The following is a 54,627-nucleotide window of genomic DNA, read 5'->3' on the forward strand; positions in this document are numbered from 1 at the left end:
GCGTGTTGATCAGGATGGCGCGCGTGTTCGGCCGGATTGCCGCGCGGATCATGTCGGCACGTGGCTGGAAGCCATCCTCGGCCGGTGTCTCGACGACTGTGAAGTCAGCGCCCGCGGCGCTGAACGTGTTGGGATAGGTGGCGTAGTAGGGCGCCACGACGATGGCGTGGTCGCCCTGGTCGAGCACGCCCTGCACAGCGGCGTAGAGTGCGGCCTGTCCGCCCGGCGTGGCGATCACCTGATCCGGCGACGTCTCGACCCCGGTGCAGGCGCTCGAGGCCGCCGCCATCGCCTTGCGCAGGCGCGGCAGGCCGGGAAGCGGGGTGTAGTGATGATTGCTGCCGCGAACCGCGGTCACACAGGCTTCGATCGTCTGCGAAGGCGTGTCGAAATCATGGTCACCGACCGACAGCATGATGATGTCTTCGCCGGCCTCCTTGCGCGTCCAGGCGGCGAAATGGACTTCCCAGCCGTCCTTGCCCGAAGGCACGATGCCGGAAATGCGCGATGATGGTCTAGGCATGCAAAACTCCCGAAATTTCGTAGCCGGCCTGTTCGAGCCGGTCGCGCAGAGCGGCGATGTGCGGTGGTCCGACTTCGCAGCAGCCGCCAACGATGCTTGCCCCAGCCTCGACCCAGCCGATCGCCTGGTCGGCATAGGCATCCGGGCCAAGGTCGTGACGAGCGTGCAGCACATCGACGGTGCCGCCGTGCTTGAGTGCTTCGGTTGACGTGAAGCCATTGGCGTAGGCGCCGACCGGGCCGCCGAGGTCGATCAGTTCAGGCAAAGCCGCGGCGATTGCTTCCGGCCGGCAGCAATTGACCAGCCGCGCGGCGACTGCCAGGCCGTCGAGCGCGCTTGCCGCGGTGGCTATTGCTTCGCCGCTGCGCAGCCGCGGCTTGCCGTGGTCGGCCAGCGTCCACGACACCCATACCGGCTTGCCGCTTTCCGATGCCGCGGTGACCGCCGCGCGGGCTTCGTCCGCCGACGCCATGGTTTCACACAGGAACAGGTCGACGCCATCGGCCTGCTCGGCAACGATGCGGCGGTAAATATCGAGCGTGGCCTCGAAGGAAATGGTCAGTGCCGGTGCATAGCTGCCGAAAAGCGGCGATAGGCAGCCGGCGATGGCTGCATCGCCGGCCTCGTCGCGGGCCTGCCTGGCCAATTCGATGCCGCGCTTCTGCAACGGCTTGAAAAGGTCTTCCGCACCTTCACGCGCCAGGCGTTCGGGCGTTGCCGAATAAGTGTTGATGGTGATGACGCGAGCGCCGGCGCGAATGAATTCCGCGTGCAGGTCGCGCACCAGATCAGGTTCGTCGATCAGCACCCTGGCCGACCATAGCGGCGTCGGCTCGGATTTGCTGCGGCGGACCAGTTCCTGGCCCATGCCGCCATCGGTGAGGATGATTTTCTTCATGCGCGCAGCCTTTCGTTCTTCGGATCCCACAGCGGTTCATCCTTCTGCACGATCGCCTGAAAGCGGTCACCGAAGATTTCGACCTCGACTGATGTGCCTGGCTCGGCCAGATCGGCGCGCAGCATGCCGAGCGCGATCGACTTGTCGACCCGGTGGCCCCAACCGCCGGACGTCGTCTCGCCGACGATCTTGCCGTCATGCCACAGCGTCGACACCGAAGGGGCGTCGCAGTCGCCCGGGTTCTCTATAACCAGCGTGACGAAGCGCTTCTTCACGCCTTGCTGCTTTTCGTTCTGGAGTGCAGCCTTGCCACGGAAATCGGGCTTGTCCCATTTGACGAAGCGCTCCAGCCCCCCCTGCAGGATCGAATAGTCGGTCGACAGGTCGCCCTTCCAGGTGCGGTAGCCTTTTTCAAGCCTGAGCGAATCCAACGCATACATGCCGAATGGCTTCAGCCCATGCTGCTGGCCTGCCGCGCAGACGGCGTCGAAGATGGCGGCGGTGTCGTCCACCCTGGTGTGGATTTCCCAGCCGAGTTCGCCGGCGAAGGAGACGCGCACAAGCTTCGCCCAGCGGCCGGCGATCTTGGTTTCCTGATGCGTCAGCCATGGCAGAGTGAGGTCGGCTTCGCAGACATCAGTGAGGATTTTTCGCGAGTTCGGGCCGGCCAGGATCTGGGTCGAGAATTCCTCGGTCCGGTCGATCAGCCTGAACGGCGCATCCTTGGGCATGCGCGACTTCAGCCATTCGAAATCATGCCACTGCGCGACCGCCGCGGTGATCAGCGTCATCAGGTTGTCGTCGTGGCGAACCACGGACATTTCGGTGACGATGCGGCCCTTGTCGTCGGCGAAATAGACGAGACCGAGGCGGCCGGGCTTCGGCACCAGGCCGGTGACCTGCAGGCTCAGCCATTCGGCGGCACCGGGACCGTCGAGGTTGAAGCGCGAGAAGCCCGGCAGGTCCAAAATGCCGGCGGCGTCGCGCACGGCCAGGCACTCCTCGCGCACGCGATGATGCCACGGTCCGTCGCGGCGGAAGGTCAGCGTGGCTTCCTCGGAAATGTCATCGCCGTCTTGTGCGTACCAGGTGGCACGCTCCCAGCCATTGTAGGCGTCGAAGCGGCCGCCGAGCGCCTTGATGCGATCGTGGATCGGCGACAGCTTGCGGTCGCGGCCTTCCGGCCAGGCATGGCGCGGGAACTGGATCGCGTATTCGTTGCCGTAGATCTCCATGCCCTTGGCGAGGCAGTAGTCCGGCGCCGAGGCAAAGGAGGTGAAGCGGCGCGGGTCGCACGACCACATATCCCATTCGGTCTGGCCCTCTGTCACCCATTCGGCCAGCACCTTGCCGGCGCCGCCACCCTGGGCAATGCCGAAGGTGAAGACGCAGGCCTCGAAGGCGTTGGGAACGCCGGGCATCGGGCCGATCAGCGGGTTGCCGTCCGGCGTGTAGGGGATAGGCCCGTTGATCACCTTGGACAGGCCGGCGGTGCCAAGGATCGGCACGCGGGCGACGGCATCGGCCAGATAATGTTCCAGCCGGTCGAGGTCGTCGGGGAACAATTGAAAGGAAAAATCCTCCGGCATCGGGTCGTTGTGGGTGGCCCAATGCGCGCGGCAATTGCGCTCATAGGGACCGAGATTCATGCCGTTCTTCTCCTGACGCAGATAGTAGGAGGTGTCGACGTCGCGCAGCAGCGGCAGTTTCTTGCCCTGTTCCTTCGACCATGCCGCCAGCTCGGGGATCTCCTCGAACAAAATGTACTGATGGCTCATCACCATCATCGGCACGTCGCGGCCGAACATCCGGCCGACTTCGGCGGCGCGGTAGCCGGCGGCATTGACGACGATCTCGCAGCGGATCTCACCTTGCGCCGTCTCGACCACCCACTCGTCGTTCTCGCGGCGCACGCCTGTGACCGGGCAGAAGCGGATGATCTTCGCGCCCATGTCGCGCGCGCCCTTGGCCAGCGCCTGGGTGAGCTGCGCCGGATCGATGTCGCCGTCGCTCGGGTCGTAGAGCGCGCCTTTCAAATCATGCGTCTCGATGAAGGGATAGCGGCGCTGGATCTCGTCGACGCCGACGATGTCGATGTCCATACCCTGGTAGCGGCCCATGCCCTTGGCGCGCTGAAATTCCTGCATGCGCTCTTTCGTGTGGGCAAGGCGCAGCGAGCCGGTGACGTGATAGTTCATGGGATAGTCGACTGCGTCGGCCAGCCCGCGATAAAGCTCGGTCGAATAGCGCTGCATGTTCATCAGCGACCAGGACGAGGAGAAAGTCGGCACGTTGCCGGCGGCATGCCAGGTCGAGCCCGAAGTCAGCTCGTTCTTTTCCAAGAGCACGCAGTCGGTCCAGCCCGCCTTGGCGAGATGGTAGAGCGCGGAAGTGCCGACGGCACCGCCTCCGATGATCACCACGCGCGCCGTGCTCGGCAAACCCGCCATGTTCTTCTCCAAACTTGAACTCAATAGACGGGTGGTGAAACCACCCAGATGACAATTGCAGGCTCCGCGCCCGGATTGCGCCAGCGGTAAGGCTTGCCTTCAAAGCGAAAGGAGTCGCCTTCGCCAAGCCGATGCCAGACACCTCCGATCTCGATGTCGAACAGCCCGGAGGCGACGTATCCAGCTTCCTCGGTCGGCCGCTGCGCCTCGGCCTTCAGTTCCGCGCCCGGCGCGAAGACCGAACGCACCATCTCGAAGCTACCGCCGAGATCGGGCGACAGAAGCTCCTCCACCAGGCCGGATTCGCTTGTGCCAAGCGTGCGGCGCCTGCCAGCGCGCACGACCACGCCGCGCTCGCTTTCGACAGGTACGTCATGGCTGAAGAACAGGCTGATCGGCACGCCGAACAGTTCGGCGAAGGCTCGGAGGTCACCGAGCGATGGCGTCGACAGACCGCGCTCGACCTGGCTGACCCAGCCGACCGAACGGCCAAGCTTCGAGCCGATCTCGGCGAGTGTCAGCGCGCGCGCCTTGCGCAGGGCCCTGATATCGCCGGCCAGCACGCGTTCGTCAGGTACCTGCAATGTTCTAGCGGTAGTCGAAGGCAAAGCACTCACTTTATGAAAAAATCTGGCCAAATTTCATGAGAAGTCAAGCTCATGAAAAAATCAAGTAGATTTTCACGGATGCACAAGATTTGCTTGCGCGATTTTGACGGTTCATGCAAAGGCTCCGCCGAGAGCGGCGAGTGGGGACGTCCGATCGAGACAAAGGGTAAGGGACGGCCCATGCTGGAAAATAACCCCCGAATTCCGGGCGATGCCGAGATTGTCGACGAGGCGATCCTGTCGCGCCGTTCGGTGCGCGCATTCCTGCCCGACATGGTCGACGACGAAACCATCCGCGCCATTCTGTCGGTTGCGGCGCGTGCCCCATCCGGCACCAACATGCAGCCATGGAAGGTCTATGTCACCAAGGGCGAGAGCAAGCAGCGGATATCAGACGCCATTCTCAATTCCGGCATTCGCGCTGAAAAAGCTGATTGGGACGAGTACCGGTATTATCCCACGCAGTTCTTCGAGCCGTATCTGACCCGCCGCCGCGCCAACGGTTTCGGCCTCTATGGCGCGCTCGGGATCGGTCGTCGCGAGGTCGACAAGATGCGCGCCCAGCACGACCGCAACTTCGTCTTCTTCGACGCCCCGGTCGGCATGATCTTCACCATCGACCGCCGCCTCAACCAGGGCTCATGGATCGACTACGGCATGTTCCTGCAGAACATCATGGTCGCAGCAAGAGGCAGGGGTCTGCACACCTGTCCGCAGGCGGCCTTCGCGCCCTATCACCGGCAGATCAGGCCGGTGCTCGACATTCCGGACGAAGAGATCGTCGTCTGCGGCATGGCGGTTGGTTACGAAGATACGTCAAAACCTGAGAACGCCTTCCGCACCGACCGCGTGCCGCTTGAAGAGTGGGTCACGTTCAGCGAATAAGCCAGCCAGCCTCATTCGGTGTTCATCTGTGCGCCGTGGCCACTGACATGGGCACCGTCCTGTGGCGTCAGCTTGAGGTAGGCAAGCAGCGCGCAGAGCGTGATGATGCCCTCGATGACGAACAGGATTCGGAAATCGTTGGCGACGGCTGCACCGCCGCCGGCCAGAAATGACAATGCCGCCGCAGCCAGGCCGACGCTGATCGCCACCGCTAGCTGCCATAATATGTAATAGAGCGCGCTGAAGCGGGCGAGCTGCTCGGGCGCGATGTCGGAATAGGCGAGATTGCCGGTCGAGGCCCATTGCGCGGAGCGGAAGACGCCGAAGACGAAGATGTAGGTCAGCACGATCCACACCGGCGTGGTCGCCTGCATCAAGGCGAAGCCGGCGACCATGGCGGCAACGATGGGCGTGTTGTAGACCAGCACGCGGCGAAAGCCGAAACGGTTGAGGACGCGCGGCATGAAGAAGCGCATGGCCACGGAGCCGACCGCGGCGACGAAGGTCAGCGATCCCGCCTGCACCGCGCTCATGCCGAAGCCGAGCTGGAACATCAAGGGCAGCAGGAACACCACCGAGCTGAGGCCGATCGTGTCCAGCCCGCCGCCGGTGAGGAACGAAATGCGGAAGGTACGGATGCGCAACAGCTTGAGATCGAGCAGCGGATTGCGCACGCGCAGGCAGTAGAACGAGGCGATGGTCAGGATGGCCAGCGCCAGCGCCAGTTCTGCGGCGATGATGCCGCCCGCGGCATCCTTGGCAGCAAGCGAATCCATGCCGAAGACGAGCAGCACCATGCCGCTGCCGACCAGCAGGAAGCCCGGAAAATCGAACGGCGTGCGCACGGGCTTGGTCATCGTCGGAAACAGCGAGGCGGCAAGAATTGCCGCCGCCAGCGCGAACGGCACGTTGATGAAGAAGATCCAGCGCCAGGAAATGTAGGTGGTCAGCGCGCCCCCGACGAGCGGACCGACCAACGGTCCGGACTGGCCGGCCAGCGAGATGTACATGTTGATCTTCAGCGTTCGGCTGCGCGGAAAGGTCGACAGGATGACGACTTGGCCGAGTGTGCCCATCAAGGCGCCGCCGAAGCCTTGCAGCGCACGCGCACCAACCAGCGTCCAGATGTTGTCGGACAGTCCGCAGAGCGCCGACGAGGCGGCGAACACCAGCAAGGCAAAACAGTAGACATTGCGCAGTCCGAAGCGGTCGGCGGCCCAGCCGCCAAGCGGCATCGAGATGATCAGGCTGGCGACATAGACGGTAATCAAGAGGCCGAGCTGGCTGGGCGGACGGCCGAGGCTTTCGCTGATGCCCGGCAGCGCGGTCACCACGACATTCTGGTCGAGGCTGGTCATGAACACGCCGCAGGCAACCGTCAGCGGCAGCAGGAGCAGGGCTCTGGCCGGCACATCGGCGCGATCCGTGGCGCCGGCGGATAGTTCTGCGGTCATGGAGATGTTCGAACCAAACGAATGTGCCGACTCTTGAAGAAGGGATTTCATATCCCTCGGGCCGGTTGGGCGGCCACGTTTTCGCACCATGGGCGCCGGCGGCCCGATTCTCGAGCGGCAGAAGCGGCTGGCGTTGATGCCAGATGTGGGCAACGCGGCCATCCGGCCGCGCCGCCTACTGCACCTCGTAGCCGACTTCCTCGCTGGCATGGCAGAGCGCCTTCCAGAAAGAGCGTGCGAACGAGCGGAAGACATAGATGTCGAACTGGTCGGCACTGGTCCGCTGGATCTGGGCGAAGATGTCGTGATGGGTGGTCGAACGGCCGGCGCCGACCGGAAAGGCCGGCAGCGCGAAGTCGATGGCGAAGAATTTCGCCAGCACCCATTCCGCCTTCGGCCCGGCAATGCGGATGGCGGTGCGGCCGTGCGAGAGGTCGGTCACGGTGCCAATGGCGGGGGTCACCACTTTGGCAAAGGCCGCAGCCAGGCCTTCGGCTTCATCGGCAACGGTGAACTTTCCCGGCGCGAAGCCGAACACCGATTTCACGCCGTCGCTCAAGCCGCCGCCGGCGCCATCGGGCAGGGCAAGCCCGGTGACGGTGCGGATGGCTGCTATCAGCTTCTTCTCCTCGCCGGGCCACGCGGCGAGCTGCACGATCGAGCCCGGCCTTGTCTCGGTCAGGATGATCTCGACGCCGTGCTCGAAATTGCCGTGCGAGCCGACATGGAATTCAGGCTCAAGCGGCGACAAGGGTTCGGGTGATTGGCGCTCAACCATGCATGCGGCTCCCGTCCGGATCGAAGAAGTGGTTGGAGACGATCTCGACCGGTCCAAACCGGTTGCGCAAGGGATCGGAGACATGAGCGCGCGTGCCCTGCCGTGCCTTGCCGCCCTTGACCAGCGCCAGCGCGATATGCCTGCCGAGCGCCGGTGAATAGCAGCAGGCGGTGATGTGACCGATCGAGCCGTGCGGATTGGCCTCGTCAACCTCCTCGACGATGTGCGCGCCGCCATTGAACGGTAGGTTGTCGAGGGCGATCAGGCCGACCAGTTCCAGGCGGTCCGACGCGATCAGGCCTTCGCGGTCCATCATCGCCGAGCCGATGAACGGCTTCTTCTTCGACAGCATCCAGTCGAGATGCAGGTCGCGCGCCGTGGTGCGGCCGTCGATCTCGGCGCCGGTGACATGGCCTTTTTCGATGCGCATGGTGCCCAGCGCCTCGAGCCCGTAGGTGACCAGCCCGAACGGTTTGCCGGCCTCGACAAGCGCTTCCCAGACATGGGTGCCGTGGCCGGCGCCGGAATAGACTTCGAACGCCATTTCGCCGGAGAAGGACAGCCGGCAGATCATCACCGGCACGCCTGCTATCTCGCCGCGCACGAGGCCCATGAAGGGCAAGGTGGCATTGTCGACTGCGGTGCCGGTGACACAAGAGGCGAGGATCTGCCTGGCCTTCGGCCCGCCGATCGCGGCCCCCGCCCATTCGTCGGTCACCGAGGTGACGTGGACTTTCAGCTCCGGCCAGATCACGTCGAGGAAATATTCCAGATGCTGCATCACCTTGCCGGCATTGGCGGTGGTGGTGGTCATCAGGAAGTCCTGCTCGCCGAGCCGCCAGGTGGTGCCGTCGTCGAAAGCAAGGCCGTCCTCGCGCAGCATCAGACCGTAGCGGGCCTTGCCGACGGCCAGCGTCGAAAACATGTTGGTGTAGACGCGGTCGAGGAATGCGGCGGCGTCGGGGCCCTGCACGGCAATCTTGCCCAATGTCGAGACATCGACGATCCCTGCGCTTTCGCGTGTCGCCTTGGCTTCGCGCACATAGGCCTGCTCGACCGTTTCGCCTGCATGGCCGTAGATCATCGGGCGATACCAGAGGCCCGCTGAATACATGGTCGCGCCGTTGGCCAGATGCCAATCATGCATCGGGGTCAATCGTTCGGGCTTGAGATCGCCAAAACGTTCCGCCGCCAGCGAGCCGATCGACACCGGCGCGAAGGGCGGCCGGAAGCGCGTCGTGCCGACCTCGGGGATGGGCTTGCCCAGCGCTTCGGCCATGATGGCAAGGCCGGGCACGTTGGAGCTCTTGCCCTGGTCGGTCGCCATGCCGAGCGTGGTGTAGCGTTTCAGATGCTCGACCGAGACAAAGCCTTCCCGGTGCGCCAGCCGCACGTCCTCTGCCGTCACGTCGTGCTGGAAGTCGACAAAGCTCTTGCCCTTGGCCCTGATCTCGAACACCGGCGCGGGATCAGGATCGCCGGGCACGGCTTCCACCACCGGCAATACAGAAGGCGCGCTGGGGCCACCGGCTGCGGCAAGGCCTGCGGCGCGGCCTTCGGCGATGGCTTCGGCGGTGGAGAAACTGCCGGTGAAGGCGCCGGCGCCGATCCAGCTCTGTGTCGGCTTCGGCGGCAGGAAGGCCTGCCGCGCGGCATTCCATTCCGCCTTGGCGCCGGCCTGGCTGGCCAGATGGATGGTCGGCGACCAGCCGCCCGACATCAGCAGGCAATCGGCATGGATGCTGCGTGCATCGCCGATGAGCGTGCCGTTGGCCATATCGAAGCGTTGCAGTTTGAGGCCGGACAGCGCCTTTCCGCCTTCGGTGGCGACGACGGCATGGCCAGCGAAGATCTCGGCCTCGGCTTCCGCGGCCAGCTTGCGCATCTCCGGCGAAAGTTCCGGCCTAACATCGGCGATGGCGACGACCGCGGCACCGGCCTTCTTCAAGGCGACGGCCGCCCGATAGGCGCTGTCATTGTTGGTGAACAGCGCTATCCGCTCGCCCGGCAGCACGCCGAATTCGTTGGCATAGCGCTCGGCTGCATGCGCCAGCATCACGCCTGGCCGGTCATTGCCGGGGAACACGAGCGGCCGCTCGAACGCACCGGTGGCCAGGACCACGGATTTGGCACGGATCGCCCAATAGCGATGGCGCGGCTCGCCCTTGCCTGGTTGATCCTTGTGGTCGCTGACCCGTTCGAGCGCGGCAAGCGTGTTGTTGTCGTAATAACCCCACACCGTGGTGCGCGGTAGAAGCCGGACATTGTCGCGGCCTGCGAGCTGGGCGACCGCGCGCCGCGCCCAGTCGGCGGCAGGCGCGCCATCGATGCTTTCCCCGGACCAGTTGGCCGAACCGCCGAAAAGCGGCTCGAGATCGGCCAGCATGACGCGCGCTCCCTGATCGGCGGCGGTCCTGGCGGCCATCAGGCCGGCCGGCCCCGAGCCGACCACCAGCACGTCGCAAAAGGCGTTCATGCGCTCGTAGCGGGCCGGGTCCTTCGCCGTTCCGGCGCTGCCGAGACCGGCGGCGCGGCGGATGAGGTGTTCGCAGAACATCCAGAAGCGTGTGCCTTTGAGCGGCCCAAACACCGGTCCCATGAAGGTCTTGTAGTAGAAGCCGGCCGACAGGATGTTGCCGCCGAGCTGGTTGACGGCGTTGATGTCCCAGGCAAGCGAGGGAAAGCGGTTCTGGCTGATGGCAACCAGGCCGTCATGGATCTCGACCATGGTCGCCGGAATGTTGGGTTCACGAACCTCGCCCTTCAGCACCGTCACCAGCGCGTTGGGTTCCTCGACGCCGGCTGTGAGCAGGCCGCGCGGGCGGTGGTATTTGAACGAACGTCCGTAAAGCGTGACGCCCTTGGCCAGCAGGGCCGACGCCAGCGTGTCGCCGGCATGGCCGGTGTAGGCCGTGCCGTCGAAGGTGAAGCGGATGGTTTTCAGCCGGTCGATGCGGCCGCCGGTATCGGCGCGGCGCGGGCTCATGCCTTGTCCTCCGCCTTGCGGCGCGCGGCGGAGCCATGATCGCCGCGCCCTTGATGATCACCGCGCACGAAGGCAACGCTGGAAATCTCATGCGTCAGCGTGTTGCGCACGACGCGCAGATGCGCGCGGCAGCCGCCGGAATGCTGCCAAATCTCGTTGTGATCCCCGGCCGGGTTCAGCCTGTCATAGACATAGGCATTCCACGCCTCGAAATTCTGAGAGGCAGGATCGGGACGCTCGCGGTTGCCGTCACCCTGATAGGTGAACTCGATGACGTCGCGCGGACCGCAATAGGGGCAAGTGATCAACATTGAACTCTACCTAATGCCTAATGCAGCCGGGGGTTTGCACCCTGGCCCTTGTCGTCGATCACCAGGCCGCGGTGGAAGCGGTCGAGGGTGAAGGGGGCGTTGAGATCGTGCGGCTGGTCCTTGGCGATGGTCCAGGCGAAGCACCAGCCGGAAGCCGGCGTCGCCTTGAAGCCGCCATAGCACCAGCCGCAGTTGAGATACATGCCGGGCAGGGGGCCGGTGGTGATGATCGGCGAGCCGTCCATCGACATGTCGCAGACGCCGCCCCAGGAGCGCAGCATGCGCACGCGCGCAAGGCCCGGAAACAGCGCCAGCATTTCGCTCATCACCTCGTCGACGACAGGCAGATTGCCGCGCTGGGCGTAGCTGTTGTAGCCGTCGATGTCGCCGCCATAGATGAGGCCGCCCTTGTCCGACTGCGACATGTAGAAATGGCCCATGCCGAAGGTGACGACGGTATCGATGAAGGGTTTCAGCGATTCCGTCACGAAGGCCTGCAGCACATGGCTCTCGATCGGCATCGTCTCGATGCCGGCCATCTGCATGACCCGTCCGGTGCTGCCGGCGACCGCCACGGCCACCTTCCTGGCGCGGATGTCGCCGCGCGACGTGGTGACGCCTGATATACGGTCGCCATCGCGCAGAAAGCCGGTGACCTCGCAATTCTCGATGACGTCGACGCCACGCCGGTCGGCGCCACGCGCATAGCCCCAGGCCACCGCATCGTGGCGGGCGGTGCCGGCGCGGCGCTGCATCAAGCCGCCGACCACCGGGAAGCGCGCGCTTTCGGAGACATCGAGCGCCGGGATCAGACGTTTGATCTCAGCTTTCGTCATCAGTTCGGCGTCGACGCCGAGATGGCGCATGGCGTTGCCGCGCCTTGCATAGTCGTCGAACTGGGCCGGCGTGTGCGCTAGGTTCAGGCAGCCGCGCTGCGAGAACATGACGTTGTAGTTGAGCTCATGCGAGAGGTTCTCCCACAGCTTCATCGAGTGTTCGTAGAAGCGGGTGTTGGCCGGCAGCAGGTAGTTCGAGCGCACCGCCGTGGTGTTGCGGCCGACATTGCCGGAACCGAGCCAGCCCTTTTCCACAACGGCGACATTGGTGATGCCGTGTTCCTTGGCAAGATAATAGGCGGTCGCCAGCCCATGACCGCCGCCACCGATGATGATGACGTCATAGGACGCCTTCGGGTCAGGCTTGCGCCATGCCGGCTTCCAATCCTTGTTTCCCTTGAGCGCGTTCGCGAGCAGCGAAAAGGCCGAGTACTCTGCCATTGATGTCATCCGGTTCGGGCGATGCGGCAGACTATAGAGCAGGCCGCACCCGCAAAGCCAATATTGCGCCATCGCCTTTCGACTGGCCGACGCTTGAGATGGATCGATGGGGGTGAGTGATTTGTTGGCGCCAATGATCGGATGGGCTCGCTATACGACGGCTTGCCCCATGATAGGGCCGTCTTTATCAAGGGCAGGCTTTTCAAATTGCCTTTGCCGCAGATGAGTCGCCAACAAATCATGCTTTTCCGATTGCTTCGTCTCATTTTGCTCCTCGCGCTTGTCGTTTCGGCGCCGATGTCGTTCGACGCGGCTGCACAAGGGCTCGGCCAGGCGCCCGCCGGACTGGTCGCCGACCAGCAGAAGATCATCCAGGACCTGACGACCAAGACCGACAATTTCGAGAAGCAGATCCAGCAGGACGCCGAGGAGGATAGCAGCCTTGTCGATATCCGCCTGCAGCTCGAGGAGTTGTCTCGGCAATCGCTGAACAGCGCACTGGCCTTCCGCACGCGTCTTGGCGAGATCAACAGCCGTCTTGAGCAGCTTGGCGCGGCACCTGCGGCGGGCCAGCCGCCGGAGCCCGACATCGTCAGCGGCGAACGCCAGGCGCTGGTGTCGGAAAAGGCCGAGATCAATGCGGTCATCTCGCAGGCCCAGGCCCTGTCGATCCGCATCAGCGGGCTGATCGATAAGATCGGCAATATGCGCAGCGAGTTGTTCCGCAACCTTTTGACCAAACGCTACGTGCTGTCGGATGCGCTGAGCCCGCAGGTGTTCTCCGACGCCCAGGACGAATACACCAATCTGTACAAGGCGGTGTCTTCCTGGCTGAGCTTCGCTTTCAAGTTCAAGTTCCAGGCCATCCTCGCAGCGACCTTCGTGGCGCTCGGGCTGGCGCTGGTGCTGCTGGTCGGCGGCAGGCGGCTGTTCGGGAGGGTGTTCGAAGCCGATCCCTCCAATGAAGACCCGTCCTATCTCAGCCGCTTATCGGTGGCTTTCTGGTCAACCTTGCTGCCAACGCTGGCGGTTGCCGCCTTTCTGGGATCGACGATTTTCTTCTTCAATTATTACAATGTGTTGCGCGGTGATATTGGCCTGTTCCTCAATGCATTGGCGACCGCCATCGGCGTGGTGTTCTGCGTCAACCGGCTGACCAATGCGGCGCTGGAGCCGCGGCTGCCGAACTGGCGCCTTATCCCGGTTGAAACGGGGCCGGCGCGCTGGCTGGTGCGCCTGACCACCGCCATGGCCGTGGTCATCAGCGTCAACACCTTCCTGTCGGTGATCAACGACAAAATGGGCTCGCCGCTGTCATTGACCATTGCCCGCAGTTTCGGCGCAACCATCATCGTCGGCGTCATCCTGATCCTGATGGCGATGCTGAGGCCATTCAAGGCGCGTGATGGAAGTTGGCGGCCGTGGCCGGCATGGCTGCGCTATACGGCGCTTGCACTCGGTCTTTTCACCATCGTCGCGGCGCTGCTTGGTTACATCGGCCTCGCTCTGTTCGTTTCGCTGCAGGTCGTCGTTACCGGCACCGCGCTGATCACCGCCTATATCGGTTTCCTGTCGGCACAGGCGATCGGCGAGGAGGGTGCTTTCGCCAACACGACCGTCGGGCGCTGGCTGTCGGCCAAATCCAGCTACGAGGATACGGCCCTCGACCAGCTAGGCCTTGTCGTCAGCGTTGCCATCAATGTGATGATCGTGCTGGTGTTCCTGCCGCTGATCCTGCTGATGTGGGGTTTCCAGCTGGGCGATATCCAGGCTTGGGCCTACAAGCTCGCAACCGGGATCAACATCGGGTCGGTGACCATTTCGGTGACCGGCATCCTCTCCGGCATCGTCGTCTTCATCATAGGCTATTTCCTGACGCGCTGGTTCCAGGGCTGGCTCGACGGTTCGGTGATGGCGCGTGGCAAGGTCGATACCGGCGTGCGCAACTCGATCAGGCTGGCGGTCGGCTATGCCGGCGTCGCGCTCGCGGCACTGGTCGGGATCTCGGCGGCGGGCATAGACCTGTCCAGCCTGGCGCTGGTCGCCGGCGCTCTTTCCCTCGGTATCGGCTTTGGCCTGCAGAACGTGGTGTCCAATTTCGTTTCCGGCCTGATCCTGTTGGCCGAGCGACCATTCAAGGTGGGCGACTGGATCGTTGCCGGCGATGTCAGCGGCACAGTCAAGAAGATCAGCGTGCGCGCCACCGAGATCGAAACCTTCCAGCGGCAATCGGTGATCCTGCCCAATTCGAACCTGATCAACAACGCCGTCGGCAACTGGACGCACCGCAACAAGCTCGGCCGCGTCGACATCAAGGTCGGCGTCGCTTACGGCAGCGACGTCAAGCAGGTTCATGCCGTCCTGCTGGAGATCGCCCGCAGCCACCCGATGGTGCTGAAGAACCCCGAACCCTTCGTGCTGTTTTCCAATTTCGGCCCTGCCGCCCTGGAATTCGAGATCCGCGTGTTCCTGGCCGATGTGATGAATGGCAACATCGCGCAGAACGACATCCGTTTTGCCGTCCTCGAAAAATTCAGCAGCGAACACATCGAGATGCCCTCGACGCCGCGCGCCGTGGTCGAGGCCCATAAGCCCAAGGCGTGGCCGACAGACGACGACAAGATCGAGGCCGACTTCGCCGAACAGGAGCAGATAAAGGCCGAAGCCGAGGCGGAGAAGAAGCGGCTGGTCAAGTCCCGCAAAACCAAGAAGCCAGATCCGGACTAAGCTGGGACTCCGTCGACCTTGATCCTGCCGGAACCGATTGCGGCATGAATGCGGCATTCAGTTGCGGTTCAGCTTCCATCTCCTATAAGCTCCCATGCAAAGGCGAAATTGCCTTGCGAAATGCAACAGAGGCGGTGGGAACACCGATATTGCACCATGTGGAAGTCTCTCGTCGCTGCCGTCGCCCTGGTCGCCGCCATCGGCTCGGTCCATGCCGCAAGCGCGGTCAACAAGGACGCCGAGACCCGCACGCTGGTCGTGACCGAGGGCGGCAGCAAGACCGACCTCGCGCTGGCTGGTGGCGAAACGGTTGAGTTCTGCCCGAATGGCTGTTTCGTCACCTTGCCGAACGGCGACCTCGAAGCTCTGACCGGTTCGGAAACCATCGAAATCTCGGGCGGCGTCGCCCGAATCAAGTAATTCCGGTTGCATATCTTGAGGGCCGGGCATTTGCTCGGCCTTTTATTGTTTCCGGTAGCAGTTGCTTAACAATGACGCCGGAAATACCGTCACGGCAGCCGTCTGCAACCGGGCGTTTTAACGTTCGCTACGCCATCGCCCGCTATACCAGCCTCAAGACGCCGGAAAGCGGCGCGCAACTCTACGCGGGCAGGGCAGAACGGACATGGATGCGCGGTCGGACAGGAACGCAATACCGCTTGCGGTCGATCTCGACGGCACGCTGATCGCGACCGATCTGTTGTGGGAAGGGCTGTTCATCCTTCTCAAGAAGAACCCGCTCTATATCTTCCTGGTACCGTTCTGGATCGCCGGCGGGCCGGCGCGGCTGAAGCAGGCAATCGCGCAACGCATCGACATCGATCCGGCATCGCTGCCCTATCGCGAAGTGCTGCTTTGCCGCCTCCGGACCGAACACGCCGAGGGCCGCAAGATCGTGCTGGCAACCGGTACGCCGCGCAAGTTCGCCGACGCCATCGCGGCCCATCTCGGCATTTTCGACCAGGTGCTGGCCACCGATGGTCTCGCCAATCTCACCTCGGGCAGGAAGCGCGCTTCGCTGATCGCAGCCTATGGCGATGGCGGTTTCGACTATGCCGGCAACAGCCGTCACGATCTCCAGGTCTTCGATGCAGCGCGCAACGCCATCGTCGTCGCGCCCGACCGCCATGCCGCGCGCTGGCAGGCAGCGCATGGCGCCGAGACGATGCCGGCGCCGAAGCCGACTTTGCGGACCATCGTCAAGATGCTGCGTGTCCATCAGTGGCTGAAGAATTCGCTGATCGCAGTGCCGATGGTGCTCTCGCATGAATATTTCAACACCGACATGATCTGGCAATGCCTGCTGGCATTCGTCTCGTTCAGTGCGGTGGCGTCGGCCATCTATATCCTCAACGATTTCTTCGACCTCGCGCTCGATCGCAAACACCTCACCAAGCGCAACAGGCCGTTCGCCAGCGGTGCGCTGTCGATCCCGTTCGGACTTGGCGCAATCGCGGTGCTTCTGGCGATCGGCATCGGCACCGGGCTGTTCCTGTCGCCCGAATTCATGGCTGTGCTCGGCGGCTATATGGTCGTCACGACGGCCTATTCGCTGTCGTTCAAGCGCATGCTGCTGGTCGATGTGCTGACACTCGCCGGCCTCTACACGATCCGCGTCCTGGCCGGTGCGGCGGCGACCGGCGTCGACGTCTCGTTCTGGCTACTGGCCTTCTCTATCTTCTTCTTCCTGTCGCTGGCGCTGGTGAAGCGCTTCGTCGAACTGCGCACCACCGCCATTCCGCCTGGCGAGCGCATTGCCGGCCGCGGCTATCGCACCGAAGACCAGGAGATCGTCGCCCAGGCCGGCATGGCTTCGGCCTTCTCCTCGGCGCTGGTGCTGGCGCTCTACATGGACAGTGTCGCGGTGCGCGAGCTCTATCCGCATCCATGGCTGATCTGGCCGCTGGCACCGATCGTGCTTTATCTCACCATGCGCGTCTGGATCCTGGCGCGCCGCAACGAGATGCATGACGATCCGGTCGTCTTCATCATCCGCGACTGGCGCAGCCAGATCGTTGTGCTGATCGGTGCAGTGATGCTGGTCATCGGGGGCTGGTAGGCATGGCCACTGAGCGGTTCCCGAGCTTTGGCCTTGCTACGCCGCCGGCGCCGCGCGCCATCGGTGCCGACGAGGCTATCTCGCTGCTGAAGGGCGGTCAGGCCAAGCCAGCGTCACTGCTTGCCTATGGCAATGGCCGCTCCTACGGCGATTCCTGCCAGAACGCGGCCGGCGCGGTCGTCGACATGCGCTCGCTGAACCGGATTCGTGCCTTCAACGCCGAAACCGGTGTTCTCGAGGCGGATGCCGGCGTGCTGTTGTCCGACATCATCGCCCACGCTGCCCCACACGGCTTCTTCCCGGCGGTTGTGCCCGGCACCCAATTCGTCACGCTGGGTGGCGCCATCGCAAACGACGTGCATGGCAAGAACCATCATCGGCGCGGGACATTCGGCTGCCATGTCGAGAGCTTCACGCTGCTCAGGTCCGACGGAAAGACCCACCGCTGCTCGGCATCGGACAATGCGCGGCTGTTTGCGGCAACGATCGGCGGCATGGGGCTGACCGGCCTCATCCTGTCGGCCTCGATCCGGCTGATGCGGGTGCATTCGCTCGACATCGTCGAAAAGGCGACCCCGTTTCGCGATCTCTACGAATTCTTCGGTTTGGCCGAGGCGGCCGATCAAGCCAATGAATATGCGGTCGCCTGGATCGACCAGTTGGCCGATGGCCGCAACAGCGGTCGCGGCCTGCTGTTCACTGGTAATCACGCCGAGCACGGCTCGCATGCCGCCTCGCGCGCCGGTGGCAATTTCTCGGTGCCGGTCCAGCCGCCATTCAATGTGCTCAACCGGCCGTTCCTGACCGCCTTCAACGCTGCCTACAGGTGGAGGAAGAGCCGGGCAACGGTGCCGCGCCAGGCCGGATATCAGGGCTTCTTCTTCCCGCTCGACGGCGTGCGCGACTGGAACCGGCTTTATGGGCCGAAAGGGCTTTTCCAGCACCAGAGCGTGGTGCCGGAAGAGACGGCGCGCGAGGCCGTGCCGGCATTGCTGGCGGCTGCAAGGCAAGCAGGGCAGGGCTCGTTCCTCACCGTGCTGAAGCGCTTTGGCTCCATCCGCTCGCCGGCACTGCTGTCGTTCCCGCGCCCTGGCTACACGCTGACGCTGGATTTCCCCAACAGGGGTGCCGCGACACTGACATTGCTGCGGGAACTCGACCGCATCACGGTCGAGGCCGGCGGCGCGGTCAATCCATACAAGGACGCCCGCATGGCCGCCGAGATATTCGCCTCGTCCTTTCCCGAATGGCAGCGGCTGGAAGCGCTCCGCGACCACGCCTTCATGTCTGACTTCTGGGCGCGCACCGCGAAGAGGTTGGATGCGCGACGAGGCTCGGTCGAGGCGGCCGAATAGATAAAACTCGAATAATTCCTGGTTAGTTGATGCTTAATAACGCGATTTACTCAAAATATTGTTGGGACTTCACCAAATGTTTGCGGGTTTGTAATAGCAAGCGTGAAGGGGTGGCTTGGAACACATGAAATACATCGTCTTCATTCTCTTTACAGTCATGACCAATGCCGCCGCGCAGCTGATGCTGAAGCAAGGCATGATGTCGCTCGGGCCGATCTCGTTCGAGGGCGTCAATCCGCTCGTCAAGTTGCTGCAGATCGTTTTCAGCCCCTGGGTGTTCCTTGGCCTGTGTACCTTCGTCATCTCGATGGCATCGCATCTCTATGTGCTGTCCAAGGTCGAGCTCTCCTTCGCCTATCCGTTCCTCAGCCTCGCCTATGTTGCCGTCGCCATCTTCGCTTATTTCGTCTTCCGCGAGGACCTCAATGGCTGGCGCATCGCCGGCATCGCCTTCATCTGCGTCGGCACGGTGCTGATCGCCCAAAGTGGCCGGGATTTGGGCGAGCGAGGGCATGAAGACCAGACGGCTTCCATCACGCCTGACAAGATCCAAGCAAACGAGACTGTTCGATGAGACATGTGATTTTCGGCGGCGACGGTTTCGTCGGCCGCCATCTCGCCCCGAAACTTGTGGCCGATGGTGAAGAGGTCGTCGTCGCCGATATCGTCAAAAGCGACCTGCCGCATTACCGCACTGTCCGCTTTGTCCAGTGCGACGTCACCGATCCTGCATCGGTCGCGGCGGTTGGGCTGAAGGCCGACGACATGGTCTATAATCTGTCGGCCAAGATGCTGTCGCCGATCCAGGTGCGCGCCAAGCGGCACGATTTCTTCTTCCCGGTGAATTTTCATGGGACCGAGCACATCATGCAGGCCATGGACAGAGCCGGTGCGTCAAAACTCGTCCACTACACGACCGACATGATCTACGGCCACACGGTCACGCAGCCGATGACCGAGGAGCACCCGGTGGCGCCGCTGGGCGAATATGGCTGGTCGAAGCAGAAGACAGAGGAGCTTGCCGCCGAATGGCGCAAGCGCGGCATGTCGATCTCGCTGTTTCGCCCGCGACTGATCATCGGCCCCGGCCGGCTCGGCATTCTGGAGAAACTGTTCAAGCTGATCGACTGGAATTTTCCGGTGCCGATGATCGGTTCGGGCAGGAACCCCTATCAGTTCATCTCGGTGTTCGACTGTGCCGAGGCCGCGCGCGCGGCCTGGAAGGCCGGTGTGCCTAATGAGGCCTATAATCTGGGTTCGCTCAACCCGCCGCCGGTCAAGAAATTGCTCGGCGATCTGATCAGGCATGCCGGCTCGAAATCGATCCTGATCCCGACACCGGGCTGGGCGGTCAAGCGCACGCTGGACCTGCTCGACCTCTTGAACATGCCGATCATGGACCCGGAACAGTATCTGATCGCCGACGAGGACTGCGTGCTCGACGTGTCCAAGGCCGGGCGTCAGCTCGGCTGGGTGCCGCAATATCGCGACGAGGACATGCTGATCGCCGCCTACAGCGAGTACCGCGCAAAGAAAGCCGGTCACGCCGTCGCCACCAAACATGTGCCCGCCGAATAGCGGCTCGCAAAACAGCTTTCGTTGCGCTCGATCCTGGTCGTGCGTGCAGACAGGAGATTGAAATGACCGTCATGGCCAAGCCCGAACAGACCAATTTGCGCACCATGGTCAGCGCGCCGTCGCTGTCGCCCGCCACCATCGCCAAGCCCGATTTGATCAGCGTCGAGCAGGCCAAGGCGATGGACGTTGCCCGCATGACCGACCTGTTCAAGGCGCATCTCAACCCCGGCCAGCTGCACTTCATGAAGCTGCTCGGCTTCCACAAGATCAAGATCGAGCGTGCCGAAGGTATGTTCTACATCGACCAGAACGGCCGCAAGATCCTCGACTTCTTCGGCGGCTTCGGTTCGCTGGCCTTTGGCCACAATCATCCGCGCATCCTGGAAGCACGCAAGAAATTCCAGGAAGAGAAGCGCCAGGAAATCGCCATCGCCTTCATGTCGCAATATGCGGCAGCGCTTGCGCACAACATCGCCAAATGCTCGCCCGGCGATCTCGACATGGTATTTTTGGGCTCGTCCGGTTCGGAAGCGATGGAAGCGGCGGTGAAGCTCGCCGAGCGCGCGGCCGGTCCGAAGCGGCCGAAGATCGTCTATGCCGAGAATTCCTTCCACGGCAAGACCAAAGGCGTGCTGGGCATCACCGACGGGCAGCTTTACCGCGCGGACTTCAAGGTGGCCGAAAACACGGTCCGCATCCCGTTTGCCGACATCGAGGCGGTCGAGCGCCTGTTCCGCTCCGATCCGGAGGTCGGGGTCATCGTGCTTGAAACCATCCAGGGCGGTGGCGGCATCATTCAGGCGCCGGCCGAATATTGGCAGAAGCTGCGCGCACTGTGCGACCAGTATGGCGTGTTGTGGGTCGCCGACGAAGTGCAGTGCGGCTATGGCCGGTCAGGCCGCTTCTATGCTTTCGAGCATTACGGCGTCATTCCCGATGTGACGGCGCTGGCCAAATCGCTTGGCGCGGGCAAGGCCGCGGTCGGCGCGATGATCGCGCGGCGCGAGGTTTATATGAAGGCCTATGGCACGCCGAAAACGGCGATGATCCATGCCATGGCGACCTTCGGCGGCATGGGCGAGGCCTGCGTCACCTCGATCGAGGGGCTCAACGTGCTCTACGACGAGGGGCTGATCGACAATGCCGCCGTCACCGGCGACTATTTGCTGCAGCGCCTGCAGGCGCTCAGGGAAAAGTACCCGAAGATCATCAAGGAGGTGCGCGGCAAGGGTTTTATGATCGGCCTGGAGTTCCACGACTTCTCGCAGACCTTGCCGATGGTGCTGCGGCCGATCGTCAGCGTGCTCGACGACAAGCTGAAGGGTTCGCTGTCGGGCTTCATCGGGGCGCTGCTGCTGCGCGACTACGATGTGCTGGTCGCCTTCACCGAATACAACCGCAACGTCATCCGGCTCGAGCCGCCGCTGATCTGCCAGCGCGAGCATGTCGACCGCTTCGTCGATGCCTTCGACAGCCTGCTGTCGCGCGGCATCGTGGGAATCGTGAAGGATTTCGTCAAAAGCCAGGTCCGTTAAGCGCTCGCTGGATACAACGATGCTGACCAAGTCGCCCGCTCCACAAAACCCAGTCGACCGGCTCACCGAGCCCGTTCTGACGTGGGGCGAGGGGACTTATGCGCGGCTGGCAGCACCGATCGGCGCGGCGGCTTTCGCGCTTTACATTCTTTTTACAGCGTTCACCGCCTGGGTGATGCCAGACGCCAACTGGGACATGCTGCCCTATCTCGCTATATCGGAGGAAAGCACCTATCCCGATGCCCAGGCGCTGCATGACTATGCCTACAGCACTGTCAAATCAGGCGTGTCCGCAGGCGACTATAAGGCGCTGACCGACGATGGCGGCGGCTTCCGCAGCCACATGGCGCAGAATGCGGCCGACTTCCATTCCCTGCTTGGCATGTACCGGATCAAGTTCCTCTATGCCGAGATACTGTCGACGATGAGCGCGGTGATGTCGCCGGTCGAGGCGATGCGCCTGGTCTCAGTGTTCTCGGTTCTGCTGTTCGGCGCGATCGCCCTGATGTGGCTGCGCTCCGAGGGGGCACTGGCCTTGGCGCCTGTGGTCGGCGCGGTGCTGATCATGGCCGATTTCGGCGATGCGGCGCGCGCCTCGACGCCGGATCTGCTCACGTCGACGCTGTTGCTGGGTGGACTTTACGCCTATGTCCGCGGCCGCGAGGTGGCGACCGCGATCCTGCTCTTCCTCGCCTTCATGGTGCGCCCGGACATTATTGTTTTCCTTTCTGTTTTTGCCGTGCTGCTGGTTGCGTTCCGGCAGAAGGCGTGGGGCGCGCTGGCCGGCTTCGCCGCTTCCTTCGTCGCCTATTTCGCCATTTCGCACTGGGCGCATCATCCAGGCTGGTGGCCGCATTTGTGGTTCTCCAGCATTGAGCAGCATTACAAAATGGACGGGTTCGAACCGCCATTCTCGGTCACCGCCTATCTCAGGGCGTTTGCCGCCTCGCTGCTGCGCGCCGTCAGCCTGAACAGCTGGGCCGGCGTGTCGGTGCTGGCACTGGCCGGCTGGTTTGCCGCCGCCCGCGCCGGCTTCCGCCTCGACCGCCGCGCCGGCATTCTGTTTGCGGCACTGGTGCTCGGCGCGCTGGCGAAGTTCACCGTCTTTCCGATCCACGACACGCGCATCTATTTCCCGCATCTGATCCCGCCATTCCTGCTGCTGGCGACGCCGTTCATGGCGCTGTGGGCAGCCGCGGCTCGTGGCCAGAATCGCGCGCCCTTGCCAATCATTCCCGGAGACAAGCCATGAGTTCGCTATCCAGCCTGGCGCGCGTTGCCCTGTCGCTTGGTCTTCCAAGTGGTGTTCTCGATCGCGGGCCGTCGCTGCGCGGCACGAAGTTCCTGGCCAGGGCGGCGCTGAAGGCGCGATTTGGTGGGGCAGGGCGACCGTTCCAGATGGTCAATGTCGGTGCCTGCGACGGTGCGCTGTTCGACGATGTGACGCCGTGGCTGCACCGCATAGCTGGCGCACGCGCGATGCTGGTCGAGCCGATCCCGTACAATCAGAAACGACTGCGCGCCAACTACCCCGACACCAGCCGGTTCATCATCGAGCCGGTGGCGGTGACGAAGACAAAGGGCACGATCACCGTCCACACTTTCGATGCCGCCGCACTCGAGGCCGGCGCGCTGCCGATCGAGTTCATCGGCTGCTCGTCGGTCACCGACACCAATCTGATGTCGGGCAAGAATGCCTGGGGCGAGGCCGACACCAACTTCAACAAGTTCGCGCCGCATCTCAGGGACATCGAGGTGCCATCCGAGACCTTGCAGACGCTGCTCGACCGCAACGGCATCACCCATATCGACGCCTTTCTCGTCGATTGCGAGGGCGCCGACTGGATCGTCTTCGAACAGCTCGACCTCAAGCGCTACCGTCCCGGCATGATCAAGGTCGAGGTCGGCGCGCTGCCGGCTGCCGAGATCGGCCAGGTTGTGGTCAAGCTGAAGACAGCAGGTTATCAGGTCGGCTTCCAGGCCGAAGACGTCTGGGCGTTTGCTTGAGTTAGCGTCCACCTCGAAAAGCGAACCGTCCAAGGCGCCCGACAGGAAGCATTCTGCCGTCTGGTCGCTCGGCTTTTTGCCAATGTCGCAAACAGGCTTCAATCGTGCTGCTGCTCCGCCTTATAGTCCGCACGCTTTATCACTTTGGAGTCGCGGGCAATGGCAGAGTTTCCGAAAAAGGCGAAGGTCGTCATCGTCGGCCTGGGCGGTATCGTCGGCGCATCGATCGCCCATCACCTGATCGAACGCGGCTGGGATGACATTGTCGGCATCGACAAATCGGGCATCCCGACCGACATCGGCTCGACGGCGCACGCCTCCGACTTCTGCTACACGACCAGCCACGATTTCCTGTCGTGCTGGACGACGCTCTACTCCATCGATTTCTACGAGAAGATGGGCCACTACGCGCGCATCGGCGGCCTTGAGGTCGCGCGCGTCGGCGACGACGGCCGCATGGAGGAGATCAAGCGCAAGATCGCCTCGGCCAAGGCGTTTGGCACGCGCGCCCGCCTGATCGAGCCGGCCGAGATCAAGGAGAAATTTCCACTCATCGAAGAAGCGATTGTCCAGGGTGGCCTTTGGGATCCCGATGCCGGTCTGGTCATCCCGCGCTCGCAGACGGTCGCCGGCAAGCTGGTCGATCAGGCGGAAGCGTCCGGCAAGCTCAAATCCTTCGCCAACACGTCGGCTCGGTCGCTTGTCGTCAAGGACGGCCGCATATCAGGCGTGGTGACGGACCGCGGCACCATTGAGGCCGACTATGTCGTCGTCTGCGCCGGGATCTGGGGCCGGCTGATTGCGGAAATGGTGGGCGAAGACCTGCCGGTCATGCCGATCGACCATCCGCTGACCTTCTTCGGCCCCTACAACGAGTTCGCCGGCACGGGCAAGGAGATCGGCTGGCCGCTGCTGCGCGACCAGGGCAATTCGGCCTATATGCGCGACACCGGCGATCCCAAGACCGCCGAGGGCGGGCAGATCGAGTGGGGTTACTACGAAGAGACCAATCCGCGCCTTTGCCATCCGCGCGACCTGCTTGAGAAGAATCAGGCGCGGCTTTCGCCCTCACAGCGCGACCTAGACATGGAGCAGATCCTGGCACCGCTCGAACGCGCCATGGAACTGACGCCGATCCTCGGCGAACTCGGCTATAACGAGAGCCATTCCTTCAACGGGCTTCTCCAGGTGACGGCTGATGGCGGCCCGTCCATGGGCGAAAGCCAGAAGGTGCGGGGCCTTTGGTATGCCGTCGCCATCTGGGTCAAGGACGGTCCCGGCATGGGCAAGCTGATCGCCGACTGGATGACCGACGGCCGCACCGCGATCGATCACCATGCCATCGACTATGCACGGTTCTATCCGCACCAGACCAAGGAGCAATTCATCTGGGATCGCTGCACCGAGACCGCGATGAAGGTCTACAATCCGGCGGTGCATCCGCGCGAGCCGTTCTCCAAGGCCCGCAATATCAGGCGCTCGCCGTTCTGGGAGCGCGAGAAGGAACTTGGCGGTTATTTCATGGAGCTCGGCGGCTGGGAGCGCGCCCACGGCTATGCCGCCAACGAGCACCTTTTGGAGAAATACGGCAACCGCGTGCCGGTGCGCGAGAATGAGTGGGACAACCGCCATTTCTGGCGCGTCTCCAATGCCGAACATCTCGCGATGAGCGAGGATTGCGGCATCGTCAACCTGTCGCATTTCGCCATGTATGACATCGAAGGTCCCGACCATGTCGCGCTGCTGGAATGGCTGTGCGCGGCCAAGATCGGCGGCGACAACAACATCGGCAAGGGCATCTACACCCACTTCCTCGACGAGGAAGGCATGGTGCGGGCCGACTTTACCGTCATCCGCATGGCTGACCGCTGTCGTTTGATCGACGGCGCGGACGCCGGTCCGCGCGACTTCCAGTACATGCGCCGCACGGCACAGGACAAAGGCTTCGACGTTACTATCACCGACGTGACCGAGAAATACGTCACTATCGGCATCTGGGGGCCGAACGCCCGGGCGACCTTGCAGAAGGTGGTCGAAAATCCGGACGGGCTCTCTGTTGAGAACTTCCCATTCGCGGCAATCAAGCCGGTCCGGATCGGCGGCAAGGATGTCACCGCTTTCCGCATCTCCTATGTCGGCGAGCAGGGCTGGGAGCTGCATATGCGCTACGAGGACGGCCTGGCCGTCTGGGACGCCTTGCGCTCGACCGGCGTGATGCCCTTCGGCGTTGAGACCTATGCCAACACGCGCCGCATGGAGAAGAGTCTGCGCCTGCAGAACGCCGACCTTTTGACCGAGTACAATCTGCTCGAAGCGGACCTCGCTCGTCCAAAGGTCAAGGAGAACGATTTCTGCGGCAAGGCCAAGCATGTCGAATACCGCGCTCGCGAGCACCAGCCGGCCATGCTGTGCACGCTGGTGATGACCGAGAATGTCGATGCGAAGGGCGTGGCCCGCTATCCGGTCGGCACGATGCCGGTGATGGACCCGAAGACCGGCGAAACGCTGGTAGACGAACTCGGCCGGCGGTCTTTCACCACCTCGATGGCCTATGGTCCGACCATTGGCAAGAATATCGGTCTTGCCTATCTGCCGTGGGCGTACGCCCAAGAAGGCCGCAAGCTCACGATCGAGTATTTCGGCGAGACCTATCCGGTCGAAGTGGCTGCTGTCGGCTACAAGCCGCTCTACGATCCGGAGAATTTGAAGCCGCGCAGTTGATTGCAGGCAGGCGCAAAGGGCATGAAGGCAAAAGCCTGGCCATCGGCCGGGCTTTTCTCTTTTTAAGCCGACGGTTTTCGCTTACCCTTGCGGAATGTCTGCTTTTGCCTGTGCTAGACATTTGCTTTCGGGCTGTGCCGCGTTCGCGCTGACGCTTTGGTTGGCGCCGGCGTCCCTTGCTGACGAGCCCGTCGATGTCGAGCTGGTGCTGGCCGTCGATGTATCGCTGTCGATGTCACCGGAAGAGCTCGAGATCCAGCGTCATGGCTACGCAGCGGCGCTGACGCACGACAATGTGCTGCAAGCCATTGCCGATGGGGCCTATGGCAAGATCGCCGTTACCTACGTCGAATGGGCCGGCACCACCTGGCAGCGCGTCATCGTGCCGTGGACGGTGATCGCCAGCCGCACCGACGCCGAGCGCGTGGTCGCGCAGTTGTCGGCGCAGCCGCCCAATAGCGCGCGGCGCACCTCGATCTCCGGAGCGCTGGAGTTCGGCAACGACCTGTTCGCCGAAAGCGGCTACCGGGGCACGAAGCGGGTCATCGACATTTCGGGCGACGGCCCCAACAACCAGGGTGCGCCGGTCAATCTGACCCGCGACGGGCTGATCAAGCAAGGCATCGTCATCAATGGCCTGCCGCTGATGACGCGAGGCGGTTTTTCCGGCGCCTACGACGTCAGCAATCTCGATCGCTACTACAGCGACTGCGTCATTGGTGGTCCCGGAGCCTTCATGATCCCGGTCAATGACTGGACGCAGTTTCCCGAAGCCATTCGCCGCAAGCTGGTGCTGGAACTCGCCGGTCCGGCCTCGCCGCAATGGGCGGCGGAAGAAGCCGCGCATCCGCCGGTGATATTAGCGCAGGAGAGGTCCACCACCGACTGTCTGGTCGGTGAGAAAATGTGGCGAAACCGCAGTTGGATGTTCGACAGCCGCTAAAGCTCTTCTCCGTTGAGCGTGATCTTTGGCCGAACCGGCTCCCATTCTTGCCCCGCTGCCTACCTGTTCGGGCTTACGCTCCAGGCTTGCCTCCGCTACCGAAGCAGTGGCAAACTGGGCGGGCCGCGTGATCCAGCCAGGAGCGCGGCCAAACCGAGGAAACACCGATGAGACGTCTTGCCATCCTGACCGCAGTCGCGTCTGTGCTTTATGCCGACGTCGCCAGCGCCCAATACAACCAGGCTGCCTGCATCATGTTCGAGAACGGGAATTTTCGCGGGCGGTCCATCGGCATGGGTGCCGAGGATTCCGTAAATTTTCGTGGCGGCCAGTTTTGGAATGACCGTGTGTCGTCGGTGATCGTTCGCCGCGGCTGCACGCTCGTGGCCTATGAGGATTCTCGGATGGGCGGCCGCTCGATCGAGATCACGCGCAGGATCCGCAATTTGGGCGGCAGTGACTGGAACGACCGTATCTCCTCGGCGGAATGCACCTGCGACGACTACTGAGGTTCAGGCGGCGGAGCGCAGACCGATTACGTGTGCCTCAAAGGTTCCGTAAATCCTTTACAAGCACATAGAGGTGTAGCGGGTCGGTTGGGGATTGAATGAAACCATAACGCTCGTAAAAGGCGCGGGCGTTGTGATCCTTGGCATGTACGGTCACCGCGCGGATGCCTGCAATGTCAGCCGCCTGCAGGCTGCGCAGGATGGCATCGCGCAGCATTCCGCCGCCAACGCCTTTGCCCTGCCAGTTCAGGCTGACCGCGAGACGCGCCAGCAGCATTATCGGAACCGGATGGCGCGCAAGGCCTTTCGTCAACCGCTCGGGCGCACCATCATAGGCGACTTCACCAACCACGAGCGTATAGAAGCCGACCACATCTTCGCCGGAGAGACCAATATAGGTTTGCGAAGCATTTGCTTGCTGGTTTTGAAGTGCGTACCTGGCGAGAAACCTGTTGAGCGGCAGTTCGCCGCAATCGAACACATCCACCAGATGCGTGCGAGCCAGTTTCTCGATACGAAACCGGCTCACGCTGGATCGCGGCCGGAAAAGATGCTCGGTTCACTCAGCAGGCGCTTCAGGCGCGGAAGATCTCGCGTGGGGGCATCCAGCGCCGCCATGAACGCAGCCCATTTTTCTGCGTCGAGGGAGAAGCTGTGTCGGTCCGCCAGTGTTTCCTCGGCGCGCCCAAGTGCACTTTCAAGGACAAAATCACTCAGCGAACGGCGTTCAACGGCGGCTGCGGTCGCGAGCGTCCGCTTTGCTTCGACGGTAAGACGCAAGTCCAGTTTTTCGGATCGAGTCGTTCTCGTGGTCATGTGACACCTTTCGACATAAGGATATCACATTTTGCCAGACAATGTCATGACAATTCTCTAAGGGATATCGGATCAGGCCGCCAGCAGCTGCTTGCGGTCGACGCGCTCCTGTTGCGGCGAGCGGGCGTAGAGTTCTCGGTAGCATTTGGAGAAATGCGAGGCCGAGACGAAGCCGCAGGCGACCGCCACCTCGACCACCGGCATCGACGACTGGATCAGCAGATGTCGGGCGCGGTCGAGCCGGATTTCCAGATAATAGCGGGCGGGGGAGCGGCCCATCTCGGTGCGGAACAGCCGTTCGATCTGGCGGCGCGACAGGTCGACATGGTCGGCGATCTCGATCAGTGACAGCGGCTCCGACAGATTGCCCTCCATCAGTTCGATGATGGTCAGCACTTTCGAGTTCTGGACGCCGAGGCGGGCGCGAAGTGGCAGGCGCTGGCGGTCGGTTGGGCTGCGCACGCGGTCGGTCAGCACCTGCTCGCAGACGCGGTTGACGAGGTTCTCGTCAAAGTCGTCGCCGATCAGCTTCAGCATCATGTCGAGTGCGGCGGTGCCACCGGCGCAGGTGTAGATGTTCTGGTCGATCTCGAAGAGGTCGGCAAAGACGTTGGCCTTCGGGAACGCTTCGGAAAAGCCCGGCAGGTTCTCCCAGTGGATGGCGCAGCGCTTGTTGGACAGAAGCCCGGCGGCGGCGAGGATATGCGCGCCGGTGCACAGGCCGCCGACGGCGACGCCGCGATTGTATTCCTCGCGCAGCCAGGCGAAGGCGGACTTGTTCTGATAGCGCTCGACATTGATGCCGCTGCAGACGATGGCCATGTTCGGCCGGTCGGGGCCTGCCATCTTCTTGCGCTCGTCCTCGAGCGAGGTGTTGACCGCGCATTCGACCCCGTTCGAGGCGCGCACCGGCTTGCCGTCGATGCTGGCGAGGCGCCAGCGATAGGCCTCGTAGCCGAGCATGCGATTGGCCGAGCGCAGCGGGTCGAGCGCGGTTGCAAAAGCGATCATGGTGAAATCGGGAATAAGGAAGAATACAAACGATCGCTTGATCGGATGCTTTACGGCGTTCAAGGGAACCTCACACAGCCACGGCGCGAACAGGATGTCGCGAATAGCATAGCGACATCAGGAAAAACCATGTCTGTCAATGGCTACGCCGCTACGACAAGATTAAATTTGCGACATGGGTCGCAAATGGGCAATCGGCGTGCAGCGAGCCCTGGAAGTGACGTGAACTGTTCAAGCAACGGGCAACGTACAGTCTGCGCGCAAAACAAAAACGCCGCCTTGGCTGGAGCCAGGCGGCGTTACAGTTTTAAAGCAGCGGCAGGGATGCGCTGCCCCTAAAAATCTTCAGGCGACGAAGCCGAGGCGCGCCGCATTCATGGCGCCGGTCTGGCCGGGCATAGTGTTGGCGAGACGCTGACGCTCGAGAGCGGTGGTCAGGTTCATTTCGCGGCGGGCAAAGAGGCGTGCAAAAAGCTTCATAATCATCTCCATTTGTTGCTCAGACGGGTCGCCTTCGCTTGATGGAGTGGGGCAGCTCGTTTGCTGGCGCCGATATAGGCTTGTGTAAGCAGAAACTAAATCGCAAAAGCGAAGCGCTTGATATGGAATGCGACATCGGTTGCGACAGATTTGGGCAAGGTGCCCAAAATTTACGATTATTTACAAGGGATTAATTGAAAAGAGGGCTGCTATGCGGCTTTCTCATATGCGTCATGCGCTGGAAACATGGCTCTAAAAATTCATTTGAGTGCAAATAAAATAGAGAAGGCCTGCCGGGCGGTTTGCGCGGCAGGCCTTCAGCACATGGTACACACGATCTACTTTGCTCCAGCCCAGGATCCGACGCCGTTGCGAGTACCGGTCTTGGTATCGGAAGCTTCAGGCCAGCCGATGTCCTTCTGCAGTTCGATCGGCAGGGAGCGGATAGCGCGTTCAGTCTGGTAGCGGGCGCGCGCCGCGCTGAATTCGGTCGCGATGCGACCAAGGGACGACAGGATAGACATCTCTTTCTCCTTTGGGTTGGCGAGTGCCAGACAGCGAGTTGGCTACTGCGGGTTTGTTTCAACTTCATTTCGTGTCGAATGCAGGTCTGTGTCGAGGTCGTTTCATGGCTGCTTGTGGCAGCTACTGCTTCGATGGAGTTGACTATCCTCCCAATCTGATGTTCAATCAAACGAAATGGAATGATGTTTTGTATCAGAAAAATTGAAGGTCGGTTGCCATGAACGCCCCGCTCAATCATCCGCTGCCGCTGCTCGATCTCGATGTTTTGCGCACGTTCGTGGCGATTGCCGAGACCGGCAGCTTCACCACCGCCGCCAATGCCGTGTTCCGCACGCCGTCAGCCGTTTCCATGCAGATCAAGAAGCTCGAGGACATTCTCGGCCGCTCCGTGTTCGCGCGCGACGCTCGCTCGGTGTCGCTGACGACGGACGGCGAGATGCTGCTCGGCTATGCCCGCCGGCTGCTGTCCATCAATCGCGAGGTGGTGTCGAAGTTCATCATTCCCGAGATTGTCGGTGTGGTGCGGCTTGGCTCGCCGGACGATTACGGTGAGCGCGTGCTGCCGCATGTGTTGAAGCGTTTCGCGCAGTCGCATCCGTCGATCGCCGTCGACGTCACCATCGACCAGAGCAGCAATCTGCGCCGGCGCATGGACGACCGGGCGCTCGACATCACGCTGCTGACCAATTCCTACAAGACCAGCGCGCTCGGCGCCGAGGTGCTGCTGACCGAGCCGATCGTCTGGGCCGGTGCCAAGGGCGGCTGCGCGCATCTGCGCGAGCCGCTGCCGGTATCGCTGTGGGAAGAGGGCTGCGCCTGGCGTGCCGGCGCGCTCGACGCGCTTGGCCGCGAGGGCCGCAACTACCGCATCGCCTATATGAGCGCACACACGGCCGGCCAGCGCGCCGCGATCATGTCCGATCTCGCCGTGGCGCCATTGCCGAAGTCGTTCCTCGGCAATGACATGGTCGAACTCTGCCCGAAGGACGGCATGCCCGACATCGGGACCTACAATCTGGCAATGGTGGTGGCGCCGGATGCCAGTGCCCCGGTCAAGGCCGTTGCCGACCACATCCGCGCGACTTTCGAAGTCTTCCGGGAAACCGGCAAGTTCTGACCGGCTGGTAGGACGATAGTATAAAGCTACTCCGCCGCTTCGGCGGGGCGCTGTTCAGGCCTTACTCTCGTATCGTGCACGATCTGGCTCTCCCCGAGAAAGGCGACGATGCGCTCGCGGGCGCGCCGGGCTTCCGGCATGTCAATCAGCGGCCAGACGTGGAACATGCCTTCCTCATAGACAAGATCGATTTCAACGCCGGCTGCGCGGGCTTTTTCGGCGAAGATCAGATTGTCGGGAGTCAAAAGATCGCGCGAGCCGGTCAAAAGCAGCGTTCTTGGCAGCACGGACAAATCTCCATAGACCGGGCTGATGTGCCAGTCGCTGGGATCGATGCCGGCACTGTACAGGCGAATCGCCTCCCTTCCGCCAGCTATGCCCAGCCAAGGGTCGTTGCGTTCCGCCTCGAACACTGCGGGGTTGGTGAGCGACACGTCGAGACCCGGCGAAATGAGCACATGCCGCGACGGCAGGGGCAGTCCTTCTTCGGCGACCATCATGGTCAGCACCACAGCCATATTGCCGCCGGCGGAATCGCCCATGAAGACGATGTCTTCGGCTTCCGTCTCGGCGAGCATCTGCCGGTAGACATCGCCAACCATTCCGAACATGGCATGGAAATCGTGTTCGGGAGCGATTGGATAGATCGGCACCGTGATCCCGTAGCCCAGCCGATCCGCCATCTCGGCGATCAGGTGCCAATGATAGGGTGTGATTTCAAAGACATAGGCACCGCCGTGCAAGTAGAGAATCCGCTTCTGCTCGCCGGTCCTGGGTGCGATTTCGTAGACGGGGAAGCCATCGACCGTATGCATCTCGATGTCGAGACGCTGATGCAACGAGGCGGGCGGGCGGTGGTTCTCGGTCTTGCGCGCGGCCGCGATCCAGCGCTGCAAATTTTCCGGACTGGCAAATGCCTGCTTGCGGCTGTGCCGCAGGACGAAAGACACGACATGGCTTTTCAAACTTGGCATGCGAATACACGAACTTCGGCAAAGCCGACTAAGAGAACCCCCACTATCTTCGAAGATCGTGCCGTGGCCGAAAATGTCAAGATTTGCGCCGTATCTACACGGTGGTGTGATCCGCGCCGCGGTGCTCAGCGACGTGGTAGAAGTGCGGCACGCAGCCGGTTGCTGGTGGTCGCCGGGGACATGCGAGATCCCCGACGCATGCCGAGCAATTTGCATTTGTCGGCGAAGGTCATCAGCGCGCGGCGCTCCAGATCGTGTTGATAAGTGCGGCCTTTTCGCTGGATCGCGGCGATACCGGCCAGCCGATATCCTTCTGGATTTCGGGCGGCAGGCTGTTCAACAGGCGTCGCGCCTTGCTGCGGTCGTGAGCATTCTTGATGGCCGTGCCATAGCGGCCGAGGCTTTCGAGCATTGACATCGTTGTCTCCTCTGGAGCGTTGCGGCGGCTGGAAAGATATCTCCAGCCTGCCATTCGATGCCGGTTGAATGCGCCTGCCATGTATCTGGCGAATTTCACGAAAACAGCTTTTTGGTTTCCGGATCAGGCGATCCGGAAACATTTGCATGCAAATGAGTTTGGAAAGGCCGTGACCTGGGCGCGGCCGCTTATTCCCGTCCACGCCTGGCGGCGTGGCCTTCGCGCGAACGCCGTCGCGGAGCGGCGTCGCCGGCAACGCCGTCCTCGCTGACCGTCTTGCGCGGCGGCAGTTTTACCGCCGCCGACAGTTTCGGGAACGGATCGACCTTGTTGGGCAGCGCCATGGCGTAGACGAAATGCTCCTGGAATTTGGGCTCCAGCGCCGTCTCGATCTTCTCGATCTTGCTGACCGTGTCCTCGATCTCGCGGCGATAGCCGCGGTTGAGCAGCGCCATGCGCGCACCGGCACCGGCAGCGTTGCCGACTGCCGAAACCTTGTCGAGATCGCAATCTGGGATCAGACCCAGCACCATGGCGTATTTCGGATCAATGAAGGAGCCGAAAGCGCCGGCGAAATGGATGCGGTCGACATGCTCGGTGTTCTGCTTTTCCATCAACAGCTTGGTGCCGGCATAAAGCGCTGCCTTGGCAAGCTGAATGGCGCGCACATCGGTCTGGGTGATGGTGATCTTCGGCCCATCTTCCGTCAATGCGGCAGAGCCTTCCTTCAGCACGTAGGAGAAGGTGCGGCCGTTGGCGGTGACGCGCGGCGAACGGGCCGAAAGCCCGCCGTCGATGACGCCGTCCTCGGAAATGATGCCGGCGAGATACATCTCCGCCACCACTTCGATGATGCCGGAACCGCAGATGCCGGTGACGCCGGTTGCCTGGACGCTTTCCAGGAAGCCCGGCTCGTCGGACCACAGCTCAGAGCCGATGACGCGGTATTTTGGTTCCAGTGTATCGGGATCGATGCGCACACGCTCGATGGCGCCCGGTGCTGCGCGCTGGCCGCCGGAGATTTCGGCACCCTCGAAGGCAGGGCCTGTGGGCGAGGAGGCCGCAACCACACGCTGGCGATTGCCGAGTACGATCTCGGCATTGGTACCGACATCGACGATCAGCATCATCTCGTCCTGGCGATGCGGGCCTTCCGACAGCGTCACCGCCGCCGCGTCCGCTCCGACATGGCCGGCGATGCAAGGCAGCATGTAGAGCCTGGCGCCCTGGTTGAGCTTCAGGCCGATGTCGGATGCCTTGATGTGCACAGCGCCCGAAACGGCCAGCGCAAAGGGCGCGCCGCCAAGCTCGGTCGGATCGATGCCGAGGAACAGATGGTGCATGATCGGATTGCCGACGAAGACGCTGTCCAGGATGTCGTTGCGCTGGACATTGCCTTCGGCGCAGACCTTGTCGACCAGCCCGGAGATTGCCTCACGCACGGCGACCGTCATGCCTTCGCGGCCGTCAGGATTCATCATCACATAGGAGACGCGGCTCATCAGATCCTCGCCGAAGCGGATCTGCGGGTTCGAGGTGCCGGAGGAGGCGGCGACGCGGCCCGACAGCAGCGACACCAGATGCATGGCGATGGTGGTCGAGCCGATGTCGCAGGCGAGACCGTAGGCCTCGTTCTTGAGGCCGGGCCAAAGTGCTACGACGCGCGCGGTCTCCGAATCGGCATCCTTGTAGATGGCGGCGGTCGCGGTCCAGTTGCCCTTGCGCAGGATACCTTGCACCTGCGGCAGCAGATAAAAATCGAAATCAAGGCTTTTTAGGCCCCAATCGTGCATCAGCGCGATCTTCAGCCGGTCGAGATCGCCAAGCGGCTTGTGCATGTCGGGTTCTTCGATCTCGACATAGCACATGCGGATCGCTGAATCGCGGGCGATCACCCTGGTGTCGGCATCCTTGCGGATGGTCTGCGCGTTGATGACCGTGTCCTGCGGCACGTCGATGACGAGGTCGCCGAGAATCTGCGCCGAGCAGGAGAGGCGGCGTCGTTCGGGCAGGCCACGGACGCGCTCATAGCGCTCTTCCTTGGCGCCCTTGGGCGTGATGTGGTCGTTGGAGGAGGTGATCTTGTGCTTGGCGAAATTGCCTTCCTGCACTTCGATCTGGCAGCGTCCGCAAGTGGCGCGTCCGCCGCAGACGCTTTCTACGTAGACGCCGAGCTGGCGCGCGGCATCGAGCACCGGCGTGCCGACAGGAAAACGCCCGCGCTTGCCGGACGGCATGAACAGCACGAGCGGGTCGGTGATGTTGGCAGGTGAGTTCATGTTTTCATTACTCGACGAAGCCGGCACTGGGAAAAGATTTCACATATGCGAGGCTTGCCAGAAAAGAGGCGATGAGCGGCAAGGGGTACCACCGGAGCCAAAATATGGAGAAATTGTCTAACCTCTGCTGGTCCAACATCCTTGTGGGAATTGTGCTCAGCAATAGCGGCGCGACAATCAGTGCAACCATTATTATGCACGTCGCGTAGATACACAGATCAAAATATCGCAGGTACTCATGACTCTTATATCCGAAGGCGTAAGAGCCAACCAGAAGCATGAATACGCAACAAAAAGCTACGCGCAGACCTATCTTCCAGTCCGGTATTCCAAGTCTTTTTCGCTCTTGGTCTGTCAAGAAAACTTTGTCCTTGCGCGCTTATCCTCGGCCCATCCGGGCTTCACGGCCGCCACGGCGGCGGCCGCCATTGCCGGCGCCGTCGCCCGGCGCATTGACTTGCGTCGGGGCGGCAACGGCCTGGCCGCCTTCGGCCGGCTTGTAATCCTTATAGGTGCGGATCCAGTTGGTGCAGTTCTCGTCGGTGCCGTTCAGCACATTCGCGCCGCGCACGGCTTCCATTTCCTGCGGGCGCACCGGGTTCATGATGGCCGAGGTCATGCCGGCGCCGATAACCATCGGAATGAAGGCAGCGTTGATGCCATGGCGATGCGGCAGGCCGAACGAGATGTTGGACAGGCCACAGGTGGTGTTGACCTTGAGCTCTTCACGCAGGCGGCGCAGCAGCGCGAAGACCTGGCGGCCGGCATCGCCCAGCGCGCCGATCGGCATCACCAGCGGGTCGACGACGACGTCATGCGCCGGAATGCCGAAATCGGCGCAGCGCTCGACGATCTTCTTGGCGACGGCGAAACGCACGTCCGGATCCATTGAAATACCGGTCTCGTCGTTGGAGATGGCGACGACCGGCACGTTGTACTTCTTGACCAGCGGCAGGATGGCTTCGAGCTTTTCTTCCTCACCGGTGACGGAGTTGACCAGCGGACGGCCCTTGGCAACCTTGAGTGCGGCTTCGATCGCGGCGGTGACGGAACTGTCGATCGACAGCGGCAGGTCGACCAGCCCTTGCACGATCTCCAGCGTCTGCACCAAAAGGCCGGGTTCGGTCTCGTTCGGGTTGACAGATGTAACGCCGGCGTTGACGTCGAGCATGGTGGCGCCGCACGCTGCCTGCTCCAATGCGTCCCTGATGACGGTCTCGAAATTGCCCGCGATCATCTCGGCGGCCAGCTTCTTGCGGCCGGTCGGGTTGATGCGTTCACCGATCACGCAGAACGGCTGGTCGAAGCCGATGATGATTTCTCGTGTCGCCGAGGCGACGATGGTACGGGTCATGGAATTCTCTCCGCCGTGATATAAAGATTTCTTTATATCGTTATCTGGTTTCGTTCAAGCGAATGGGTGGCCGTCCGCGCCGTCAATGCGCGGTCTTCACCATGTCCACCTGCGTTTCGGTAATGTCGTCGTGCAAGATGCTGTCGAGCCGGTCGGCGACGAGCTGATCGTCGCGGCGGATCTCACGTTTCCACGGCTGGCGGCCCTTCAGCACGCCCGATTCATCGACGATCTCGGCGACATATTCCTCCTGCCGGTAGGCCATCACATGGACGCCGGAAACGCCTGATATTTCCTTCACCTCGTTGATGATGTCGATGCAGAGTTGCTTGCCTTCCTTTTTCTGGTCCTGGGCGCCTTCCAGCCGCTTGATGACAGACTCGGGAATATGGATGCCCGGCACGTTCGAGCGGATCCACTTGGCCGTTTTGGCCGAGGCCAGCGGCCCGACGCCAACCAGGATGAAGCACTTTTCGGTGTAGCCGAGGTCGCGCACCTTTTGCATGTAGCTGCGGAACATCGGCACGTCGAAGCAATACTGGCTCTGCACGAATTGCGCGCCGGCGGCGATCTTCTTGCCCAGCCGATGCGGCCGGAAGTCGATCGGTGGCGCGAATGGGTTGATCGCGGCTCCGAGGAAAAGCTGCGGTGGCGTCGTCAGCTTGCGGCCGGACAGGAACTTGCCATTGTCGCGCATGATGCGGCAGGTTTCCAGGAGCGACATGCAGTCGAGGTCGAACACCGGCTTGGCGCCGGGCTGGTCGCCGGCCTGCACGCCATCGCCGGTGAGGCAAAGCATGTTGGCGACGCCCATTGCCGCCCCGCCCAGCACGTCGCCCTGGATGGCGATGCGGTTCTTGTCGCGGCAGGCGATCTGCATGATCGGCGCATAGCCCATGCGGGTCAAAAGCGCGCAAATGCCGACCGACGACATGTGGCAATTGGCGCCGGATGCATCGACGGCGTTGATGGCATCGACCCAGCCGTCGAAGATCTTGGCGCGGTTATAGACGTCTTCCGGATCGGCGCTGTCGGGCGGGTTGAGCTCGGTGGTGACGGCGAACTCGCCGCGCCGCAGGACGCGCTCCAGCCGGCCGCGCGAAGTGTGGCCGGGCAGTGGCTCGAGCGGCAGATGGATGCCGGCCGGGTTCTCGTCGATCTGGCGTCCGATCATGCCGGTGCCCCGGTGTTTGCCGTCTCATTTTTGGCGGCAGCGGCCGCTTCGCGTGCGGTGGCCGCCTGTGCGGTCACCCGCAGCCAGGCCGATGTTTCGCGCAGCGACTGGTCGACCGGCTTCTGCACGGTCAGGATCCTGTCGCCGTGCACCATGTTCTGCGAGCCTTCCCAGGCTTTGACCCAGACGCAGGGCATATCGGGCTCGACCTCGCAATTGCCGTTGGCGCGGACGCCGCCGCAAGGACCGTTGCGCAATTGCTTGGGGCAGTTCATCGGGCACGACATGCCTGTCGAGGACAATATGCACTGGCCGCACATGCGGCAGTCGAACATGAAGCCCTTGACGCGCTTCTCGACGAATTTGATCGGCCCTTCGACGCGGCCGTAACCTATGCCCTTCCACAAGGGATGGAGGAGCAGGAACATGTCGGCGAATTTGGCGTAGAACCATTCGAGTAATCGCGAGTGCCGCACAGACCATAATCTGACCGCAAAGGAACGCTGCACGCGCCGCTGCGGCGATACGTCGGCCGGCTTGTAGTCGGATTTCGGCGCTGCCTTTTTGACCAGAGTGGCCTGGGTAACCGGCTGGACAACCCTTTGGCCATCCTTGGCAGGAATGGTTTCAGACATTTTCTTTGCCGCCTGCCTTGACCAGGGCGACCAGCCGCTCGCGGTCGTATTTCGTGTCGATATCGTTGAATGCCTTCTCGACCTCGGCTTCGAGGTCATCGCCGACCGGGACGGGATCGGCCTTGCGCCATTCGGCCAGATAATCGTCGGTGCCGCCGGCGCCAGTGCGCATCGCGCACATGTCGATCGCTTCGGTGAAGCGCAGCGGCAGCTCGCGCTTGGCGTTCTGCCGGCCCTTCTTGACGATGATTTGGGCTGGGATGTCGCGCCAGTAGACGACGATCAGATCGGCCATGAATTCTCACTCCTCGTTCTGCGAGCATTGCCGGAAGCGCAGTGGGGCCGCTTGTTATGGGACGACGCGCGCGCATTCAAAAGCGACGCATTTGGATGTCGTAAAATGAAAGGTGTGATTATTCGTTTCCGGCGTCTGCCGGCGCCCGGTATGACGCGTCGGAAAAGCCGGCGCACGGCATGCGGATCCGGACGAGGAACGCGTTACCAGATGCCGGTTCTCAGGCCAGTCCAGACGTAGAACCAGATCGTCGGGTGATACCATTGCTGTGATGACAGGCCGGGGTCGACGGTGGTGATTTTTCCGGCCAGAACATCGCTGACCGCCTCGACGCAGATGTCGCGCGAGAACGCGGCCTGGCGCAACGCATAGCTGGAGATGGTGTCGCCGCGTTTCGGTTGACCGCGCACCTGTTTCAGCACGGCGCCCGTATCGACGCCGGCATCGACCAGATGCACGGTGGTGCCGAAATTCTGCGGGTCGCCTGACGTCAACGCCCAGTAGCCACCGTTCATGCCGCGGTATTTCGGCGTGATGCCGGCGTGATAGTTGAGCACCGGGCAAGGCATCCGGGCAAGCATGTCCTTCGACAACAGCCTGCAGCCATTAAGCAGGACAACGCCAGGCTGGATCTTCTTGATCGCTTCGAGGCATTCCGGCCCGTTGGCTGAGGCGACATGGATGATTTCCTGATCCCGCCGCGGCTCGACCTCGAGCTTTCCCTCGGCAATCAGCCGGGCGGCATGGCTGGCGAGAAGCCGTTTGCCCAGTCTGCTGAGCACCATCGTGCCAAGTTGGCCGATGGCGGAGATCCAGCCCTGGCGGCGAGCCCGGCCGCGAAGCAATTGCTTTTTGGATTCAGGCGTTTCGAGGATGACGCTGACAGGGCCGACGCGGTCGGTGATCGCGTTGACGATAGCCCAGACATGCTGGCCGCCTCCGGTGACGACCACGATCCGCGTGCTGGATTCTGATGCTGCCATGGATCTTGCCCCCTCCAAGCAACCCGTTCTTGATAATGGTCGGGATGCTAGGGCGTCCGGGTTAATCCTTGGTGATCAGCCTTCGATACACAGTCAGCGCTTGAATTCGATGATATCGAGCTTCGATTCGTAGTAGGGCGCCGGAAATTCGATGCGCCATTCCTTGGCGCTGTTGCGGAAGGCGTAGCCGACCTGGTCGGTCTGCGGGCCGCTGCCATAGGGCTTTGCCGGATCATCGTTGACATAGAAGGAGCCGAGATAGATCGCGCGTTTCTCGCCATCATCGAAGAAGCGGCCCTTGGTGCGCTGCGAGCCGCTGATCTTTTCCAGCCGCCAGCCGGAACCGTCGTCGGTCACCTTGCACTTGAACCAGCCATAGATGACGAGCGGCAAAGACCCGCCGGCCTTGATGGTGCGGCACCGCCAATTGCCGGTCAGGTCCTTGTCGGAAAAGGCCACCAGCGGTTTTGCCAGCAAGGCGTCGAGTTGCTTGACCTCGGCCGCGTCTCCGGCTTTCGCCTCGGCAAGCGCCGCCTTGCGCGTCTCGCCATAATTGTCGAGCCGCTTCTTGTCGGCCGGGGTGATGAGTTTTTGTACGTCGCCATCGGCATGAGCGGGCAGGGCGAAACAGAGGAGGCCGAGTACGGCTATCAAGCGGCGAGGGGTCATCGGTGCGTTTCCACGTTCGAATGGCTGGAGGGCCTGTTGCCTTGTGGCGCACAACTTACCCGTTCTCGGCGGCCTGTCACCCAGGGTTGGAGCATAGCGGGGTCAGGAATTGCTTCAGGCGTGTGCAGCCGCCTGCGCCATTCCGGCCGTCAGGTCGCCATAGCCGGTTGCGCGGCGTTCATAGACGAGACCAAGCATTCTGGCTGCCTTTTCGGCGACCTTGTCGAGTTCCGGATCATTGGTCTGGGCCAGATAGATCAGCTTCTCGTAGTTGCCGAAATAGTCCTTGATCAACTCCGGGTGCTTGTCGAGGCCGAGCGGTTTCATGAAGAAGGCGTCGAACTGCCGGCAGAGGAAGTCGGTCATGTAGAAGGACATCATGTCGTCGTCGGCGACTTTCGCATAGGCCTCCATGCCTTGATAGAAGGCAAAGCAGTGCGGGCCCGCCATGCGCTCGACGCCGTGCTTCTCGCAGATGCGGTCGAGCAGGCCGCCGGTGCCGCAGTCGGCATAGCCGACGAAGATGTTGCTGTAGCCTTCGGCCTTGGCCTTTTCGATTGCCTTGTCCATGGCCGGGGCGATGCGGTCCGGATAGAAATGGAATTCTGCCGAGAGGCAGGTCAGGTCGAGGTGATCCAGTCCGAGCTGTTCCTTGACGGCCAGAATTTCGCGAGCAATCATCCCACAGGCGATAACGAGCAGCCTGTCGTCTTGATTCGGTTTCGTTTTTTGCGTCTTGGCCATGGAACCCGTCGAGCCGGCCTTCGTTGCTGTAGCGCTAATTTATCTATTGAGGGAGACACCGTCCATGAAACTGCTACGCATCACGCCAGTTGCCATCTTGACCTGCGCCCTGGCCCTCACGGCTTGTGCGAACACCGTCCGAGGCGTCGGCAAGGACGTCAAATCAACCGCCAATGCGGTCGAGGACACCGTCAACAATCCCTGATCCGCACCCGGCCTTCTTCATCTGGGAACAAAAAAGCCGCGCTGCAAGGCGCGGCTTCCTGTTGTCCGGCCGAAATGACCAATCAGGCCGAAGCGCGCACATTGTGCTTGCGCTTCATGAAGTCCTTGGCGGTCTCGACCGCCACTGCCGCGTCGCGGCAATAGGCATCGGCGCCGACGGCCTTGCCGAATTCCTCGTTCAGCGGCGCGCCGCCGACCAGCACGACATAATCGTCGCGGATGCCCTTTTCCTTCATCGTGTCGATGACGACCTTCATATAGGGCATGGTCGTGGTCAGCAGTGCCGACATGCCGATGATGTCGGGCTGGTGCTGTTCGATCGCATCGAGATATTTCTCGACCGCATTGTTGATGCCGAGATCGATGACGTCGAAACCAGCACCTTCCATCATCATGCCGACGAGGTTCTTGCCGATGTCGTGGATGTCGCCCTTGACGGTGCCGATGACCATCTTGCCCTGCTTCGGCGCGCCGGTGGCGGCGAGCAGCGGACGCAGGATGAACATGCCGGCCTTCATCGCATTGGCCGACAGCAGCACTTCGGGAACGAACAGGATGCCGTCGCGAAAATCCTCGCCGACGATGCGCATGCCTTCGACCAGCGCTTCCGTCAGCACCTTGTAGGGCACCCAGCCGCGCTCGAGCAGGATGTTGGTGCCTTCCTCGATCTCTTCCTTCAGCCCGTCATAGAGATCGTCGTGCATCTGCTGCACCAACTCGTCGTCGGAAAGTTCGGAAAGGATGATCTCGTCGTCGGACATTTGTATCGAGCTCCTGCCGGCATCGCGACCATGTCGCAAGGCACACATCTTCGCGTTCATACCTAACCCGCTGAGGGCATGTATCCATAGCTGATTTGCGACTTCCCGCAAAAGGAAAGCGACCGTAACTCTCTTGGAATTCTTGTCGATTTTGCGACAGGCGTTGGCGCTGGCGGGCCGTTTCGAATAGGGTGCATGGCTACGATCTGGCAAGAAGCGGCGAGGCAGCCGCTATGGATTCCAGACAAGAACAGTTTCAGGGAAGAACCACCATGAGCGAACACGCGGCAGTCGATCAGGAAGCGTCAAACGCGCGACGTGGGCGTGGCGCCAGTGGCGGGGCAGCAGCCCGGCGGGCAGCACGTTCGGGCGGTGGCCCGGGTACGCAGCTCACCTACATCAAACGCAAGATCAACGTTTACGAGGTGCTGGACGAGGAAGGCCTGGCGCTGATCGAGACGAACACCGACACGGTGCTCGAGGAAATCGGCATCATCTTCCGTGATGACGCGGAAGCGCTGCAACTGTGGAAAGAGGCCGGCGCCGACGTCAAGGGCGAGCGCGTGCACTTTCCGAAGGGTCTGTGCCGTTCGCTGCTCAAGACCGCGCCGTCCGTCTACACCCAACATGCGCGCAATTCCGAGCGTTCGGTGCAGATCGGCGGCAATGCCACCGTCTTTGCGCCAGTCTACGGTCCGCCCTTCGTGCGTGACCTCGATGGCGTCAGGCGTTATGCGACGATCGAGGATTTCCAGAATTTCGTGAAGCTCGCCTATATGGCGCCGTCGATCCACCATTCGGGCGGCACGGTGTGCGAGCCCGTCGACGTGCCGGTCAACAAGCGCCATCTCGACATGATCTACAGCCACATCAAATATTCCGACAAGCCGTTCATGGGTTCGGTGACCGCGCCGGAGCGCGCCGAAGACACCGTCGCCATGGCCAAGATCGTGTTCGGCGACGATTTCGTCGAGAACAACACGGTGCTGACCAGCCTGATCAACGCCAACTCGCCGATGGTGTTCGACGAGACCATGCTCGGCGCTTTGAAAGTCTATGCGCGCCACAACCAGGCTTGCATCGTTACGCCGTTCATCCTTGCCGGCGCGATGAGCCCGGTGACGGTGGCCGGCACGCTGACGCAGGTCCTGGCCGAAGTGCTGGCCGGCGCCTCGTTCACGCAGCTGATCCGGCCGGGCGCGCCGGTGCTGTTCGGCACCTTCGCTTCGTCGATCTCGATGCAGTCGGGCGCGCCGACCTTCGGCACGCCGGAGCCGTCGCTGGTGTCTTATGGCGCCGCACAGCTGGCGCGCCGTCTCGGCCTGCCGTTCCGCACCGGCGGCTCGCTCTGCGCGTCGAAGGTTCCGGATGCTCAGGCGGCCTATGAAAGCGCCAACACGCTGAACTCGACCATCCTGGCCGGCACCAATTTCGTGCTGCATTCGGCCGGTTGGCTCGAGGGCGGGTTGGCGTCCTGCTACGAGAAATTCATGATGGACATCGACCAGCTCGGCATGACGCAGAAATTCTCAGAGGGCGTCGATCTGTCGGAAAACGGCCAGGCGATGGACGCCATCCGCCAGGTCGGCCCCGGCAGCCACTATCTCGGCTGCGACCACACCCAGGCCAATTTCCAGACCGCCTTCTACCGCTCCAACATCGCCGACAACAATTCCTACGAGCAGTGGCTGGCCGAAGGCGAGAAGACAGCGCCGCAGCGCGCCAACGAGCTTGCCCGCCGCTGGCTGGAAAGCTACGAGGCGCCGCATCTCGATCCGAGCATCGACGAAGCGTTGAAGGACTTCATCGCCAAGAAGAAGGGGTCGATGCCCGACGCGTTCACTTGAAAGGAGCCCGAATCAGGCGGGGCTAAAGTCGCCAACATCATCCACAAGGAAGTCTGGCGGAGCGCGTTCTCCGATCCGGTCAAGAAGGGATGACTGCCGCGGGGCGCCGGGTTGAGGACATCGCGACCGTGCTTTCGGCCAATGGCCTAATCCTGCGCGGCGGCTTCAAGTGCGGAGCGAGCGAAACCCCGTTTGCCGACCTCTCAGGTGCTCCCGTCAAATCCGTCTTGCTGGTCGGGCAGGCGGGTGCAGCGCCTTGGCCGCATTTCCTGCGCTGGTTCGACAAGCAATCGCAGACCATCGCCAATCCGCTCGATACGTGGTCGCGCGAAGTGATCGGCGCCGTGGCCGAGGTATTCGGCGCACGGGCGATTTCTCCGTCGGACAAGCCCTATCTGCCGTTCCAGCAATGGGCGATGCGGGCGGAGGGACTGAAGCCGTCGCCGCTCGGCATCCTCATGCATCCGCAATACGGGCTATGGCATGCCTATCGCGGTGCGCTGCTGTTCGATGACGAGATCGCGCTACCGGCGGTTCGCGAGGTGATCCACCTTTGCGATAGCTGCGTCGAGAAACCCTGCCTGAAATCCTGCCCGGTCGACGCCTATTCCGCGCAAGGATTCGCTTATCAATCCTGCCTGGCGCATGTGCGGGGAGCGAATGGCGGACCCTGCCGCGGCGGCGGCTGCCTTGACCGCAATTCGTGCCCCTATGGCACGGAGTATCGCTATCCGCCGGAGGTTCAGGCCTTCCACATGGCGAGCTTCGCACGAGCCACCAACTGATCCATTCCAATTGCGTGGTGCTCGTTCGCTTCGCGCATCTTGACGGCAGTTAGACACAAGCCTATTCATCAAGTCATCAGATGACTTGATGAATAGGTCGATGCAACCTGCTATCCGAACCAATCTCACCGACAGCGCCACCGAGAGCCTGCGGGCTGAAATCGTCAGCGGCCGCTGGGGTGTCGGCGAGCGTATCCCCAACGAGGCAGCTCTGACCGACCTTCTGTCGGTCAGCCGCGGCACGGTGCGCGAGGCGGTGCGGGTGCTGGTCTCGCAGGGATTGCTGGATACGCGCCAAGGCTCGGGCACCTATGTGCGCTCTGCCGTCGATACTTCTGTCGCGCTCGACCGGGTCAAGCGCAGCGGCCTGCGCGATCAGTGGGAGGCGCGGGCAGCGCTGGACCTCGAGGCCGCACGGCTCGCTGCCTTGCGCCACACGCCAGCCGACCTCGAGCGGATGCGGCAATTGCTTGCCGCGCGCGGCACTGTCGCCGAAGGCGGAAGCGAAGCCTTCATCCGGCGCGATCTCGCCTTCCACAAATCGGTTGTCGCGGCGTCCGGCAACAGGGCGATGATGGAGCTCTACGACTTCTTCACCGCTGCCATCACCGAGACCATCCATGCCACCATCGACGGCGATCTGCCCGAGCCGGACCACCAGGCGCATGCGGCAATCGTCGACGCCATTGCCGCGAGCGATCCCGAGCGCGCCGTTGCCGCCGTCCGAGCCTTCATGGCGCCGGTGCTTGCCCAACTTGAAAGACTGCTTTCGCAATGAACCAGAGTTTTCGTCAGCCTGACCCGAAGGCCGAGGTCGAGGGTCTGGAACTCATCGATGCCGAGGCCGACAGCCTGCCCATGCCGCAGCCGCCTGAACTGCGCAGCCGTGCGGCGCGCATCGTGCTTGGCGCGAGCCTTGTGCTGATCGCCTTCAACCTGCGGCCGCTGTTTTCGAGCCTGTCGGTGCTGTTGCCCGAGGTGATGCAGGCAACCGGGCTGTCGACGACGGGCGCCAGCCTGCTGACGACGCTGCCCGTCCTGTGCCTCGGCCTGTTCGCGCCCTTCGCGCCAAGGCTTGCGCAGCGCTATGGAGCCGAGCGCACCTTGCTCGGGGCGCTCGCCTTGCTGGTGCTGGGAACCGGCCTGCGCTGGTTCGGTACGGTTCCCCTGCTGTTTGTCGCGACCTTCCTGGCCGGCGGCGCCATTGCCATCGGCAATGTGCTGCTGCCAGGCCTGGTGAAGCGCGATTTCGCCGACAGGGCCGCCGTCATGACCGGGCTCTACACCATGGCGCTCTGCGCCGGTTCGGCTGCCGCCGCGGGCTTCACGCTGCCGATCGAGCATTTGGTCACCGGTTCATGGTCCGGAGCACTTGCTGCCTGGTCGGTGCCGACCCTGATTGTGTTGCTGATCTGGATTCCGCAGGCGCTGGGCAGCCGGCGGCAAGTGAGCGATCAAGGCTTTCGCGTCGTCGGGCTTTGGCGCGATCGCCTGGCCTGGCAGGTGACGCTGTTCATGGGGCTGCAGTCGGCGCTCGCCTATTGCATCTTCGGCTGGCTGGCGCCGATCCTGCGCGAGCGTGGCTTCGATGCGGCCACCGCTGGCGCCATGGTTTCGGTGTCAGTGATGGCGCAGGTCATCACCTGCCTCGCCGTGCCATCCTTTGCGATGCGGCTGAAGGACCAGCGCGGCATCAATGTGGCGCTCGTCGCCACGGCGGTGGTCGCGCTGCTCGGCATTCTCTTTGCGCCGACCTCGACGATGCTGTTCTGGGCGGTCCTGCAAGGCATCGGGCAGGGGGGCCTTATCGCGGCTGCCATGAGCTTGATCGTGCTGCGTTCACCGGATTCGCATATCGCCGCGCATCTTTCAGGCATGGCGCAAGGCGTCGGCTATGAGCTGGCGGCCTTCGGCCCGTTGCTGGTGGGCCTGATCCGCGACTGGACCGGCAGTTTTTCGGGGACGGCGTTCCTGTTCGTCGCGCTCGGGCTTGGCGTAGCCATCATGGGGCTCGGTGCCGGCCGTGCGCTGCATGTCGGCGCGCGGACCGTGCGCGAGGGCGAGCAATAGCGTCCGCAATCCTGCACGAAATGTTGACTGCCACGCCCCGGGAATGCCTTGCCGTATGGCCTTGCGCGGATATGTATCGCGCATCAGTCGAACGGAGCGGGCGATGACGAAACACGACCTTCAGATCAAGACCAGGGATGGTGTTGCCAATGCCGGGCTTTTCCGCTCGGCAAACGCATCTCCTGCCAAGGCCGGCGTTATCCTCTATCAGGACGCCTTCGGTCCGCGGCCGGCGCTCGACGGTATGGCCGAGCGGCTGGCGAATGAAGGCTATGCGGTGCTGGTGCCCGACCTGTTCTACCGCAATGCGCCCTACGGGCCGTTCGACGCCAAGACCGCCTTCGCCGAGGAGAAGACCAAAATCCCGCTGATGGCGCTGGTCACGGGCACGACACAGGAGATGACCATCAGCGACAGCGGTGCGTTCCTCGACGCGCTTGCTGCCGAGGGCATCACCGGGCCGATCGGCACGGTGGGATATTGCATGGGCGGCGGTCGATCATTGAATGCGGCTGCAACCTATCCCGAACGGATAAAAGCGGCCGCAAGCTTCCATGGCGGCAATCTGGCCAGCGACGCCGCCGACAGCCCGCATCGCAAGGCAGCCTCCATCAAGGCGCGCGTCTATGTCGGCATGTCGGGTGTCGACAGAAGTTTCCCGCCGGAACAATCGATGCGATTGGAGGAAGCGTTGCGGGTTGCGGAAGTCGACCATGTCATCGAGAACTATGCCGGGATGGCGCATGGCTGGTGCGTGCCCGATCATAGCGTTTTCAACGCCGCGGGTGCCGAACGCCATTGGAAGCGGCTGACGACGTTGTTCGCCGAGACGCTGATCTAAGGCAGCGGTCGCGCCCTGAGTAGGACGCTACGCGTCTTTGAACCAGAACGGCAGCCGATGCGGCAAAGAGTGAGCGATGCTTGCCCTTTCGACGGCGGCAGATGACTTTCACCTTGCCGCCGCCGGATCGGGCAGCACCTAGGCGTTTGCCTTGCGATAGGCTGCTACGACAAGCCAAATTGCGGAAAGCAGAAAGTAAAACGCGCCGAACCCGGCATAAGGGGCGATGTCCAGAATCGTCGGCGCAGCCGTGCCGAGGGATCGGCTGATCATGAAGCCGCCGGCGAGGGCCGACTGCGCACCACTCAGGATCATCGGCCATTGTGCGCCATGGTAGCGCCAACGCCTTGCTCCCGTATTCAGCTGCAGCAGACCCGAGAGGATCGCCCAAACCCCAAACACGGCCAGAACGGCATACATGCTGTTGTTAACCGCCACGATGACGGCGAGCGCCGTTATCGTGCTGACCACGACATTCAAAGCCTGGGACGAGTTGGCCTTCAGGCCGCCATTTACCCTGGCGTCGACCAGATTGGCGAGAGCGTCCCATGCCGGGTAGATCACGAGCAGAAACGCGGTGGGACCGGGTTGCCCGTTGAATAGAATGGCGGCAGCAACCCAGGCGATAGAAAATATGGCGCGTGCGAAATAATAGGATCGTAGCCATCCGGACCGGGTGAAAGATTGGTTTTGCATCGGCAGATTCCTTGTTGCTATCTACCTATTAGTAGGTAGACAAAACCCCTAAGTCAACCCAATGTCCGGAACACCTCCCTGTGAGAATCGGGAACGATGCAACCTTGACAGTTCGCCTACCAGAAGGTAGGCGGCGATATGAAATCAATGGCTTCGACTTCAGAAAAGATTCTCGATGTCGCGCAGTCTCTCATCGTCGCGGGAGGCTACAACGGGTTCAGCTATGCCGATATCTCGGCTGCCATCGGCATCAGGAAGGCGAGTATCCACCATCATTTTCCGACGAAGGCCGAGCTGGTTTCGGTGCTGGTGGATCGTTACAGGCGGCAGGCCGAAGTGGGTTTGGAGTCTCTCCGGGGAGAACTCTCAAGCCCTGCTGAACAACTGCAGTCCTATCTGAACTATTGGCGGACATGCATTCGGGATGCCTCGCCGTCCTTCTGCGTCTGCGCGATGCTCGCCGGCGAGATGCAGATGCTGCCGGAAGAAGTGGCGTCACGCGTTCGTGCCCATTTCCAAAATCTCGCGGGATGGCTTACGTCGGTGCTGCGGGCTGGAATGGAACAGGACTTGTTCCGCTTGAACAACCGGCCGGAGGAGGAGGCCCAGATGCTGATGGCATCTGTTCATGGGGCAATGCTGTCCGCGAGGGCTTTCAGCGATCCCGGGCTGTTCACCACAATCGTCACCCCCCAGATCACCAGGCTGCTGGGACGGGATAGCTAGAAAACTATCGGGCCAAAGTGATACCAGGCAGCGCAAGTGGCGCGCCCCAAATGAGTGGGTCGAGCGGGAACGAATAGCCTGATGCAATCTTATGATGTCGTGATCATCGGCGCGGGTGCGGCCGGAATGATGTGCGCCGTGGAGGCGGCCAAGCGCGGCCGTTCGGTGCTGATCCTCGATCATGCGGCGGCGCCTGGCGAGAAGATCCGCATCTCCGGCGGCGGCCGGTGCAATTTCACCAACATCCATGCCAGCCCGAAGAATTTTCTGTCGGGCAATCCGCATTTCTGCATTTCGGCGCTCAGTCGCTACACGCAGCGCGATTTCATCGCCCTCGTCGAACGCCAACGCATTGCCTATCACGAGAAGACGCTTGGGCAGCTGTTTTGCGACGGCTCGGCGCGCCAGATCATCGACATGCTGGTTTCGGAAATGCAGGGCAGGGGCGTGGAGCTGGCGCTCTCGGCCAGCGTTGAGGATGTCCGCAAAACCGTGGAGGGGTTTGCGCTCACCCTCTCCACAGGCTTGGTTACTTGCCAGTCGCTGGTCGTGGCCTGCGGCGGCAAGTCGATCCCCAAGATGGGCGCGACCGGCTTCGGCTATGAGCTTGCCGAACGGTTCGGCCTTGCCATCGTCGAAACGCGACCGGCGCTGGTGCCGCTGACGTTCGACGCAAACACGCTTGAGCGGCTAGCGCCGCTGGCAGGCAATGCGGTCGACGCGGAAGTCGCCTGCGGCAAGACGCGGTTCTCCGAAGCGATGCTGTTCACGCATCGCGGCGTCAGCGGGCCATCCATCCTGCAGATCTCGTCCTATTGGCGCGAGGGCGATGAAATCCGCATCGCCATGCTGCCGGGAGTTGACGTGGCGGACCTCATTCGGGTGGCCAAGCGAAGCAATGGGCGGCAAGCGGCACAGACGGTGCTGGCAAATCATCTGCCGAAGCGGCTTGCGCAGTCGATCGCCGAGCGCACCGGGATCGACGGCAACCTTGCTGATCTTTCCGACGCCCAGATGAAAACCATAGCTGCCGCAGTCAATGACTGGCGCATCAAGCCTGCCGGCTCAGAGGGCTACCGGACCGCCGAAGTGACGCTGGGTGGGGTCGACACCAACGGGCTGGACCAGAAGACGATGCAGGCGAAATCCGTGCCGGGCCTGTTCTTCATCGGCGAAGTCGTCGATGTCACGGGTTGGCTGGGTGGCTATAATTTCCAGTGGGCATGGTCGTCGGGCTGGGTGGCAGGCCAGGCGGCCTAGACTTGCGTCCGTGGCTTCGCCCCGGCAGCCGCTTTCTTCTTCTTTTTGGCCTGATTGTAATCGATCGCTGCGCGGACGAGCTCTTTTAAAGCGCCCTCATTGAGCCTGTCGCCCTCGAACATGTCGATTGCCCGCCACACCTTGCCGCCAAAACCATTGTTGAACAGATTGTCGGGGTCCGGCAGGCTGGCGCCATGGGAAAAGGTCAGCTTCACCTTGTCCTTGTGGGCGTTGCCGACCACGATGTTCCCGTCGAGGCACCATACCGGGCTGCCCATCCACTTCCACTCCTCGACGATGTCCGGGTCGGCTGCAAGGATGGTCTTGCGGATGCCGGCGAGCGTATCGCCGCGCCAATCGATGAGGCCGGCGATCAGCTGGTCGATATGTTGCGAGGGGGTCATTGGGTGTCTCCTGTGCCTCGACGCGTTTCAACCGCCGCCGTTACCAGCGCGCCAGCTGGGTGATCTGAACGAGGTTGCCGCAGCTGTCGTTCAACTGGGCGATGGTCGAACCGGTCGCCTCGGTCGGCGGCTGGATAAACGCACCGCCCTTCGCCTTGATGCGCTCGTAGTCGCCCTTGACGTCGTCGGTGAAGAACATGACCGCGGGCTGGCCCTGCTTGAAGATGGCTTCCTGATAGGCCTTGGCGGCCGGGTTGTCGTTGAGCGCGAGCTGCAGTTCGGTTCCATCAGGCTCTTCAGCCGAGGCCCACGGTCAGCCAGCGATAAGGCCCGTTGCTGAAATCTGCCTTTTTGGTGAAGCCCAGCACGTCGGTGTAGAAGCGCAGTGCGTTTTCCTGGTTGTCCACATACACGCTGGTCAGCTTGATCTTCATTGCTCTTTTTCCTCTGTCATAGTCGGTCATTACGAGATCCAGCCGGGCAGGGCCGCGGCCTGCTTGATCCATTCCACCATCCTCGCTTCATCGAACGGATCGTCTTCGCGGATGTCGATCCAGCGCACATCCTTGCTCTTGGCCGTGCCGCCAGGCGGAATCGGCCGCAACGACGTGCCGCTGAAGAAGGTCACCTTCAAATAGTGGGTGAAGACATGGAAACTCACGAACCAGCCCTGGCCCTCGACGCCGTAGAAGGGCGAGTTCCATCGCACGGCCTTGCGCACGTCGGGCACGTTGTGTTCGACGAGCGCGTCGAGCCGCTCGCCGAGGCCCCGCTTCCAGCCCGGCATTGCAGCGATGTAGGCCTGCACCGGAGCGTCGCCGTCGCCCTTGGCGATTTGCGGGTTGCCGCCCGAGAGCAGGACCGGTGCGGCTTTGGTCGACTGACCCTGCGTCTTGGTCATTCTACCCACTCCTATCCGCCGGCACGCTGCGCGCCGCGGCCCTGGCGGCATAGGGCAGCACGAACATGTACAGGCCGCTGAACAGCAGCAGGAAGAGCGGCAGGAGCGGCGAATAGACCACCCAGGCGGGAGGCTGGCCGAATGCCATGGTGACGAAATTGGCGACGACGGTCAGCGTAAAAATGATCGACAGCCAGCGATGAATGTGCCGAACCCACTTGTTCCTGTCCAATAGCTCCTCCTGTCAAAACAAGCCGAAGCGGACCCGTGATCCGCATGTCGGCGGGTTTCAATCTAGCCGCGCCAGAACGTGACCCAGATTTGAAAAGTACTGCCGCCACCCACTCGTCGCGCCCCGATACGCCTGCTCCTGATCCGGCCGGAAGCCGGACTGTTCCATACGCAACCGGGTGCCCGTGCTGGTCGGCATGAGGGTCCAGGTGACGACACTCTCGAGGCCATAGGCCTGCCACGTGTAGGACAGTGTCTTGTTCAGCTCGACGGCTGTTACCTGGCAGTCGACAACAATGCTCACGTCGGGTTGCGGTTCCTTTCGCAGATTGAAACGGTGGTCCACGACTGGCTTGAAGTCGTTCTTCATCAGCCATTCCTCGATCAGATGCGGTTGGGTCAGCGCGCGCCAGATTTTCTCCGGCGGATAGGGGATCTCACGTTCGACGACGACGGAGCGCGTTTCGGTCGCGATGTTGGTCATTGATCCATTCTTTTGAGCAAATTTTCGAGGTCGTCGAACCGGCTCTGCCAGAATGCATTCATCTGGTTCGTCCAGTCGGTCAGCGGGGAAAGTGCTGCGAGCTGGGCGCTATAATGGGTCTGCCGTCCTTGATGGCGGTCGCGCACCAGCCCGGCCTGCCTGAGTACGCCGAGATGCTTCGACACCGCAGGTTGGGAGACCCCCGACTGAGCCGTCAGGGCGCCGACCGTCTGCTCGCCTTGCCGGCACAGGCGCTCGAAGATCGCACGACGCGTCGGATCGGAGAGTGTTCTGAAGAGGACATCGTGAGCGTTGTTCATTTTGGATCGATAACCCGGTGGCTATTGATTGACGTATAACCGCCGAGATATAGATGTGTCAAGCGGGGTGCCGGCGGTCACGATCCGGCGGTTTCCAAAAAAATCTTTCCATTGCCCCAAGGATTAGCCATTAGCCTTCGTCCAACAGGCAAATGATGGCGATGATGCTGGATGAAAGCGAAGCCTCCGACGCCGAACTGATCGGGCGGGCGAAGGGCGGAGACAGGGGAGCCTTCAGCACATTGCTGGAAAGGCACTATGACTTCGTCTATCGCGCTGCCTATCGCTGGTGCGGCAGGAAGGCCGATGCCGAGGACATAGCCCAGGAAGTCTGCGTCAGGCTGGGCAAGGCGATCCGCGGCTATCGCGGCGGCGGGGCCTTCACCACATGGCTCTATTCCGTGACCCTGAACGCCGCGCGCGACATGATGCGCAAATCCGCCCGCGAGACAGTCAAGACAGAGGCCTATGGCGTCCATGCACTGATCTCAGGCGAGGCGTCGGTCGAACCGGAAGATCCGGCCGAAGCGCTGTGGACGGCGGTGCGGCAACTGCCGGACAAGCAGCGCGACGCCGTGCTTTTGGTCTATGGCGAAGGATTGAGCCACGCGGCCGCCGCCGAGGCGATGGCGATCTCGGAGACGACGGTTTCCTGGCACATCCATGAAGCGAAGAAACGGCTGAAGACGCTGATGCGCGCGGCCGGGGAAGTGTGACCATGGTCGACGACAACGAACTCAACAGACTGCGCGATATCGCAGCACCGGCGCCCGCCAAGGATGCCAAGGCACGTGCCTTCGAGGCCGCCCTTCGCGCCTATGATCAGGAAAATATTTCTGCTGTCACCCAAGGATCGATTGGCGGGCTTCGTCTCACAGAGCGAGCACAAAAGCTCTGGAGCGAGATCATGCAAAAGAAACTCATTGCCACGCCGGCCCTTGCCGGGCTCGTCGCCCTGCCGATCGCCGGATACGCCACCTTCCATCTGCTGAGGGAACAGCCGCCCAAATTCGGCGGCGACGAGAAAATCACCGAGACGCTGGCCGATAAGCCGGCGACGGTGAAGCCGACGACCGCCGACCCGAAGCCGGCTCGCGGCGAGTTGGAGAAGGACAAGAAGGCAGACGCGGATGTGGAAAGCCGCGGCGCCACCGATGCGCTTGTGGCGCCGGCCTCGCCGCAGAAATCCGAATCGACCGTTGCTTCCGGCGCGGCACAACAAAATGCGCTGGAGCGCGGTGTGCTGGCCGAGCCTGCGCCGCCGGCACCGACAGGTGAATTCGCGCTGGATGGCGCTGCAAGTGTACCCAGCACCTCGCGAGCCCGCATGCCGGCCGAATCCAAGCTGATGGCGCCGCAGCAGCCGTCGATCTTGCCGGCCGACCAGATGCAGCCGCAACCGGAAAACCGCGACCGCATCGAGGATTTCAAGACCAATCCGGTGCATGCGGCACTCGAGGATCCGGTCTCGACCTTCTCGATCGACGTCGACACGGCCTCCTATTCCTTCGTGCGCGGCTCGCTGAAGCAGGGCACCCTGCCGCAGGCCGATACTGTTCGCGTCGAGGAGATGATCAACTACTTCCCCTATGACTGGAAGGGTCCGGAGTCGGCCTCGACACCATTCAACTCGACCGTCAGCGTCATGCCGACGCCGTGGAACACGCAGACCAAGCTGATGCATGTCGCCATCAAGGGTTTTGACGTCAAGCCGACCGAGCAGCCGAAGGCCAATCTGGTCTTCCTGATCGATGTCTCGGGCTCGATGGACGAGCCGGACAAGCTGCCGCTGCTCAAATCGGCATTTCGCCTGCTGGTCAGCAAGCTGAAGGCCGACGACACTATCTCGATCGTGACCTATGCCGGTGACGCCGGCACAGTGCTGGAGCCGACCAAGGCGTCCGAAAAGGACAAGATCCTCAGCGCCATCGACAATCTGACGCCCGGTGGCAGCACGGCCGGCGAGGCGGGCATCAAGGAAGCCTACAGGCTGGCGCA

At 62.4% G+C, this 54,627-nt stretch carries 57 protein-coding genes (2 of these 57 cut by a window edge); 24 read left to right on the top strand and 33 right to left on the bottom strand.

Features of this window, described 5'->3' with window-relative positions:
* The 4 genes in view from EJ079_RS22010 to EJ079_RS22025 are tightly spaced (at most 20 nt apart) and all read right to left on the bottom strand, a layout consistent with a single transcriptional unit that may run on beyond the window.
* A protein-coding gene (locus EJ079_RS22010; protein WP_127810151.1) for a pyridoxal phosphate-dependent aminotransferase crosses the window boundary here: on the bottom strand, window positions 1-523 show its 5' portion. Its footprint begins 659 nt before the window's first position; only the first 523 of its 1,182 coding nucleotides appear in the window; its start codon is at window positions 521-523; its stop codon lies off the left edge, out of view.
* Window positions 516-1,421, bottom strand: a complete 906-nt coding sequence (locus EJ079_RS22015) for a homocysteine S-methyltransferase family protein (RefSeq protein ID WP_127399248.1) — start codon at window positions 1,419-1,421, stop codon at window positions 516-518. Before EJ079_RS22015 ends, EJ079_RS22010 begins: the two co-directional genes overlap by 8 nt.
* The gene (locus tag EJ079_RS22020) at window positions 1,418-3,871 is read right to left on the bottom strand and encodes an FAD-dependent oxidoreductase (RefSeq protein ID WP_127810152.1); all 2,454 of its coding nucleotides are present in this window, start codon (window positions 3,869-3,871) and stop codon (window positions 1,418-1,420) included. Before EJ079_RS22020 ends, EJ079_RS22015 begins: the two co-directional genes overlap by 4 nt.
* Before the next feature lie 20 nt (window positions 3,872-3,891).
* Window positions 3,892-4,455, bottom strand: a complete 564-nt coding sequence (locus EJ079_RS22025; RefSeq protein ID WP_127810153.1) for an XRE family transcriptional regulator — start codon at window positions 4,453-4,455, stop codon at window positions 3,892-3,894.
* Window positions 4,456-4,659: 204 nt separating this feature from the next.
* Between EJ079_RS22025 and EJ079_RS22030 the strand changes: the two genes are divergently transcribed.
* Window positions 4,660-5,364, top strand: coding sequence for a nitroreductase (locus EJ079_RS22030; RefSeq protein ID WP_164873834.1), 705 nt, complete (start codon window positions 4,660-4,662; stop codon window positions 5,362-5,364).
* A gap of 11 nt (window positions 5,365-5,375) precedes the next feature.
* On the opposite strand, the gene EJ079_RS22035 is transcribed toward EJ079_RS22030, so the two are convergent.
* From EJ079_RS22035 to EJ079_RS22055, 5 genes are all read right to left on the bottom strand, one after another.
* Window positions 5,376-6,818: an MFS transporter gene (locus tag EJ079_RS22035; RefSeq protein ID WP_127810154.1), complete on the bottom strand. Its 1,443-nt coding sequence runs from the start codon at window positions 6,816-6,818 to the stop codon at window positions 5,376-5,378.
* 175 nt (window positions 6,819-6,993) lie between these two features.
* Entirely contained in the window at window positions 6,994-7,596 is a 603-nt protein-coding gene (locus EJ079_RS22040) for a sarcosine oxidase subunit gamma (RefSeq protein ID WP_127398087.1), read from the bottom strand.
* Complete coding sequence (locus EJ079_RS22045) at window positions 7,589-10,582, bottom strand: sarcosine oxidase subunit alpha (RefSeq protein WP_127810155.1); 2,994 nt, start codon at window positions 10,580-10,582, stop codon at window positions 7,589-7,591. The genes EJ079_RS22040 and EJ079_RS22045 overlap by 8 nt, the downstream gene beginning before the upstream one ends.
* Window positions 10,579-10,893, bottom strand: coding sequence for a sarcosine oxidase subunit delta (locus EJ079_RS22050; protein ID WP_127381894.1), 315 nt, complete (start codon window positions 10,891-10,893; stop codon window positions 10,579-10,581). The genes EJ079_RS22045 and EJ079_RS22050 overlap by 4 nt, the downstream gene beginning before the upstream one ends.
* A gap of 17 nt (window positions 10,894-10,910) precedes the next feature.
* Complete coding sequence (locus EJ079_RS22055; protein ID WP_127810156.1) at window positions 10,911-12,170, bottom strand: sarcosine oxidase subunit beta; 1,260 nt, start codon at window positions 12,168-12,170, stop codon at window positions 10,911-10,913.
* Window positions 12,171-12,410: 240 nt separating this feature from the next.
* On the opposite strand from EJ079_RS22055, the gene EJ079_RS22060 reads away from it, so the two are divergent.
* From EJ079_RS22060 to EJ079_RS22115, 12 genes are all read left to right on the top strand, one after another.
* Window positions 12,411-14,897: a mechanosensitive ion channel family protein gene (locus tag EJ079_RS22060; RefSeq protein ID WP_127810157.1), complete on the top strand. Its 2,487-nt coding sequence runs from the start codon at window positions 12,411-12,413 to the stop codon at window positions 14,895-14,897.
* 156 nt (window positions 14,898-15,053) lie between these two features.
* On the top strand, window positions 15,054-15,317 hold the full coding sequence (locus EJ079_RS22065; protein WP_164748978.1) for a hypothetical protein: 264 nt from the start codon (window positions 15,054-15,056) through the stop codon (window positions 15,315-15,317).
* 205 nt (window positions 15,318-15,522) lie between these two features.
* Window positions 15,523-16,956, top strand: a complete 1,434-nt coding sequence (locus EJ079_RS22070; protein WP_127330329.1) for a UbiA family prenyltransferase — start codon at window positions 15,523-15,525, stop codon at window positions 16,954-16,956.
* 2 nt (window positions 16,957-16,958) lie between these two features.
* A complete protein-coding gene (locus EJ079_RS22075; protein WP_127810158.1) occupies window positions 16,959-18,311 on the top strand; it encodes an FAD-binding oxidoreductase in 1,353 nt (450 codons plus the stop codon).
* Between the two features lie 124 nt (window positions 18,312-18,435).
* Window positions 18,436-18,885: an EamA family transporter gene (locus EJ079_RS22080; RefSeq protein ID WP_127397099.1), complete on the top strand. Its 450-nt coding sequence runs from the start codon at window positions 18,436-18,438 to the stop codon at window positions 18,883-18,885.
* On the top strand, window positions 18,882-19,889 hold the full coding sequence (locus EJ079_RS22085) for an NAD(P)-dependent oxidoreductase (protein WP_127810159.1): 1,008 nt from the start codon (window positions 18,882-18,884) through the stop codon (window positions 19,887-19,889). The genes EJ079_RS22080 and EJ079_RS22085 overlap by 4 nt, the downstream gene beginning before the upstream one ends.
* A gap of 104 nt (window positions 19,890-19,993) precedes the next feature.
* Window positions 19,994-21,424 (top strand): aspartate aminotransferase family protein, encoded by a 1,431-nt coding sequence (locus tag EJ079_RS22090; RefSeq protein WP_236383382.1) that lies wholly within the window; start codon window positions 19,994-19,996, stop codon window positions 21,422-21,424.
* A gap of 19 nt (window positions 21,425-21,443) precedes the next feature.
* Entirely contained in the window at window positions 21,444-22,676 is a 1,233-nt protein-coding gene (locus EJ079_RS22095) for a DUF2029 domain-containing protein (protein WP_127810160.1), read from the top strand.
* On the top strand, window positions 22,673-23,431 hold the full coding sequence (locus EJ079_RS22100) for an FkbM family methyltransferase (RefSeq protein WP_127330317.1): 759 nt from the start codon (window positions 22,673-22,675) through the stop codon (window positions 23,429-23,431). The genes EJ079_RS22095 and EJ079_RS22100 overlap by 4 nt, the downstream gene beginning before the upstream one ends.
* 159 nt (window positions 23,432-23,590) lie before the next feature.
* Window positions 23,591-26,152 carry an FAD-dependent oxidoreductase gene (locus EJ079_RS22105; protein ID WP_127810161.1) on the top strand — a complete coding sequence of 854 codons (2,562 nt, stop codon included), beginning with the start codon at window positions 23,591-23,593 and terminating at the stop codon, window positions 26,150-26,152.
* Window positions 26,153-26,246: 94 nt separating this feature from the next.
* Window positions 26,247-27,095: a DUF1194 domain-containing protein gene (locus tag EJ079_RS22110; RefSeq protein ID WP_127810162.1), complete on the top strand. Its 849-nt coding sequence runs from the start codon at window positions 26,247-26,249 to the stop codon at window positions 27,093-27,095.
* A gap of 167 nt (window positions 27,096-27,262) precedes the next feature.
* Window positions 27,263-27,604 (top strand): peptidase inhibitor family I36 protein, encoded by a 342-nt coding sequence (locus EJ079_RS22115; protein ID WP_023812325.1) that lies wholly within the window; start codon window positions 27,263-27,265, stop codon window positions 27,602-27,604.
* Window positions 27,605-27,641: 37 nt separating this feature from the next.
* On the opposite strand, the gene EJ079_RS22120 is transcribed toward EJ079_RS22115, so the two are convergent.
* From EJ079_RS22120 to EJ079_RS22145, 5 genes are all read right to left on the bottom strand, one after another.
* Window positions 27,642-28,133 (bottom strand): GNAT family N-acetyltransferase, encoded by a 492-nt coding sequence (locus EJ079_RS22120; RefSeq protein WP_127317913.1) that lies wholly within the window; start codon window positions 28,131-28,133, stop codon window positions 27,642-27,644.
* Complete coding sequence (locus tag EJ079_RS22125; RefSeq protein WP_027034749.1) at window positions 28,130-28,420, bottom strand: DUF1778 domain-containing protein; 291 nt, start codon at window positions 28,418-28,420, stop codon at window positions 28,130-28,132. The genes EJ079_RS22120 and EJ079_RS22125 overlap by 4 nt, the downstream gene beginning before the upstream one ends.
* Window positions 28,421-28,492: 72 nt before the next feature.
* Window positions 28,493-29,431: a GlxA family transcriptional regulator gene (locus EJ079_RS22130; protein ID WP_348625597.1), complete on the bottom strand. Its 939-nt coding sequence runs from the start codon at window positions 29,429-29,431 to the stop codon at window positions 28,493-28,495.
* 345 nt (window positions 29,432-29,776) lie between these two features.
* Complete coding sequence (locus EJ079_RS34245) at window positions 29,777-29,911, bottom strand: hypothetical protein (RefSeq protein WP_013531161.1); 135 nt, start codon at window positions 29,909-29,911, stop codon at window positions 29,777-29,779.
* A 338-nt stretch (window positions 29,912-30,249) separates the two neighbouring features.
* Window positions 30,250-30,435 (bottom strand): hypothetical protein, encoded by a 186-nt coding sequence (locus tag EJ079_RS22145; protein ID WP_032930657.1) that lies wholly within the window; start codon window positions 30,433-30,435, stop codon window positions 30,250-30,252.
* 218 nt (window positions 30,436-30,653) lie between these two features.
* Here EJ079_RS22145 and EJ079_RS22150 point away from each other — a divergent pair, with 218 nt between their 5' ends.
* A complete protein-coding gene (locus tag EJ079_RS22150) occupies window positions 30,654-31,553 on the top strand; it encodes a LysR substrate-binding domain-containing protein (protein ID WP_013531163.1) in 900 nt (299 codons plus the stop codon).
* 26 nt (window positions 31,554-31,579) lie between these two features.
* On the opposite strand, the gene EJ079_RS22155 is transcribed toward EJ079_RS22150, so the two are convergent.
* From EJ079_RS22155 to EJ079_RS22200, 10 genes are all read right to left on the bottom strand, one after another.
* Complete coding sequence (locus EJ079_RS22155) at window positions 31,580-32,527, bottom strand: alpha/beta hydrolase (RefSeq protein WP_127811385.1); 948 nt, start codon at window positions 32,525-32,527, stop codon at window positions 31,580-31,582.
* Window positions 32,528-32,759: 232 nt separating this feature from the next.
* On the bottom strand, window positions 32,760-32,945 hold the full coding sequence (locus EJ079_RS22160; RefSeq protein WP_127258513.1) for a hypothetical protein: 186 nt from the start codon (window positions 32,943-32,945) through the stop codon (window positions 32,760-32,762).
* Between the two features lie 188 nt (window positions 32,946-33,133).
* Entirely contained in the window at window positions 33,134-35,224 is a 2,091-nt protein-coding gene (locus EJ079_RS22165; protein ID WP_127810163.1) for an ASKHA domain-containing protein, read from the bottom strand.
* A 379-nt stretch (window positions 35,225-35,603) separates the two neighbouring features.
* Window positions 35,604-36,578 (bottom strand): methyltetrahydrofolate cobalamin methyltransferase, encoded by a 975-nt coding sequence (locus EJ079_RS22170; protein ID WP_013531167.1) that lies wholly within the window; start codon window positions 36,576-36,578, stop codon window positions 35,604-35,606.
* Between the two features lie 82 nt (window positions 36,579-36,660).
* The gene (locus EJ079_RS22175) at window positions 36,661-37,752 is read right to left on the bottom strand and encodes a methylenetetrahydrofolate reductase (protein WP_127810164.1); all 1,092 of its coding nucleotides are present in this window, start codon (window positions 37,750-37,752) and stop codon (window positions 36,661-36,663) included.
* Window positions 37,749-38,387 (bottom strand): methylenetetrahydrofolate reductase C-terminal domain-containing protein, encoded by a 639-nt coding sequence (locus EJ079_RS22180; protein WP_127810165.1) that lies wholly within the window; start codon window positions 38,385-38,387, stop codon window positions 37,749-37,751. The genes EJ079_RS22175 and EJ079_RS22180 overlap by 4 nt, the downstream gene beginning before the upstream one ends.
* A complete protein-coding gene (locus EJ079_RS22185) occupies window positions 38,380-38,682 on the bottom strand; it encodes a virulence factor (RefSeq protein ID WP_023812316.1) in 303 nt (100 codons plus the stop codon). Before EJ079_RS22185 ends, EJ079_RS22180 begins: the two co-directional genes overlap by 8 nt.
* 203 nt (window positions 38,683-38,885) lie before the next feature.
* Entirely contained in the window at window positions 38,886-39,665 is a 780-nt protein-coding gene (locus EJ079_RS22190) for a formyl transferase (protein ID WP_127810166.1), read from the bottom strand.
* A gap of 93 nt (window positions 39,666-39,758) precedes the next feature.
* Window positions 39,759-40,334, bottom strand: coding sequence for a DUF4893 domain-containing protein (locus EJ079_RS22195; protein ID WP_127810167.1), 576 nt, complete (start codon window positions 40,332-40,334; stop codon window positions 39,759-39,761).
* Window positions 40,335-40,448: 114 nt separating this feature from the next.
* The gene (locus EJ079_RS22200; protein WP_127810168.1) at window positions 40,449-41,078 is read right to left on the bottom strand and encodes a DUF1638 domain-containing protein; all 630 of its coding nucleotides are present in this window, start codon (window positions 41,076-41,078) and stop codon (window positions 40,449-40,451) included.
* Window positions 41,079-41,142: 64 nt separating this feature from the next.
* Between EJ079_RS22200 and EJ079_RS22205 the strand changes: the two genes are divergently transcribed.
* Entirely contained in the window at window positions 41,143-41,283 is a 141-nt protein-coding gene (locus tag EJ079_RS22205; RefSeq protein WP_127810169.1) for an entericidin A/B family lipoprotein, read from the top strand.
* An 82-nt stretch (window positions 41,284-41,365) separates the two neighbouring features.
* Here the strand turns inward: EJ079_RS22205 and EJ079_RS22210 are convergent, their stop codons facing one another.
* Window positions 41,366-42,064: a B12-binding domain-containing protein gene (locus EJ079_RS22210; RefSeq protein WP_027029468.1), complete on the bottom strand. Its 699-nt coding sequence runs from the start codon at window positions 42,062-42,064 to the stop codon at window positions 41,366-41,368.
* A gap of 272 nt (window positions 42,065-42,336) precedes the next feature.
* Between EJ079_RS22210 and EJ079_RS22215 the strand changes: the two genes are divergently transcribed.
* The 5 genes from EJ079_RS22215 (at window position 42,337) to EJ079_RS22235 (ending at window position 47,607) form a co-directional block, all read left to right on the top strand.
* Complete coding sequence (locus EJ079_RS22215; protein ID WP_127810170.1) at window positions 42,337-43,911, top strand: trimethylamine methyltransferase family protein; 1,575 nt, start codon at window positions 42,337-42,339, stop codon at window positions 43,909-43,911.
* Window positions 43,912-44,000: 89 nt separating this feature from the next.
* A complete protein-coding gene (locus EJ079_RS22220) occupies window positions 44,001-44,696 on the top strand; it encodes a 4Fe-4S dicluster domain-containing protein (protein WP_127810171.1) in 696 nt (231 codons plus the stop codon).
* 100 nt (window positions 44,697-44,796) lie between these two features.
* A complete protein-coding gene (locus EJ079_RS22225) occupies window positions 44,797-45,474 on the top strand; it encodes a FadR/GntR family transcriptional regulator (protein WP_127810172.1) in 678 nt (225 codons plus the stop codon).
* On the top strand, window positions 45,471-46,766 hold the full coding sequence (locus EJ079_RS22230) for an MFS transporter (protein WP_127810173.1): 1,296 nt from the start codon (window positions 45,471-45,473) through the stop codon (window positions 46,764-46,766). Before EJ079_RS22225 ends, EJ079_RS22230 begins: the two co-directional genes overlap by 4 nt.
* Window positions 46,767-46,869: 103 nt before the next feature.
* Window positions 46,870-47,607 carry a dienelactone hydrolase family protein gene (locus EJ079_RS22235; RefSeq protein ID WP_127810174.1) on the top strand — a complete coding sequence of 246 codons (738 nt, stop codon included), beginning with the start codon at window positions 46,870-46,872 and terminating at the stop codon, window positions 47,605-47,607.
* 138 nt (window positions 47,608-47,745) lie between these two features.
* Here EJ079_RS22235 and EJ079_RS22240 read toward each other — a convergent pair whose 3' ends face one another.
* Window positions 47,746-48,303 carry a DUF308 domain-containing protein gene (locus tag EJ079_RS22240; protein WP_127330287.1) on the bottom strand — a complete coding sequence of 186 codons (558 nt, stop codon included), beginning with the start codon at window positions 48,301-48,303 and terminating at the stop codon, window positions 47,746-47,748.
* 138 nt (window positions 48,304-48,441) lie between these two features.
* Between EJ079_RS22240 and EJ079_RS22245 the strand changes: the two genes are divergently transcribed.
* Together EJ079_RS22245 and EJ079_RS22250 are read left to right on the top strand one after the other, a co-directional pair.
* Window positions 48,442-49,029 (top strand): TetR/AcrR family transcriptional regulator, encoded by a 588-nt coding sequence (locus tag EJ079_RS22245; RefSeq protein ID WP_127810175.1) that lies wholly within the window; start codon window positions 48,442-48,444, stop codon window positions 49,027-49,029.
* An 81-nt stretch (window positions 49,030-49,110) separates the two neighbouring features.
* The gene (locus EJ079_RS22250; protein ID WP_127810176.1) at window positions 49,111-50,289 is read left to right on the top strand and encodes an NAD(P)/FAD-dependent oxidoreductase; all 1,179 of its coding nucleotides are present in this window, start codon (window positions 49,111-49,113) and stop codon (window positions 50,287-50,289) included.
* Here EJ079_RS22250 and EJ079_RS22255 read toward each other — a convergent pair.
* Genes EJ079_RS22255 through EJ079_RS22280 form a run of 7 tightly spaced genes read right to left on the bottom strand, consistent with a single transcriptional unit; the run spans window position 50,286 to window position 52,629 of the window.
* The gene (locus tag EJ079_RS22255; protein ID WP_127810177.1) at window positions 50,286-50,693 is read right to left on the bottom strand and encodes a DUF1801 domain-containing protein; all 408 of its coding nucleotides are present in this window, start codon (window positions 50,691-50,693) and stop codon (window positions 50,286-50,288) included. The two genes, EJ079_RS22250 and EJ079_RS22255, sit on opposite strands and share 4 nt — an antisense overlap.
* Before the next feature lie 40 nt (window positions 50,694-50,733).
* Window positions 50,734-50,970 carry a VOC family protein gene (locus EJ079_RS33965; RefSeq protein ID WP_348629740.1) on the bottom strand — a complete coding sequence of 79 codons (237 nt, stop codon included), beginning with the start codon at window positions 50,968-50,970 and terminating at the stop codon, window positions 50,734-50,736.
* A gap of 19 nt (window positions 50,971-50,989) precedes the next feature.
* The gene (locus EJ079_RS33970) at window positions 50,990-51,157 is read right to left on the bottom strand and encodes a VOC family protein (protein ID WP_245481718.1); all 168 of its coding nucleotides are present in this window, start codon (window positions 51,155-51,157) and stop codon (window positions 50,990-50,992) included.
* Complete coding sequence (locus tag EJ079_RS22265; protein WP_127810178.1) at window positions 51,157-51,594, bottom strand: DUF1801 domain-containing protein; 438 nt, start codon at window positions 51,592-51,594, stop codon at window positions 51,157-51,159. The genes EJ079_RS33970 and EJ079_RS22265 overlap by 1 nt, the downstream gene beginning before the upstream one ends.
* A gap of 1 nt (window position 51,595) precedes the next feature.
* Window positions 51,596-51,826 (bottom strand): hypothetical protein, encoded by a 231-nt coding sequence (locus tag EJ079_RS22270; RefSeq protein WP_127810179.1) that lies wholly within the window; start codon window positions 51,824-51,826, stop codon window positions 51,596-51,598.
* Between the two features lie 57 nt (window positions 51,827-51,883).
* Window positions 51,884-52,309 (bottom strand): SRPBCC domain-containing protein, encoded by a 426-nt coding sequence (locus EJ079_RS22275; protein WP_127810180.1) that lies wholly within the window; start codon window positions 52,307-52,309, stop codon window positions 51,884-51,886.
* The gene (locus tag EJ079_RS22280; protein ID WP_023812297.1) at window positions 52,306-52,629 is read right to left on the bottom strand and encodes a metalloregulator ArsR/SmtB family transcription factor; all 324 of its coding nucleotides are present in this window, start codon (window positions 52,627-52,629) and stop codon (window positions 52,306-52,308) included. The genes EJ079_RS22275 and EJ079_RS22280 overlap by 4 nt, the downstream gene beginning before the upstream one ends.
* A gap of 155 nt (window positions 52,630-52,784) precedes the next feature.
* Between EJ079_RS22280 and EJ079_RS22285 the strand changes: the two genes are divergently transcribed.
* Together EJ079_RS22285 and EJ079_RS22290 are read left to right on the top strand one after the other, a co-directional pair.
* Window positions 52,785-53,345 (top strand): RNA polymerase sigma factor, encoded by a 561-nt coding sequence (locus EJ079_RS22285; RefSeq protein ID WP_127810181.1) that lies wholly within the window; start codon window positions 52,785-52,787, stop codon window positions 53,343-53,345.
* A 2-nt stretch (window positions 53,346-53,347) separates the two neighbouring features.
* Window positions 53,348-54,627, top strand: partial view of a VWA domain-containing protein gene (locus tag EJ079_RS22290; protein ID WP_127810182.1) — the 5' portion only. It continues 835 nt past the right edge of the window; 1,280 of the gene's 2,115 nt are visible here — the first part of the coding sequence; the start codon lies at window positions 53,348-53,350; its stop codon lies beyond the right edge, outside the window.

This window comes from Mesorhizobium sp. M7A.F.Ce.TU.012.03.2.1 (genome assembly GCF_004006095.1).
GTDB lineage: Bacteria > Pseudomonadota > Alphaproteobacteria > Rhizobiales > Rhizobiaceae > Mesorhizobium.

What these genes read in the sequence shown, in the direction of transcription:
- EJ079_RS22095 (WP_127810160.1), top strand. Translation starts at nt 21,444, where the DNA reads ATGCTGACCAAGTCGCCCGCTCCACAAAACCCAGTCGACCGGCTCACC.
- EJ079_RS22015 (WP_127399248.1), bottom strand. Translation starts at nt 1,421, where the DNA reads ATGAAGAAAATCATCCTCACCGATGGCGGCATGGGCCAGGAACTGGTC.
- EJ079_RS22055 (WP_127810156.1), bottom strand. Translation starts at nt 12,170, where the DNA reads ATGGCAGAGTACTCGGCCTTTTCGCTGCTCGCGAACGCGCTCAAGGGA.
- EJ079_RS22175 (WP_127810164.1), bottom strand. Translation starts at nt 37,752, where the DNA reads ATGATCGGACGCCAGATCGACGAGAACCCGGCCGGCATCCATCTGCCG.
- EJ079_RS22045 (WP_127810155.1), bottom strand. Translation starts at nt 10,582, where the DNA reads ATGAGCCCGCGCCGCGCCGATACCGGCGGCCGCATCGACCGGCTGAAA.
- EJ079_RS22215 (WP_127810170.1), top strand. Translation starts at nt 42,337, where the DNA reads ATGAGCGAACACGCGGCAGTCGATCAGGAAGCGTCAAACGCGCGACGT.
- EJ079_RS22040 (WP_127398087.1), bottom strand. Translation starts at nt 7,596, where the DNA reads ATGGTTGAGCGCCAATCACCCGAACCCTTGTCGCCGCTTGAGCCTGAA.
- EJ079_RS22020 (WP_127810152.1), bottom strand. Translation starts at nt 3,871, where the DNA reads ATGGCGGGTTTGCCGAGCACGGCGCGCGTGGTGATCATCGGAGGCGGT.
- EJ079_RS22115 (WP_023812325.1), top strand. Translation starts at nt 27,263, where the DNA reads ATGAGACGTCTTGCCATCCTGACCGCAGTCGCGTCTGTGCTTTATGCC.
- EJ079_RS22125 (WP_027034749.1), bottom strand. Translation starts at nt 28,420, where the DNA reads ATGACCACGAGAACGACTCGATCCGAAAAACTGGACTTGCGTCTTACC.
- EJ079_RS22050 (WP_127381894.1), bottom strand. Translation starts at nt 10,893, where the DNA reads ATGTTGATCACTTGCCCCTATTGCGGTCCGCGCGACGTCATCGAGTTC.
- EJ079_RS22160 (WP_127258513.1), bottom strand. Translation starts at nt 32,945, where the DNA reads ATGTCAATGCTCGAAAGCCTCGGCCGCTATGGCACGGCCATCAAGAAT.
- EJ079_RS22250 (WP_127810176.1), top strand. Translation starts at nt 49,111, where the DNA reads ATGCAATCTTATGATGTCGTGATCATCGGCGCGGGTGCGGCCGGAATG.
- EJ079_RS22265 (WP_127810178.1), bottom strand. Translation starts at nt 51,594, where the DNA reads ATGACCAAGACGCAGGGTCAGTCGACCAAAGCCGCACCGGTCCTGCTC.
- EJ079_RS22155 (WP_127811385.1), bottom strand. Translation starts at nt 32,527, where the DNA reads ATGCCAAGTTTGAAAAGCCATGTCGTGTCTTTCGTCCTGCGGCACAGC.
- EJ079_RS22205 (WP_127810169.1), top strand. Translation starts at nt 41,143, where the DNA reads ATGAAACTGCTACGCATCACGCCAGTTGCCATCTTGACCTGCGCCCTG.
- EJ079_RS22235 (WP_127810174.1), top strand. Translation starts at nt 46,870, where the DNA reads ATGACGAAACACGACCTTCAGATCAAGACCAGGGATGGTGTTGCCAAT.
- EJ079_RS22035 (WP_127810154.1), bottom strand. Translation starts at nt 6,818, where the DNA reads ATGACCGCAGAACTATCCGCCGGCGCCACGGATCGCGCCGATGTGCCG.
- EJ079_RS22165 (WP_127810163.1), bottom strand. Translation starts at nt 35,224, where the DNA reads ATGAACTCACCTGCCAACATCACCGACCCGCTCGTGCTGTTCATGCCG.
- EJ079_RS22090 (WP_236383382.1), top strand. Translation starts at nt 19,994, where the DNA reads ATGGTCAGCGCGCCGTCGCTGTCGCCCGCCACCATCGCCAAGCCCGAT.
- EJ079_RS34245 (WP_013531161.1), bottom strand. Translation starts at nt 29,911, where the DNA reads ATGAAGCTTTTTGCACGCCTCTTTGCCCGCCGCGAAATGAACCTGACC.
- EJ079_RS22245 (WP_127810175.1), top strand. Translation starts at nt 48,442, where the DNA reads ATGAAATCAATGGCTTCGACTTCAGAAAAGATTCTCGATGTCGCGCAG.
- EJ079_RS22240 (WP_127330287.1), bottom strand. Translation starts at nt 48,303, where the DNA reads ATGCAAAACCAATCTTTCACCCGGTCCGGATGGCTACGATCCTATTAT.
- EJ079_RS22170 (WP_013531167.1), bottom strand. Translation starts at nt 36,578, where the DNA reads ATGACCCGTACCATCGTCGCCTCGGCGACACGAGAAATCATCATCGGC.
- EJ079_RS22080 (WP_127397099.1), top strand. Translation starts at nt 18,436, where the DNA reads ATGAAATACATCGTCTTCATTCTCTTTACAGTCATGACCAATGCCGCC.
- EJ079_RS22105 (WP_127810161.1), top strand. Translation starts at nt 23,591, where the DNA reads ATGGCAGAGTTTCCGAAAAAGGCGAAGGTCGTCATCGTCGGCCTGGGC.
- EJ079_RS22190 (WP_127810166.1), bottom strand. Translation starts at nt 39,665, where the DNA reads ATGGCAGCATCAGAATCCAGCACGCGGATCGTGGTCGTCACCGGAGGC.
- EJ079_RS22255 (WP_127810177.1), bottom strand. Translation starts at nt 50,693, where the DNA reads ATGACCCCCTCGCAACATATCGACCAGCTGATCGCCGGCCTCATCGAT.
- EJ079_RS22110 (WP_127810162.1), top strand. Translation starts at nt 26,247, where the DNA reads ATGTCTGCTTTTGCCTGTGCTAGACATTTGCTTTCGGGCTGTGCCGCG.
- EJ079_RS33970 (WP_245481718.1), bottom strand. Translation starts at nt 51,157, where the DNA reads ATGACCGACTATGACAGAGGAAAAAGAGCAATGAAGATCAAGCTGACC.
- EJ079_RS22220 (WP_127810171.1), top strand. Translation starts at nt 44,001, where the DNA reads ATGACTGCCGCGGGGCGCCGGGTTGAGGACATCGCGACCGTGCTTTCG.
- EJ079_RS22275 (WP_127810180.1), bottom strand. Translation starts at nt 52,309, where the DNA reads ATGACCAACATCGCGACCGAAACGCGCTCCGTCGTCGTCGAACGTGAG.
- EJ079_RS22280 (WP_023812297.1), bottom strand. Translation starts at nt 52,629, where the DNA reads ATGAACAACGCTCACGATGTCCTCTTCAGAACACTCTCCGATCCGACG.
- EJ079_RS22075 (WP_127810158.1), top strand. Translation starts at nt 16,959, where the DNA reads ATGGCCACTGAGCGGTTCCCGAGCTTTGGCCTTGCTACGCCGCCGGCG.
- EJ079_RS22180 (WP_127810165.1), bottom strand. Translation starts at nt 38,387, where the DNA reads ATGTCTGAAACCATTCCTGCCAAGGATGGCCAAAGGGTTGTCCAGCCG.
- EJ079_RS22225 (WP_127810172.1), top strand. Translation starts at nt 44,797, where the DNA reads ATGCAACCTGCTATCCGAACCAATCTCACCGACAGCGCCACCGAGAGC.
- EJ079_RS22210 (WP_027029468.1), bottom strand. Translation starts at nt 42,064, where the DNA reads ATGTCCGACGACGAGATCATCCTTTCCGAACTTTCCGACGACGAGTTG.
- EJ079_RS22065 (WP_164748978.1), top strand. Translation starts at nt 15,054, where the DNA reads ATGTGGAAGTCTCTCGTCGCTGCCGTCGCCCTGGTCGCCGCCATCGGC.
- EJ079_RS22195 (WP_127810167.1), bottom strand. Translation starts at nt 40,334, where the DNA reads ATGACCCCTCGCCGCTTGATAGCCGTACTCGGCCTCCTCTGTTTCGCC.
- EJ079_RS22060 (WP_127810157.1), top strand. Translation starts at nt 12,411, where the DNA reads ATGCTTTTCCGATTGCTTCGTCTCATTTTGCTCCTCGCGCTTGTCGTT.
- EJ079_RS22145 (WP_032930657.1), bottom strand. Translation starts at nt 30,435, where the DNA reads ATGTCTATCCTGTCGTCCCTTGGTCGCATCGCGACCGAATTCAGCGCG.
- EJ079_RS22200 (WP_127810168.1), bottom strand. Translation starts at nt 41,078, where the DNA reads ATGGCCAAGACGCAAAAAACGAAACCGAATCAAGACGACAGGCTGCTC.
- EJ079_RS22070 (WP_127330329.1), top strand. Translation starts at nt 15,523, where the DNA reads ATGGATGCGCGGTCGGACAGGAACGCAATACCGCTTGCGGTCGATCTC.
- EJ079_RS22285 (WP_127810181.1), top strand. Translation starts at nt 52,785, where the DNA reads ATGGCGATGATGCTGGATGAAAGCGAAGCCTCCGACGCCGAACTGATC.
- EJ079_RS22230 (WP_127810173.1), top strand. Translation starts at nt 45,471, where the DNA reads ATGAACCAGAGTTTTCGTCAGCCTGACCCGAAGGCCGAGGTCGAGGGT.
- EJ079_RS22185 (WP_023812316.1), bottom strand. Translation starts at nt 38,682, where the DNA reads ATGGCCGATCTGATCGTCGTCTACTGGCGCGACATCCCAGCCCAAATC.
- EJ079_RS22085 (WP_127810159.1), top strand. Translation starts at nt 18,882, where the DNA reads ATGAGACATGTGATTTTCGGCGGCGACGGTTTCGTCGGCCGCCATCTC.
- EJ079_RS22030 (WP_164873834.1), top strand. Translation starts at nt 4,660, where the DNA reads ATGCTGGAAAATAACCCCCGAATTCCGGGCGATGCCGAGATTGTCGAC.
- EJ079_RS22130 (WP_348625597.1), bottom strand. Translation starts at nt 29,431, where the DNA reads ATGATCGCTTTTGCAACCGCGCTCGACCCGCTGCGCTCGGCCAATCGC.
- EJ079_RS22100 (WP_127330317.1), top strand. Translation starts at nt 22,673, where the DNA reads ATGAGTTCGCTATCCAGCCTGGCGCGCGTTGCCCTGTCGCTTGGTCTT.
- EJ079_RS22150 (WP_013531163.1), top strand. Translation starts at nt 30,654, where the DNA reads ATGAACGCCCCGCTCAATCATCCGCTGCCGCTGCTCGATCTCGATGTT.